Origin of the sequence: Mesorhizobium sp. M7A.F.Ca.US.011.01.1.1, from assembly GCF_003998295.1 — a bacterium.
In the GTDB taxonomy this organism is placed as follows: Bacteria; Pseudomonadota; Alphaproteobacteria; order Rhizobiales; family Rhizobiaceae; genus Mesorhizobium.
Genome location: NZ_RZRT01000001.1, coordinates 360,902 through 416,361 on the forward strand (window position 1 = coordinate 360,902; position 55,460 = coordinate 416,361).

Sequence of the window (55,460 nt, forward strand, 5' to 3'; positions counted from 1 at the left end):
TCATCGGCGGCGCGTCGCCGCTGTTTGGCGACTATATCGTCTTCGGCGCCCTGCAATGGGCGCGCATAGCCTCTCCCTACCAACTGCTCGACGACGGCGACGTGGTGGCGCAGTGGTTCGCTCGCTGCCTCGACCTGCATGGCGGGCTGGGACGAAAGGTCGCCGCCGCGGCTTGACGCCGTAAAGCAGTAACTTACTTGGCCGCCTTCTTTGGCTTGCCGGCCTTCGTGGCAGCCTTTGCCTCCTTGGGGGCGGCCTTTGCCTTGCCTGCGCCAGCTGCCTTCCTGGTTGGCTTTTTGGCTGCCGACTTGCCCGCGGCGTCCTCCTGGTCGACATCGGTGGCCGCCTGATGCCAATGGCGCTCATGATGGCCAGCCGGCTGGCCCTCCTGCAGCCAGATCTGGTGCGCACGGTTGCGAATGCGTTCCTGACGATCGTCTGTCATGGTCATGGTGTCTCCATACGGGCCGACCTCAGCGCGGCGCCGACACGCGACTATAGCAAGCAAAGCGTTGCTGTGCAGCCGTCTGAACGGGGCCGGCTTGCCGCAGAAACGCGCAGCCGTCCGGCCCTTCGCTCTCGCTCCGGGCGTTCGTCACTCGGAAAGCCAAGCAGTTGGCTTTCCGTCCGCTGCGCGGACCGTTCCTCACCCCTTGGCAATGGGCCGGGCGGCTTGTATAGAGCCCGCCACTCTCAATTCCATTCTCAGACAAGGACGACCCATGGCGCTCGAACGCACATTTTCCATGATCAAGCCGGACGCAACCCGGCGCAATCTCACCGGCGCCATCACCAGGATGCTGGAAGAGGCAGGCCTGCGCGTCATCGCCTCGCGCCGGGTCTGGATGAGCCGCCGCGAAGCGGAAGGCTTCTATGCCGTCCACAAGGACCGCCCTTTCTTCGGCGAATTGGTGGAATTCATGTCGTCGGCACCGACGGTCGTCCAGGTGCTGGAAGGCGAGAACGCCATTGCCAGGAACCGCGAAGTGATGGGCGCCACGAACCCGGCCAACGCCGCCGAAGGCACCATCCGCAAGGTTCATGCGCTGTCGATCGGCGAAAACTCCGTGCACGGCTCCGACGCACCGGAGACCGCGGCAGAAGAGATCAAGTACTGGTTCTCGGACACCGAGATCGTCGGCTGAGCCGATAGTCCAGACCTTGGATTCCGTTAAAAGGCCGGCGTTACGCCGGCCTTTTTTCATGACCCAGCTATCGGGTTCCCTTGCGAACTGCCTTTACTAGGGTGAGACATTGAACTGATGTGACCGACAATGGAGCGGACCTCAGCATGACCAGTGCCATTCCGGGCTTCTTTCAAGGCACAGAGATGCCGGACAGCGGCTGGTGGGAGGCGCTGTGGCCTAACCCTGCCGCGGTGCTTTCGGCAACGGGGATCAAGTCAGACATGGAAGTGATCGATCTCTGCTGCGGCGATGGCTGGTTCACGCTGCCGATCGCCAAAGTGGCCCGCCATGTCGTAGCCATCGATATCGATGCCAACCTGCTCGCAGCCGCCAGACACAGATTGGTCGAAGGCGGCGCGACGAATTGCGACTTTGTCGCAGGCGACGCCTACGAGCTTGCAGGACTTGTGCCTCGACCTGTCGATTTCATCTTCATGGCCAACGCCTTTCACGGCGTGCCTGACCGGCCGCGTCTCGCCCGTGCCGTACGCGCGACGCTTAACCCGGCCGGCCGTTTCGCCATCGTCAACTGGCACCAGTATCCGCGTGACAAAACCACCGTGCTGGACGGACCGCGCGGACCGAAGACCGAATTGAGGCTGTCGCCAGAGGAGACTATAGCAGCCGCCGAGGCGGGTGGCCTCAGGCTTGCCGAACTGGTCGAGGTGCCGCCCTATCACTACGGCGCCGTATTCGAACAAACAAAGGTTTGAGAGGAGGCCCGCCGCCCCTCCGGCGGTTCTTGGTCATTTCGGCTGGCGATCTTTTACGTTCGCATGGTCATTCGCCGCCGCCGTATCGGTGGCCGGTGTCTGTGTATCCTCACCGGCAAACGGGCTACCCTGCCCAGGCGCGAGGTCGCCGCTGTGGCCGGCCTTGTTGGTCTGGAACGGGTGGCCATCGTCGCTGAGACCATGCTGCAGGGCGTTGACCAGATGGTCGTCCGCCTTTGCGAGGCCGGTGAGAGCAAGGAGCGATGCGCCTGTGACAGCGAGGATAAGCGCGTGCGTTTTCATGTCTGGACTCCTTTGAGTTAAGCCAGAACGAGCCGCAGCAGGTCTGGCGGCTTCAACGAAGGGACATTCGAAAATATCCCTTTGCCTTGCCCGCCATATCTGAGAGAAACGCTTCCCTTGCCCGAATTATTCCGGAAAAGTGTTGGAGATCGAAATACGCTGGACTAGCTCGCGGCGCTAAAGCGCAGGATTTCGCGGTCGTCCTTGTCCGATATGATGAGCTTGCCGGCCTCGACACGGTATGACGCCGCCTTGGCGAGTGCATCGAACAACGCCTTCTCCTCGGCCATCACCTCGGGCGCGCAGGCCTTGTAGGTCGAACCGATGTCTCTGATCACGATCGTTTGCCCATCGAGTTTGGCGGTGGCGAAATAGGTGTTGCAGGGGCCGCTGCCGCCCGCCTTGCCGGCCTCACTGACCCTGAATGTCGCTTGCGGGGCAGCAATGGCGCCGATGCCGTCGACGTAATCGACCAGCCAGAGTTGGTCGAAGATGGAAGCCGTCGGCTCGGCACTCGGCGAGACCATCTTCAGCATGATGGTCTGCGGCACGTCGGCCAATGGATCGACCTGATGGCGCATATCCGAGATGAACAGCAGCTTGTCGTCAACGGTGATGCGGGCTTGCAACGCGTAAGTCATCTGCGACCGGATGACGGAAGGGTCGAATTTGATCGAAGCTGATCGGCACCTGGCCGGCCGGCTGCACTTTCTGCTCGCCGATAATGGTGGCCGGCGCATCGGCCAGCGACACATCGGCAAGTTGCACGGAGAGCACGGCACTGGGCGGCAAGGCAATGCGCTCGCGATAGATCACCTCGCCTCTCACGGCCTGTTCGGCGGCAACAGACTGGTCCGGAACGGCCAATATGCCGACGACCAGAGGCACGAAACCGAAGACGAAGAACTCCGCGATCCTGTCCAGCATGACCATCTCCCTCACCCCAGGCTGCCAATGCCCAAGCTGACCAATCCCGCCAATTGGCCGAAGGATTGCGGTCAATGCATGGCTGCGGCAGTATTTATTCGGACTGATACCAGCGTTGCGCGGCCTTTGCATCGGCTTCCTTGGCCTCGACCCAGCCACCCTCCGAGCCGTCAGCCCGATGCTCCTTCTTCCAGAAGGGCGCGCGCGATTTCAAATAGTCCATCAGAAAATTCGCCGCCTCGAACGCCGCATGGCGATGCGCCGAGGCTGCCACCACCAGCACGATGTTCTCGCCGGGCGCGATCTTCCCGTGGCGGTGGATGGCGGTGAGCCCCTGCAATGGCCAACGCTCGACCGCTTCAGCAGCGATGCGGGCGATTTCCGCTTCGGCCATGCCGGGATAGTGTTCGAGCTCGAGCGCTGAGAGCGCGCCCTGCTCGTCGCGGCAAAGGCCTGAGAAGGTCACCACGGCGCCGATATCGGCGCGGCCTTGCGTCAGTCTGGCGATCTCGGCGGCGACGTCAAAATCCTGGCGCTGAATGCGAACCACAGGCAAGACCGCGCCGCTCACGTCAGCCCCCGGTCATCGGCGGGAACAGCGCGATTTCGCGGGCGCCAGCGATCTTCTCGCGGTGCTCGACATGTTCCTGGTTGATGGCGACGCGGATCACGTCGGGATATTGCAGCGCGTGCCCGTAGCCCTCGCCGCGCGATTTCAGCCAGCGCAGGAGATCGGTCACCGTCTCGATGCCGGCAGGCAGGTCGACATCCTCCTCAGCCATGCCGATGCGTTCGCGCACCCATGCAAAATAGATGAGCCGGGTCGTCATCTCACTCGTCCATGATGTGCTTGAGGCCGGCGCGGAAATAGTCGTAGCCCGTATAGAGCGTCACCAGCGCCGCGATCCACAGCAGCACCAGTCCGGTCTGAGTGGTCAGCGGGAAGATCTTGTCGCCGGCCGGCCCGGCCAAGAGGAACGCTATGGCGACCATCTGGATGGCGGTCTTCCATTTTGCCAGCTGCGTCACCGGTACCGAGACCTTGAGCGCCGCCAGATATTCGCGCAGGCCCGAGACGAGGATTTCGCGGCACAGGATGATGATCGCCGCCCACAGCGACCAGCCGGCGATACCGGCATGGCGATCGGTATCGGCGGCCAGCAGCAGCAGGCAGGTTGCAACCAGCAGCTTGTCGGCGATCGGGTCGAGCATCTTGCCGATGTTGGAGGTCTGCTGCCAGGCGCGCGCCAGGTAGCCGTCCAGATAATCGGTGATCGAGGCGAGCAGGAAGATGATCAGCGCCGACCAACGGGCGAAGTCGCTCGACTTCAGATGTCCTTCGAGAAAAAAGCACAGCACCACCAGCGGCACCGCGACGATGCGGGCGTAGGTGAGCATGTTGGGCAGGTTGAACGCGCGCTTGGCCATATCTGGAAAACTCTTTCTGCCTGCCTACTCAAATCAGAAGCTGTTGTAGGGGGTCAACAGGCCAAAATCGATTGGCCAGACGAAAATAGCATCCTGGCTGTCAGCTCTCATGGAAATGATTGTAGACCAGTTTCGCCACCTGCTCGGAAATACCGTCGACTTTCCTCAAATCCTCGATGGCGGCGCGGCTGACCGCCTTGGCGGTGCCGAAGGCCAACAACAAGGCGCGTTTGCGGCCTGGACCGATACCGCTGATCTCGTCGAGCGGGCTCTTGACCATCTCCTTCTTGCGGCGCGCCCGATGCGAACCGATCGCGAAACGATGGACCTCGTCGCGCAACCGCTGGACGAAATAGAGCACGGGATCGCGGACAGGCAGCGAAAATGAATCCCTGCCTTTGACGAAGAAGCGCTCGCGGCCAGCGTCGCGGTCCTGGCCCTTGGCGATGCCGATGGCAACCACGCGGTCCTCGATGCCGAGATCCGAAAGGATCTTGCGCACCGCGGTCATCTGGCCCTGGCCACCGTCGATCAGGATGACATCGGGCCAGGCCGGGAAGCTGCCGGAGATATCATCCTCCTTATCGTCTGCCGAACCATCAACTGTATCCCCAGCCGGGACATCGCCATGCTCCTTGAGCAACCGCGAAAAACGTCGCTCCATCACCTCGCGCATCATGCCGAAATCGTCGCCCGGCGTGATCTCGGTCGAGCGGATGTTGAATTTCCGGTACTGGTTCTTCACAAAACCTTCCGGCCCGGCGACGACCATGGCGCCAACGGCATTGGTGCCCATGATGTGCGAATTGTCGTAGACCTCGATGCGCACTGGCGGCTTCGGCAGGCCGAATGTCTCGGCGAAACCGGCCAACAGGCGTCCCTGGGTGGAGGTTTCAGCCAGCCGGCGTCCGAGCGCCTCGCGGGCATTCTGCAGGGCGTTGTCGGTCAGGTCCTTCTTCTCGCCACGCTGCGGCACGGAGATCGCGACCTTGCGGCCGGCGCGGGTGGAGAGCGCCTCGGCCAGCAGTTCCTGATCCTCGACGCCATGCGACAGAAGAATGTTCCGCGGCGTCGGCTTGTCGTCATAGAACTGCGCCAGGAACGAACCCAACACCTCGGCTGCTTCCAACGCCGGATCGGCCTTGGGGAAATAGGCGCGGTTGCCCCAGTTCTGGCCGGTGCGGAAGAAGAACACCTGGATGCAGACCTGGCCGCCTTCCTGATGGATGGCGAAGACATCGGCTTCGTCGACGGTCGCCGGATTGATGCCCTGATGGCTCTGCACATGCGACAGGGCCGCAAGTCGATCGCGATAGATCGCGGCGCGCTCGAAATCGAGAGCTTCCGACGCCTGCTGCATGGCGGCCGAGATTTCCGTCTTCACCTTCTGGCTGCGGCCGGACAAGAAGTCCTTCGCCTCGCCGACCAGTTCCGCATAGTCCTGATGCGAGACCTCGCCGGTGCAGGGACCAGCGCAGCGCTTGATCTGATAAAGCAGGCATGGCCGCGTGCGGTTCTCGTAGAACGAGTTGGTGCAACTCCTGAGCAGGAAGGCGCGCTGCAGGGAGTTGATGGTACGGCCAACGGCACCGGCCGAGGCAAAGGGGCCGAAATAATCGCCTTTGCGCGAGCGCGCGCCGCGATGCTTGTAGATGCCCGGCGAGACATGGTCGCCAGTCAAGAGAATGTAGGGAAACGACTTGTCGTCGCGCATCAGGACGTTGAATCGCGGCCGCAAGCGCTTGATAAGGTTGGCTTCGAGCAGAAGCGCTTCGATCTCGGTGCGGGTGACGACGAACTCCATCGTCGACGTCTCACGCACCATGCGGCCGATGCGGGTGGTGTGGAAGCGGCCTTGCGCATAGTTGGTGACGCGCTTCTTCAGGCTGCGCGCCTTGCCGACATAGAGCACATCGCCGGCAGCGTTCATCATGCGGTAGACGCCGGGCGCGTTGGGAAGCCGCTTGACCAGCGTCTGGATCACCTCGGCGCCGATCATGCCTTCCGCGTCGCCGGCATGCGGCGTCCAGTCGATGGCGGTGAAGGCGACATCGGGACCGATGGTTTCAACGATCTCCTCGACCGCCTCGTCCTCGAGGTCGATACCGGGGGGCAGATCGTCGGCGCCGCCGCGCGGCTTGCTTTTGTGGTCTACAGGACTCATTCCGTCATGCCTGTCACATCGGGCGTCTGCCACGCAAGATGCTGGCCGCCATCAAGCGCGATCATCTGGCCGGTGACCGAGCGCGCTTCCCAGAGATAGCGGATTGTGGCGCCGAATTCCGGCAATTCCGGGCCGCGCTTGAGCACCAGGCCATCCACCTGTGCGGCAAAATCGCTGTCGTCCTGGCGCGCGTTCTTCAGTGTCGGCCCCGGGCCGATGGCATTGACTCGGATGCTGGGGCCGAGCGCTTGCGCCATCATCTGGGTGGCCGTCCACAGCGTCGATTTGGACAGTGCATAGGAGAAGTAGCGCGGCGTCGGCCGCCAGACGCGCTGATCGATCATGTTGACGATCAGGCCCTCCTGCCCTGCCGGCAACGCCCGGGCGAAATTCTGCGCCAAGAGCGCGGGCGCTTTCACATGGACGGCGAAGTGCCGGTCCCAGGCCCGCCAGCCGAAATCCAGAACCGAATCGTCCTCGAACAGCGACGCATTGTTGACCAGCAGCGGGATAGGTCCGAGCGCTGCTTGCGCCTGGCCGACGAGATCGCCAACGGCGTCCATATCGGTCAGGTCGGCGGCGACCACGGCGGCACGGCCACCTCCGGCGATGATTTCGGCAGCCAACACATCGGCCTCGGTGCGCGAGCGGTTGCAATGGATGGCGACGGCAAAACCGTGTGCGGCAAGATCCTCGACGATCGCCCTGCCGATCCGCCTGGCCCCGCCCGTCACCAGCGCCGTGACAGTGGCTTTGCTCATATGGTGTCAATCCTCAATTTCGGCCCGAAAAAGCGGTGCCGGCGAAATATGGCCCGGCATGCGTTAAATGGTGTTCGCACCTTGGGCAGCATTGTGGCGAAACGGCCGTTTGGACATCCCGGCCCGCCCTGGACTCGGGCGCGCCCGACCGCAATATAGGGTGCTGGAGTCCTTGCACCAAGCGGTGTGCAGCGCCGCACGGGATGGTTCCTGCCATTTCGCTGTTGCGAAGATGCAACGTCAAGGTTCTGCCTCATTCGTGCCGGGGAATGACCCAAGTTCAGGTTCGCTTCAGCCGCATTTTGACACGACATTTGGAACCGACGAACGCCAGATCCGTTTCACCCCCCGGACGGGTAGATGGCGATCGTGAGAAACAAGCCTGTGTCCTGTGGCTTAAGGAGTAAAGAACAATGCAAGCCAATCTCAAATTCGCACGGCCGCTGGCCGTTGCGCTTGGGCTCTTCGCCCTCAGCGGAACTGCCTATGCTGCTGACGTGGTTTCGGAAGAGCCGCCGGCACCTGCGCCGATCGCTGAACTTCCGGTCGCTTCGTGGGCCGGCCCCTACGCCGGTCTCAACGTCGGCTATGGCTTCAGCGGCCGGACCAAGGAAAAGGATTTCGACGTTGAAACCGATACCAAGGGTTTCGTCGGCAGTGTCTTCGGCGGCTATCAGTGGCAGCAGGAGAACTTCGTCTACGGCGCTGAAGCCGAACTCGGCTACAACGGCGTCAAGGGCGACGACAACGGCATCGACTCCAAGGCCGGCTTTGAAGGTTCGCTGCGTGCCCGTCTCGGCTACGCGGTCAGCCCAGAAATCCTGCTCTATGGCACCGGCGGTCTCGCCGGCAGAAGCCTGAAGGTGGAAGACACCGTCCTTGGGGCCAGCGATCGCGCAACGATGCTCGGCTGGACCGCCGGTGTTGGCACCGACATCAAGTTGACCGACAATGTCTTCGGCCGCGTCGAGTATCGTTACACCGACTTCGGCAGCAAGAGCTTCGATGGTATCGGCAAGGTCAAGGCCACCGACAACCGCGTCACCTTCGGCGTCGGTATGAAGTTCTAAGTCGTTCAAGCCACGACACGAAAAGCCGGGCCTCGCGCCCGGCTTTTTTGTGTCTGAGTGATTTTCCCCGGTGATCGACTGATCACCGGGAAATCAATTCCGGGTAATCGGCTATCAACCGGAAATGCAGGGCCTCAGCTCTGGAAACTTCTCGTCGAAGCGCGCAGCCCACCGTGTCAGCCGGGCACGACCCTTCTCCCATTTTCCGGCAAAGCGCAGCGAGAGATAGCCAAGGCAGGCGCGCAGCGCCATCTGGCCGGCGGTGATCTTCTTCGGCAGCTTCGGCGGGTTGGCGTTGAGCAGATCGAGTGCCGCCGTGATCTTCGCCCACTGGCGATCGAGCCAAGGCTGATAGACCATCTCCTCGGGCCGCGTGCGCCGTTCATAGACCATCGACAGCGCGCAGTCGCAAATGCCGTCGGCCAATGCCTCCAGCACTTCCGCCTCGAGCCGCTTGTCGGGATTGCGTGGAAAAAGCGCGCTCTTCGACAAACGGTTGAGATGCTGGGTGATGGCGCGACTGTCATGGATGGAGCGACCGTCGTCGAGCACCAGAACCGGGATCTTGCCGAGCGGGTTGGCGATCATCAAGTCGGCCGGCTTCTCCTCGGTCTTGATCGGCACCAGATCGACAGCGATGCCGGCATAGGCTGCTGCCATTCGTACCTTGGAACTGTAGGGAGAAGACGACGCATAGAGCAGTCTGGGCATGATCGGTTTCCCTGTTTTGCAGGCCGGCACTGTTGACCGATCAGGCGCGATCGAGCAATGGCCAGAAGCGGAAAATCCAGCCGCCAGCGAGCGGCGCATCGGCCAGGGCCGTTTAGCGAGCGCTCCATGACGACGGCGCTTCATCACCATGGTCGCCGGAATCGCAGGGATCGCTCAGCCGACAGGCAAGACCGAAGAGCCTCGCGCCGATATTTCATCACCCGCATGAATGACACAAAAAAAGCCCCACCGGACTTCGCCCTGTGGCGAAGTCCTGGGAGCTGCGAAAAGATATCCTCCGTCCGCCTCTGTTCTCGCCTTCCGAATGCCGCCCTTGACTGTTTCGGCACCGCCCCGGCGAGGGAAGACGCGACTACTTCTTGCCGGCCTTCGCGGGCGCTGCCTTCGGCTTGGCCGCAGGTGCCGCTTTCTTCACCGGTGCTGAAGATTTCGCTGCCGCAGCCTTCTTTGCCGGAGCAGCCTTTGCAGCCGGCTTCTTGGCAGGTGCAGCCTTGGCAGCCGGTTTCTTGGCAGGTGCTGCCTTCTTCGCTGCGGGTTTCGCCGCGGCTTTCGCTGCAGGCTTCTTGGCCGGTGCCGCCTTCGCAGCCGGCTTTGCCGCTGCCTTGGCGGGTGCTGCCTTCTTCACTGCCGGTTTCGCAGCAGCTTTCGCTGCCGGCTTCTTGGCCGGTGCTGCTTTTGCCTTGGCCGCCGCGGCCTTCGGCTTGGCAGCGGGTGCTGCTTTCTTCACTGCAGCTGCGACCTTTGCCGTCGCTGCTTTTGCGGGTGCTTTCTTTGCCGGTGCCTTGGACGCCGGCGCTTTGGATGACTGCTTAGCCATGCGATGCCCCTTCCTTTGTGCCGACGGCCGTAATGACCCGGCACGCTCATGCATATCTGACTCGCGGCTTGCTAGCCAGCGAAGCAATAGACTGATTTTCGCAGCTTAAATTTCGGTTACGATCGGCACATGATCGTGCTGATCGTCGCAGAAATTTACTGCTGATCTTCGACCAATGGCTAGAATGTGCCATCGACATTCTTCACACTCCGCTGGACCGCTCCTCTCGTGAAGCTCCGAAGATCAGCGAGCAGCTTTGGGTGTCGATCGTCGGCGCCGATATCATGACCGCCGCCTCATCGGTGCGATCATCTCGTGCAGGCGCACGATCTATACTGCAATGCGACAGCCGGTCGATGCATCGTCTTGTCAAGCACGATCGCAGATCGGCTTGCTCGTGAATTGACAGACAACTCTACATGACAGAGTATTCTGCACAGCATGCGGGAGCACTTCAATGTCGATCGCACAGGAGCAAGCGGCGCTGCCGCCGTTCCAGGTTGCAAAGACGGTCCGCCGCGGCGGCAGCATGGTTGTCCGTGGCCTCCGGCTTGGCTGCGCCGGAGCCAATCGATGAGTGCCGACGAAATCATCCACCAGAGCACTCGGCTCAGGATCATGGCCGCGCTGAGCATGCTGGAAAGGCGTCAAACGCTGGACTTCACCGGGCTGAAGGCCATCGTGGACGTCACCGACGGCAATCTCGGTGCGCATCTCGATACGCTGGCCAGGGCCTGTTATGTCGACATCGAAAAGCTGTTCGTCGGCCGCCGGCCGCAGACGCGCGTCAGGGCGACGACGAGTGGACGGCGCGCGTTCCGCAGCCACGCCGCATTCCTTCGCAAGATCCTCGACCAGGCCGAGGCGGCGCCGCGCAGGAAATAGCGTGGTGACCGGGCAATCCTGCGCGATCCGCATTTCCGTCACGGCTGATAGCCGAGGCAGATGGCGCCGAGCGCGACGATAGCGCAGGCGCCGACCCGCCGCGGCGTCAGCACCTCGCCGAGGAACAGGCGTCCGATGAAGGCCGCGAAGACGACGCTGGTTTCGCGGATCGCGGTGATCGGACCTGCTGGTCCGAGCGCGAAGGCCGCGACCACGACGCCATAGGCCAGAAGTGCAAACAGGCCTCCGCCCAGCGCCTTCCAGGTTTCAGACGCGCGCAGGTCGACAATGAGCCGGCCACGGCAGGCGACGAAGGCCGCCGGCAGCAACGCGCCGTAGATCAGCAGGACCCATGCGGTGTAGGCGCCGGCATTTCCCGCCGCCCGAACGCCGAGCGCATCGACCGTCGCATAGGCGGCGATGATCGCTCCCGTTGCCAATGCATAGAATATCGATGTCGCGGCGGCCCTGCCCCGTCCGAGTGAAAGGCCCATGATGCCGCCAGCGACCAGCGCGACGCCGACGGTCTGCGGCAGAGTGAGCTGCTGGTTGGCCAGGAAGAACCCGCCGAGCGTAACAAGCAGCGGCACGCTGCCGCGAACGATCGGATAGACCTGCCCCAGTTCGCCATATCTGTAGGCGGCCACCAGAAACAAGCTGTAGCCGACCTGCAGGCAGGCCGAGAGCACGATATAGGACCAGGCCGGCGCGGCCGGAAGGGCGTGGAAGAAGGCGAAGGGGATGGCGAGCGCCGTACTGGAAAAGCTCATGACGGTGACGGTCCACAGCCTGTCGGCCCCCGTGCGCAGGAACGCGTTCCAGCTTGCGTGCAGGATCGCCGCAAACAATGCGAGCCCGATGACCAGCGGGCTCATTGCGGCCTGCGCGAAGCAGCGACGATGCCCATGGCCGCCTTGCGGGCGTCGCGAATGGCGGCGTCGGTTTGCCCCATCTGCGCCAGCAAGGTCGCACCTTCGATCAGCATAAGCAGCGTCGCCGCCACGCTCTCGGCGCGGCCGCGCGGCATCATCTCTTCGAGGATAGACTGCATGCGCCGCTTGAGGCCGTTCTTCTGCCTGACAACGGCCTTGAAAACCGGATGCCCGGGATCGCCGTACTCGGCCAGCGCATGTGCGAACAGACAGCCGTGGAAATCCGGGCTGCGGAACCAGCGTGCATGCCAGTCGAAAATTCTTCCGATTTTCTGTTCCGGCGGAATGCCCTCTTGGGTGAGCCGGTCGAGCTGGCGGTCGAAACGCATAGCGCGATAGTCGAGCACCTCGACGATCAGTTCGTCCTTGCTGGGAAAGTGGCGATACATCGTCATCTTGGCCACATCCGCTTCGGCGATAATCCGGTCGATACCGGTGGCATGGAAGCCGGCGCGCTTGAACAGCACGTAGGCCGTTTCAACGACGTGCTGGCGCTTGCCGGAAGCGGACGATGGCGTCATCGAGACTACCTAGTATTGAGACAGGTCTGTCTCAGACCTATGCGACGGATCGCACCTGCTGTCAACGCGGCACGAAAAACGCCTGCAGCCGATCAAGCCACAGGCGCGAAAGAGATTGGAAGGGGAGACCGGGTTTAGCGCAGAATGCGGCAGCGGCCGTTGTAGACCATCCAGCGGTCGAAGCCCGAGACGCAAAATTCGACATTGTCGCCGATCGAGGCAAAGCCCTGGCCTTCCTCGATCAGGTACCAGATGGTGCGATCGCGGCCGTCGGACAGACTGACGGTGGCGCCGCAATAACGGCGACCGATCGGCCAGGTATCGTTGGCCGCCAGATAGCGATGCTGGTGAATACGCCGGAAATCGGTGATCTGCACATCAGGCAGATGCGGAACGTGATGCACCTGGTAAGAGAAGCGGCTGGTGATCTTGTTCAGCACCCAGGCTTCGCCACAGACACCGCTGTCCTCATCGGAATAGACAGTAAGATCGGCCGCCTGCACGACCTTGGTGACGCCGAGAGGCGCGGCAAGCGGGGTGCAGAGCGAAATCAGGGCGGCAAGAGCGGATTTGGCGAAGCGAGTCATGGCAGCCTCTCAAGGTCGATTGCGCGCACTGTGCGGATTCGCTCGGCGGCGGTCAAGCGGTTGCGTTGACAATGGTTTCCCAGTTTGAAACTGCTTTTTGACCAAAGCCGGCACCGGAATGGCTCTGGCACGTTCATGTCCGGACCAAAAGAGCGCAGTCCCCGGGTCGTCGATGGGCCCGCCTCAAGCCTGCTCGCCGGCCAGCCATTCCAGCGACCAGTGCGCCGGCCGCCCCACCACAAGCAGCCTGTGCAGGGCCGGCAGCAGCGTCCGCAGCTCGCCCTCCAGCGTGAACGGCGGGTTGACCACCAGCAGACCGCTGCCGTCGAGGCTGGGTTCCGAAGAGGCCGGCCTGATCTCGAATTCGATGTCGAGCAGCTTCGGAATGCCGGATTGCTTCAGCGCCTTGCGGAAGGCGATGATCGCCTTGCGGTCCTTGATCGGATACCAGAGCGCGTAGATGCCGCCGGGCCACCGCTTGTGCGCCCTTATAAGCCCGTCGACAAGGCGTTCGAACTCACCCGCTTCCTCGAATGGCGGATCGATGAGGACAAGGCCGCGCTTTTCCTTCGGCGGCAGATGGGCGCCGAGCGCCAGCCAGCCATCGAGTTCGATGATCCGGGCCTGGAAATCGCCGGCAAAGAACGTCCTCAGCCTCGCGGCATCCTTGGGGTGCAGCTCGATCGCCGTCAGCCGATCCTGCTTGCGCATGAGATGGCGCGCAATCAACGGCGAGCCCGGGTACTTCTGGATGCCACCCTCGGGGTTGAGCGACCGTATTGTCTCCAGATAAGGCGCGAGCAGCACCGCCACCGGCGCGGCAAACGAGGCATCGATCAGCCTGCCGATGCCGCCTTGCCATTCACCCGTCTTCTGCGCCTCGACGGACGACAGGTCGTAGCGGCCAATGCCGGCATGGGTGTCGACGACCCGAAACGCCTTATCCTTCTGCTTCAGATACTCGAGCAAGCGTGTCAGCACGACATGCTTGACGACGTCAGCGAAATTCCCGGCATGATAGGCGTGGCGGTAGTTCATTGTTTTGTGCCGTTATGCATGTCGTTGTCCCAAAACCGCTGCACACTTTTGGGCGACATGTATCAGCCCCTGCCCCAACGCGGCGGTGGCGGCTGCGAGTTCGGATTTTCCGGCCGGCCGCCACGAGTGCGCAAAGTCAGCAAGAATCCGATCAGGCCGATCGCCATCAGCGCGAAGCCGACCGGCCGTGCACGGCTGTCGATCTCGCCGGCGCCGGAACGCAAGATGAGATCGACCGCCCGCATCGGTATGTCGTCGGCATCACCCGGTCCAACGGTGAAGGTATAGGGGCCTGGGCTGACGGTCGCGATCACACCGGCCTCGTCGCGAAAGATCTTGTCGGGCAGTTGCGGGCTAGCCTGGCGAGGATTGTCGGAATGGTTGAACTGCAGCGTCGAGGCGAGCACCGTGCGGCCATTGCTTGCGGCGGTCAGCGTCAGCACGGTGCGCTGCTGAGAGACGATGCGCTCGGCTCTTGCGGTCAGGTCGACCAGCACCCTCACCGGCGCGTCGCGGCCGGAGAGCGGCACCGTCAGCGGCTTGAAGCGGCCCTGCTCATAGACCCGCCAGGTGCCGATCTCATGGCCGGAGAAGTTGCTCATCGCCCAGGGATAGACGACACCGATGCCGGCGCCGGCGAGCAGGATCAGGACAAACAGAAAGCGCATTCACATCACCACATTCCATCGTGACCTTGCCAATAGCGCCCCGACGATCAAAAGGCGATGGCCAGCCGAGTCGCCACCCCAGGTGATCGAGCCAGACGTGCGCAAGCACAACCTGGTGGCGGCGTCTTTGCGCAACAATGCGGGTTCTACCTATGCGCTTAAAATTCGTTGCCGAAATGACCGCTCCTCCACTATGAAATGAACACGCGCATGCGCTTTTCGGCGAAATGGGCCATCGGCGCGCCTTGCGAACCAGAGGCCTTGATGCGCAAAGATCATGAACAGCGGCATCAAAAGAGGATGAAATCAAAATTCGTCCTTGTGAATGAATTTGCTGCCAAGTCTTTAGCCCTTGCCCTTCTTCCAACTATAGCCAGCTGCGGCGTGCCTACGATAGGTCAAGCCCTGTGGTATGAGTATTCGCACCCTGGAATTTACATTTGCACTCCGAGCGGTTTTGGGCAGCAATCTCATTGCTATCTGAAATTTTCCCGTCGCTCGGATCCTTAAATTTCACATTTCGGCTGAATACAGCCCGCCTCGCTCTGAATTGAGCAACCTCTCATTCATGGCGATCTTGGCTGCCAAGCGCTGATTCGACATGACGAACAGCTTGTGGCGCGATTGCCAGCGGCCGGACCCAATACCCTGATTCAAAATGAGGAACTGCCCTGGACATCTCTTGGTTCAGCTTCGAGGCTGATGCCGGCCGATGATTAACCATTCGCAAATAGATATGGTTAAGAAATCTCTAATTTAGTTGACTATGATTTCCACAGGTATATTTTCGATGCGTTGGGATGTGCAATTTGGGCGAGCAATCGACGATGGTGACACCGAGCGTGTAATCGCGATTTCGGGGCGCAGAGAATGCTGAGCGGCAGCACGGAGGTTGTGTAGTCGCACCAGCTTCGCGAAAGCCAAAGAACAATTGACGCACATCAGTGATGGCGGTTCCGCAGATGCGGAGGTTTGCCACGTTCTGAGGAACGTGGCCGGGCGATGCTTTGTCCCGGCCCGGCGGTAGCGTGTGCGGTGCGTATGAGGAAAGCATGAGTAAGCTTGTCAAGGTTCTGAAACTGGAATCCGGCAGCCAAAGGGGCGCCAACCAAAGCCGACGGCGCGCCCTTGTCGCCGGAGGAGCGGGATTTTTAGGATCGCATCTGTGCGAACGTCTTTTGCGGGACGGATACGACGTTGTCGCGCTGGACAATTTCCACACCGGCAAAAGATACAATCTCAATACCCTTCTGCGTAATCCGAGCTTCGGCTGCATCGAGCACGACATCGTCGATGCACTGCCTTGCGATCTTCAATGCGACGAGATCTACAATCTCGCCTGCCCCGCCTCTCCGCCGCACTATCAGGCAGATCCGATCCACACCTTCAAGACAAGCGTGCTTGGATCGCTGAACCTTCTGGAACTCGCGCGACAGAACAAGGCCAAGATATTCCAGGCCTCCACGTCCGAAGTCTATGGCGATCCCTTCGTGCATCCACAGCCCGAGAGCTACTTCGGCAACGTCAACACGCACGGACCGCGCTCCTGCTACGATGAAGGCAAGCGCTCGGCCGAAACCCTGTTCTTCGATTATTCGAGAACCTATGGCCTCGATATCCGTGTCGCCCGTATTTTCAACACCTACGGTCGCCGCATGCAGCCCGACGATGGGCGTGTGGTTTCGAACTTCATCGTCCAGGCGCTGCGCGGCGAGGACTTGACCGTCTATGGCAGCGGCCAGCAGACGCGCTCCTTCTGCTATGCCGACGATCTGATCGAGGGCTTTATCCGGCTGATGAACGCGCCGAGCGCGCCCGCCCACCCGGTCAATCTCGGCAACCCTGCCGAATTCACCATCATGGAACTGGCGACGCTGGTCGTCGATTACACCAACGCCCGATCGAAGATCGTGCATCGGCCGCTGCCCGTCGACGATCCCAAGCAGCGCAAGCCGGACATCTCCTTTGCCAAGGCCAATCTCGGCTGGGAGCCGAAAATCAGCTTGAGCCAGGGGCTCGCGCGTACCGTCGAGTATTTTGATGCCCTGCTTTACGGAAGTCACATCGCCAGAGGAGCTGCCGCTTCATGAGCCGGCCGGCGGTCCTGGTGACGGGTGGAGCCGGTTTCATCGGCAGTCACACCTGCAAGCAGCTGGCGGCCGCCGGCTACATGCCGGTGGTTTTCGACAATCTGAGCCGCGGCAACGAGAGAGCCGTCGCCTGGGGGCCGCTTGTCGTCGGCGATATCCGGGATCAGGATGCACTGCGGCGGGCGATGGAAACGTACCGGCCGACGGCCGTGATCCATTTTGCGGCGCTGGCCTATGTCGGGGAGTCCGTTCGCGAGCCGGCCGAATATTATTCGACCAATGTAACAGGCACCGTCGCGGTGCTCGATGCCGCACGCGCGAGTTCGATCGAAAACATCATCTTCTCCAGCAGTTGTGCGACCTACGGCGTGCCGGAAGCGTTGCCCGTTCGCGAGACCTCCTCGCAAAATCCGATCAGCCCCTACGGGCGCTCCAAGCTGATGGGTGAACAGATCATCGGCGATTATGCATCCGCATATGGAATGAAATTTGCGATCCTGCGCTATTTCAACGCTTGTGGCGCCGATCCAGACGGCGAGCTTGGCGAGTGGCATTCGCCGGAAACCCATCTGGTTCCCAGAGTGCTCATGGCCGCAGCGGGCATCATCGACGAGATCGAGGTTTTCGGCACCGACTACGACACGTCGGACGGCACCTGCGTAAGGGATTATATCCACGTCACCGATCTGGCCCGCGCGCACCTGAAAGCGCTCACGCATCTCGAGGGTGGCGGACGGAGCCTTGCAGTCAATCTCGGCACCGGGCGGGGCGTCTCCATCAAGGAGATCGTCAAGGCGGTCGGCCGAATGACGTCGAGGCCGGTTCCGGCAGTGCTCAGGAGCCGACGCCCTGGGGATCCGGCGGAGCTCTACGCCGATCCGGGAAGCGCACGCGAACATCTTGGCTTTGTGCCGGAGCTTTCAGACATCGACACCATTGTCAGGACGGCCGCTCCCTTTTTCGGACTGAAGACCAAGCCAATGAAACTGCCGCCAGCCAGGGTGGCAGCGTCGGTCGTCGCTCGACGAGTCAGAGATAGCGGGGGTGACAGCTCGCGCGCTGGCCAAATCCGCTAGGGCTGCAGATATAAGGCGAGCCGCCCGAGAACGTGCTGCCATCGCCCGGATTGAACGAGATTTTCACCGGCGCCGGCGTGCTGGCTTTGATCCGTTGCGGTGGTGCAAAGGCGTAGGCACTTTCAGTTGCTATTGTGCTTGTCATCTGGATCGGATGGTCGGCACGGAGCGAGCGCACGAGAAATGTGGCCTGCACGGGCTGGACCGCGGGCTGACTGCGGACCGGGTGGACTATGGGCCTGATAAGGACCGAACCGGTTTCAGTTGCGTCCATACCTTGACAACCTGCAACCATAGAGCTCAGCGCCACGGCCGCGGCAATAGACAGGACTTTTTTGCTTGAGCGAAATACGCTCGCGGAATTTCTCATCTTCTGTCCCTTGCTATCAAGTATAAGCCAAGGGCGCGTTGCGACATACTATACTTGGGCCGCTTTCACGCCGCATGAGTGACCACTCGCACATCACACATTATATTAGATATCACTAATTATTAAATTTCATCAAAACCGTATGGCAGGCCATCGTCTTGTCGTTTGGGTGATGCAATTGAATGCGACTAGATGCGATCGGCGCGCCGACCGCGCCTGCCGAGCCGCTTAAGGCTTAACCATAGGCGATTCGCGGGTTCCGCGACAGGCGCACGGCAAGAACAGCCAGGCCATCTCAGCGTGGCTGGAAGCATGGCCTACTTCTTGGCATCGACCAGCTTGCGGGTCTCTTCGAACTGCGCGCCCTTGGTGTCGCCTGCTTCGAATTTCTTGTATTCGTCGGAAGGATCCTCGGGAGATCGCTTGAAACCGTACCATTCCCCGTCCGGATCCTTGCGTTGCTCGATGTTGCGGCCCTGAATGCGATGGCTGTAGCAGGTGCGGTGCGGCTCGCCGGTGTAGCTCTTAGATCGCCAGGCGAGCTCCATGCACATCTTGCCGTCCTTGGTCACCAGCCATCTGCCCTCCGCGACGGTTGCCGTGTCCTGCCCGGACGTCCAGGCCCTGAGGTGTCGATTGTCCCGCGCGAAATAAGCTGCTCCGTCCTTCCATATCCATGTGCGGCCGGCATACAGAAGCTGTAGTTCGTAAGCAGTCGGAACAGCGGCGGTAACGGGTTCCGCGGTGCTTTTGTCGTTGGCGGCGGCCGCTTGCGCCGCTCCCGAAACAGCCACCTGACCGCAGAGAGCCAGGAGCAGCACAAGTTGCTTGAAACTTGCACACCGGCGAGGCCCCTTGCGATGCCGATGGCCGACATCAAGCGGCAGCGATCTGATCAAAGCTGTCGGCATAGTTGGCACTCGCATGTTTATTCAGTCCAAGGCGGCTGCGTCAGCACTTTGACGGCCACGCGAACCATTTAACCGTCGTGAGAACGGCGGTGTCAACCGCCGCAAAGCATGCGGGCGACAACTATTCGCGACACGCGCATTGTCCATCAAGACGGCAACATCGCGATCGCGCATCGGGCTTGTGGATCCGGACAGCCGGCCCACCTATAGATCAGCAGCCATCGATGAAACCGAGGCCGCTGTCGCGGTTTGGAAAGCAGGCCAAAGCCGGAGGTTCAGCGGCCGCCTGAAGTTGCGGGGATGCGCGCTCGCAAGCCAGGCAATGCGGCCGATCGGAAGGCTTGGGCCGCTACCAATGCCGTGGATTTTGAGATACAGCACGCCGCGGCCGACGGAATCCGATAGCGCAAGCCTGCGCAGGAATTTTTGAATTGTTGAAACGAGCTGCCTCAATAGTCGCGAGCCTGGCCCTGCTGGCGTGGGTCGTCAGCGACTCGCGCTGGAAGATGGTGGGCGATGCTTTCGCGAGCATCACGCCCGGCGCTTTCGCGGCCGTGGCGCTTGCGCTGTTCGTCACCTACGTGCTGCGCGCGCTGCGCGTCTGCGACGAGTTCCGCGACGAGGTGCATGGCCGTTTCGGTGCCTGCCTGCGGATCATTCTGATCCACAATGCAATGATCAACGTCGTGCCCTTTCGCGGCGGCGAGACGGCCTTTCCCCTGCTCCTGCGCCAGGTCTTCGGCATACCGATCATGCGCGCCAGCGCCTCGCTGCTGTGGTTCAGGCTGCAGGATGCCTTCGTCGTCGGCGTGCTGGCCCTGGCGGTGTGGCCGGGCCTGCATCCGGCGACAAGGATCGCGGGCGTGGCTGCGGTGATCGGTGCCGCCTGGTATCTGCCGCGCTGGGCGCGTGCGCCGCATGACTGGGCAGGCCGCGGCAAGATCGTGGCGAAACTCGGCAGGCTGCGCGATGTCTTCACCGAGGCGACCGGCCGATCGCGCTATGGCTGGTGGTGGACGATCGCCAATTGGTCGCTGAAGCTCACTGTACAGGGATGGTTGCTGGCAATGCTGCTGGGGACATCCTTTTCGACCGCCTTTCCAGGCGTCGTCGGGGCCGAAGGCGCCGCCATACTGCCGGTGCAAGGCGTCGCCGGCTTCGGCACCTACGAGGCGGGTGCGGCGGCGGCGCTGCTCACCTCCGGCATTGCCATGAAGAGCGGCCTTCAGGCAGCGCTGGCACTGCATCTGTTCATCTTCTGCTCGGCAATCGCCACGGGTGCGATCGCCTGGCTGTTTCCCTCGAAATCGGCGCTGCCGGGGAACCCGGCCGTCGGCCCTGCAAGGAAGCCATCCCTATGAGCGTATTGCCCATCCCTGCTTCGGGACTGCCTGACGGCGCGGTGATGCCGAAGCATACGCTGTCCATCGTCGTGCCCATGTACAACGAGGCTGAAAACGTCGAACCGCTGCTGGCACGGATTCATCAGGCGATGGAACGCTACGGCCAGCCCTGGGAGGTCGTGCTGGTCGATGACGGCAGTACCGACGCGACGGTGAGCGAGATCAGGCGCCTGGCGGCGCATTACGGCCCGCATGTGCATGCGGTCGAGCTGGTGCGCAACTACAAGCAGACCGCCGCGATGCAGGCCGGCATCGACGCGGCGCGCGGCGACGTCATCGCCACGATCGACGGCGACCTGCAAAATGATCCCTACGACATTCCGCGTATGGTCTACCGCCTTCTAAGCGAGGATCTCGACTTGGTGGTGGGCTGGCGCAAGGATCGCCAGGAAGGGTTTTTCATGCGCAGGCTGCCCTCGCGCATTGCCAACGCGCTGATCGCGCGCGTCACCGGCGTGCGCCTCAAGGACTATGGCTGCAGCCTGAAGGTCTATCGCGGCAACGTCATCCGCAGCGTCAAGCTCTATGGCGAGATGCACCGCTTCATCCCGGCATGGCTGGCCACGGTGACGACACCCAGACGCATCGCGCAGGAGGTGGTGACGCACCATGCCCGCATCCACGGCCAGTCCAAATACGGCATTTCGCGCACCTTCAGGGTCGTGCTCGATCTGGTGTTCATGTATTTCTTCATGCGCTATCGCACACGGCCCGGGCACTTCTTCGGCGGCATCGGCATCGTGCTTGGCGCGCTGGGTTCGCTGATCCTTGCCTACCTGCTTTGCCTGAAGCTGCTTTTCGCCGAGGACATCGGAACACGCCCGATGCTGTTCACCGGCTTCTTCCTGCTCATCGCCGGGGTGCAGATGGTGACGTCGGGCGTGCTGGCTGAAATGCTGGCACGGGTCTATCACGAAGCGAATGGAGCATCGGCCTATGTCGCGCGGCCACAGCCGGCGTCCAGTGACAATGACGGCTGGCTCCGCCCGGGCCGGCCATCATGATCTGACCACGTCTGCCAGCGGCTTCCGAATAGCGGTCGGAGGGCAAGAGGTAAACGCAATGCCTGCGCCAACCTCTCGCCCTCGACTCTCGCCCCCCGGCGAAGACCTGGGCGGCGGCCTCTTCAGTCAAATCGCGCCGCCACTTTTAGGTCCGATGGTCTAGTAGCGCGAACGGCAGCTGGCGCGCTGGCCGAAACCGCTCGGGCCACAAATCCAAGGCGAATGACCCAGGAAGGGGCCACCATTGCCCGGGCTGTAGGAAACCTTCACCGTCGCCGGCCTGCCGACCCGCTGCGGCCGCACGAAGGCCGCATAGGCCTCCTGCCTCGTACGCGTCACCATGGTCGTCTGTGCGAGCGGCTTGCGGTAGAGAACCTTCTTTCCGACGCGATCGAGCTTCTTGACGTGCTGGACCTTCTTGCCAAAACCTTGATCAACGATCCGTCCGTTGATTGAGCTGGTCTTGGTCGTGTCCATCGTCTGGCAGCCTGACACCATCGAGGCCAATGCGATTGCAGCAACAGCATAGGCATATTTTCTGCCGGTCAGATTTTCTATAAACTGTCTCATCATCTGTTCCCTGCCCAGTAATGCAACGTGATTGAAAGCAAAGAATATACTTCGAATCCGTCGTTTCTAATCGCTCGTGAGTGGTCGTTTTCCATTCACATCGTTCCGTCATATTAGAAGAGACTTATTAAAATTCGTGCAAACGTCATAATGAACGCAGCCTTTCACTCTTCGCTCGAATTTGAAGGAAATTCGATTGTCGGATCGGCTGGCAGACGGAGCCTTGCCAAACGGCACACCGGCATACGCGACCCACTCGCGCCTGCGGCAAACAGAAGCGGCGCTCGGGCTGTCAGGGATGTTGCGATGTATAAAACGCTCAGCGCCGCAACCGGCGCCGGCAGGGCCGACTGCCCCAGGCTCTCTCCAGCCGACAAAAAGGGCTGGCGATCCTTATCGCCGGAAGTGGCTGGATGCGGCGGCCCGCTCCAGAGTGCCTATGCCGCTATATGCACCCCTCGACAAATGGACCGCTGACCCACAGCGAGCCGCTGTTGAACATGCTGGTCCCGCTGTCATCGATGAACCCTACAGTCTTGTTGTCGACATGCAGCTTGCTCTTCGGCACCACTCGGCCGTCTATCTTGATATTCTTGACGAACAGGTTGCGATCGCCAGCCTTGCCCTGCCCCGCCCACAGGTCGTTGGCATAGCGGAGTTCGATTTTCCGCGGATTGGGCACGGCGCTTAGATTGAAGCGAAATGGTACGGTATGAGCGGACGCTGCCTTCAACTCCGCGACGATCGATTCTGCTGTGATCGCCGTGCTTTCCGTCCCCAGGACGTCCGCCTGTCCAACCGGCTTTCCGTCGACAAGCACGTCGAGCCGAGGGGAACCCTCGAAGCTGGTGCCGGCCGCGTCGATCTCGAGGCTGGCAATGCTGCAACGCGCCGCGTCTTTCGTCGCATCGGCGATCATATCGGCAACGCGGCGCTTCTGCGACTGTACCCATCCCACGATCGGCTGCAGGATGGCGGTGCGATCGCCGGTGCCGGCCTTGATGAGGTTGACCTTTTCCGTAGGATCCGTCTTGAGGTCATACGCCTCGATGCTGCCGGTGGTCGCGTTGAAGATGACCTTTCGATCATCTTCGCGGTAGCCGAATTGGAAACCGCTCCAGGGAATGAAGAAGAATGTCTTGTTCGGCCGCTGCTCGCTGAACAAGCTGTGACCCTGCCAGGATTTTGGAAGCGGAAGGCCGAGTATATCGAGGATGGTCGGGGCTATGTCGATAATCCCACCGACAGCATGTGCGACGTCATCATGGAAAAGCTGCTTGTTGATCATGATAAGCGGGATATGGATATTTTCTTCGTAGAGAGCACTGGCATGAACGTAGTTCCCATGCTCTCCAAACGCTTCACCGTGGTCGCCGAGTATGACCACAAGCGTCGAGTCGAGTTTGCCGGACTGCTTGAGTGAATCGAGGATCTGTCCCAGCGCCTGGTCGCCGACCTTCAGCGCGTTGAGGTAGGCGTTGAACTTCTCGTCATCGGAATAGTGAACTTTCGAGCCATCAGAGAGGTCGGGGGTCTCTTTCATCGCCGTAAACAGCGGGCTGTCGATGAGATAGGGGTAATGGGTCATCGCCGTAAACATCACCGCGAAGAAGGGATTTTCGGCATCCTCATTCACCCAGTTGATGACGGATTGAGCGGTACAGAGATCGCTGTTGTAGTCGAAATTCTTCCATTCCTTGGAACTGAGCTTGAATGTGGGAATATCACATTTCTGCCCGCGGTAGTCCTGAATGACATCAAGCCCCTTGTTGAGCAGAAACTCATCCACGCGCTGGAACCGTGAATCCGCACTCCAGAAAAATCCGGTGCGAAAGCCGCTTGCGGTCAGAGTGTTGGATATTGAACTCAGCGGCAGATCCGGATGGCTCGCGGTCATTCCATAGTAAGATATGTCATTGTACATGGAGCTGAACAGCGAAAATATCGAATAGTTTGTAGAGGGAGTGTGCGCATATATATTGTCGAAGCGTATCGAGTCACTTGAGTAGCTCTTTATGTTCGGTGTAACAGGATACTTTCCACCAAACGTCTCGACGTATCGGGATGGCACCGATTCCATCATGAAAACCAGCACGTTCTTTATCGGATTTGGTGATTGCACCTTGAAGCTGGACGTCTCCGCCGGACGTTCCCCAACGCTGGCGACATCAACGTCCACCCCGGTATTCACGGCGAAAACGACGGGGGTCGGACTGAACAGAGCCGATTCAACAAAGTACACGATAGGGTTGGCAACCTTTGCCTCTGGCAAGGCCGTCGCCCGAACATGGTACCCGGTGCCGACCAGTCCAGCACCGACGCACAGGAGAAGCGTCCCCAGCAATACCGCTCGAGCAGTTCCCGCCAGCCGCAGGCACAGCCCTGCTGTCGCGTAACCCAGGACCAGCGTCAGAACTATGGACAACGACGAGAATGCGAAATCCCTTGGGTTGAGCGCGTCACCTATGGCATTCTTGGCGTCGGCATTCTGCAGGAAGTCGCCATAGACCAACCACTGGAAAGTGAACGGTTCGCTCAGCATTTTGACGAGATTGATGTTGGCAAACCCCCAACATAGCGAAATCAGGATGGCGAGATAGAAAGTGATGACCACGACGACGCCGAAGAGGCGGCGGGCCTTGCTCAGGAAAAGCAGGAGAAGGGCTGCTGCCGTCAGCGACGAAATGAAAATCAGATCGTGGTAGCTTGATGCTATTCCGACGGGGATGGAGGCCAAGCGACCCTGGAGCGTCGATTGGGGATCGATGATGAAGCCTCGGTAGACACCCAGAAGCATCCAGGAGAAAAACCCGGTGCAAGCGATCAGCAGGCCTGCGCGGAGGAAGCGCTTGGAACCTTGTGAACCGGGCTGTGTCTTCAATTCCATCTGACCGTTCCGTGCATAACCGCGAGGACAACCGAAAGAGCAAAGGGCCTGATGCTACGTTGCAATCTCAAAGCCGCTGCCATTTCCCAAATGCCAGGTTCACTCGCCCGGCGAACCGGCCGATCTCGAATTAGCCACCGCTTCCACCCCCTGCGGTCGAGAAGTTGCCCGTGCCTTGGATGTTTGTCATGGCAATCCCTGAGTTGGCGGGCCGCCAGGCTCTTCCAGACTATCTGACGATTGGCCGATCCCAGGCGGGGTCAAGATGGAATGTGCGGGTTCCGCTCCCGCCACGCCCGGCTCCGGAAACCGGGTAGGCCACGCTGACGATGCGCACACTGCCTGCTCCCTGCTGGAGCCCATATATGCCTTCCAGGCCGCGGTCATAAAACGCAGCGCCCGGGACGAAGAGCGCAACGCCAGCGAGCGAGGCCTGCAAGGCGAGTTTCGCGACGTTGCGCCGCAACGAAATTCTATTCTCCGCCAGGTGCCTGGTGATGATTACGACCACAAGCAGGCCGTAGACGAACGCATTGAAGGCAGCGAACCAGTAGAAGCCGGTGGCATCCGACGCGCGGTCCACCAGAAGGACCGGCAGCGAAGCTCCGATTGCAAGTGCCACATACGGAACGATGACGCGGGCAGGCAGCAGATTTTTCGGGCCACTGCCCTTGGGGGTAACACGAAAATCCACGAACGACTTGGTCGCATAATCACGGATCGACGACAGCGTGCCCGCCAGCACCCACGGCCAACGCGCGAAGAATGAGAACAACATTCCCTCCCAACTGATCGTCTTGGCGGTGAGCGGGCGCGATAGGCCGAAGGCCTTCAGCAACATCACCAGCATAATCAGGGAAATAGAGTTCGGCGCATAGTATAAAAGGAAATCGACATACGTCACATTGGCGAAGCTCTTCCCCGCCAGAAGCGCGTACATAGGCATGACGTACATGACAAGCGAAAACACGGCGAAAAGCGGATACCAGAGCTGGCGAAACAGGAACTGGAATTTCAGCCGTGGCGATAGCTTGGAAAGGTATATGGGCGAGTATTCGAGCATGATCGTCATCAGGCTCCGCGACCACTGGAACTCCTGCGTGACAAGATCGGCAAAGGTCTGCGGGCCATCGCCATGGGCAATGGCGTCTATGGCATGCACACCGCGCCAACCAGCCGCAATGAACAGCATGGACGTCGAGTGATCTTCGGCCAGTTCCGGGCCAAGGCCGCCGACCTGCTTGAGCGCTGCGGTTCTCACGGCATAGTGCGAGCCGATGCAGAGCGGCGTTCCGTCGCCCGTATGGCCGGACTGCAAGGGTCCGTGGAACATCCCTTCCGGGAACAGTCGGCCGCGTGCCGACCAGCTTTCAGCGGCATTGTTGTCGCATATGCTCGGCGCCGATACATAGCCAACCGCCGGGTCGGCAAAGGCGACCAGGATTTCCCTGAGATAGGTTGGTGTCGGGACGTGGTCCGCATCCATCTGAGCGACGAAGTGGTAGCGCTCATAACCATACTGGTCGTAGAAGAACGCCAGGTTTCCCTCTTTGCAGCGCGTCCGGCGGGGCCACACCTTGCGGTGATAATCTTCCCGCCCGCGCCGCGTCGAAATCATGACGTTATGGGCATCGCACCAGGCAATCGTTTCCTCTGACGGGTCCTCGTCGGCCAGCCAGGTATCATGCGGACAGTCCTGCGCCAGCATCGCTTCGAGCGTTCGCGCAACCACCGAAAACGGTTCGGACGGAGCCTTGGTCACCACCATCGCGACCCGCGAACGTTCCGGGATCGTGTGAAGACTGGACGGCTTTTTCATCGCATGCACGTTCAAGAGAAAATACATCGGCATGAACGTCAGCCATACGAGCGTCAATGTCGCCAGCATGTATGGAATGACGTGTTCGATGTGCCCGGGCTGCAGCCACCAGAACCAGAAAAATCCGAACGTTACCGACCAGCAGGCAAGTCCCAGCCTCCAGATCCGCCGCTGGGTGGTCGACAGCACCGGCACCAGGAAAGGAGGCTTCTCCGCAGCGTTGCCCGGAGCCGCCCCACGCCCCCGTTTCGGCATGGTCTTGCCGCTGATGATCCCCACGTCCGCGGAAACACTCATACACGTACCGCCGCCACCCCAGCGTCAGCCGAACGACGGCTGACGAGCCTTAAAAACCCGCCCTTAGAATCCACCTGAGTGCTTTAGAGTCAACTAAATTAAGCGTTGGTTAACTATACTTCTTGCATATTGGTTAACCTAAGACCTTGGATCGCGATGGCAAAATTCCGTCGATCCTTCCGCCGACCAGTTCTGGGGTAGCGAAGGAATAACGAGCCGGCAAATTTTCAGCGTTGGAGAATTCGCCGAGGGGACCAAAAGCTGTCTGGATGGGAACCGGCTCGAGGCGGCGTTAACCATGTTGCGAGCATCAGGGTTAAGCAATCGTTAATTATACTTGACTCTTGGCTCGGACCGGCTCTTAAATTAGCCAGGGATGATATATCGGGATATAAGCGCGAATTTGTGAGTATCGCGGCGAATTCCTCTCTACGGCACCTCTCTGTTGGCGCCTTGAGAGTTAATCTTTGGGTGGGCTCCGTGCGAAGGTTCGCACAACCGCCAATGATCGCTCCGAAATCCCGCAGATTCCGCCAATGGAGCCGATAGGTTTTTGGGTAGCCGTGTCGATCAGGCATCGATGCGCACGGGCGAAGCCTTAACTTCCGCGAGAAGTCGAGGCCATGGGAGAATCTATGATGACACACTCCGCGGCAAAGGCACTTGCAATCGCGCTGGTATTGGGCGGAAGCGCCGCCTTCCCTGCTGCAGGAGGGGCCGGCTCCGTAACCGCGACCGACCCCGTTCAGACGAGCAGCGCTGCGTCGGCGTTCGGTTCCTATGATCCCTACGGGGACTTCAGCACCGACAAGAGCGCCAGCATCGAAGAGCTGTTCCTGCCCTGGGAAGACGTCGATCTGTCGACGCTGCCGCTTGCCGACGCTTACGCGCTGCAGCGCGGCCGTTCGCTGCTGATCACGATTGAGCCGTGGACATGGTCCAAGGACTGGCGCATCACCCCGCCCGAATTGCGTGACGGCATTTTGAGCGGCAAATATGACGCCAACATGCAGGCGATCTGCGATCTGGTGGGACAGATGAAGAGCCCGGTGACCATTCGCTGGGCGCAGGAAATGGAAGACAAGAACGGCCGCTTCACCTGGGCCAACTGGGCTCCCAAGGACTGGATTTCCGCCTACAAGCGCGAAGTCGACATCTGCCGCAAGGCTGCCCCCGCCGCCAAGTACATGTGGTCGCCCAAAGGCGAAGAAGGTTTGGAAAAATACTACCCCGGCGACGACTATGTCGATGTCATCGGCCTGTCGGTGTTCGGCCTGCAGAAAAAAGATGATGACGAGGCCGGTCGTGACCGCACCTTCGCTGAGCTGCTGAAGCCCGGCTATGACCGCGTTGCGGTGTTCAACAAGCCGATCGTCGTTGCGGAACTCGGCTATGTCGGAAAGCAGGACTATGTCTCGAAATGGCAGGAAGATTCCCGCAAATCCTACGCGGAGTTTCCGGCTCTGACTTCGGTCGTCTACTTCAACCAGAAGGAAGTGTGGCCGTGGCTGGGCGGCTATGGTCTGCCCGACTGGAGGGTGACCCAGCATGTCTTGCCCTAGAGCATGATACTGAAAAAGTGAGAAGCGGCTTTTCGGACAAACGGGGCACCATCTGTCCAGGCATCATGCTCCATCTCTTTGATTTAGTGGCGGAGTCAGATTTCAGGATTCACCTGAAATCATCTCAAGCGTTCTCATAAACCGGGCGTGGCGTAACAGTAGGGGTAGGGGTTGTGAAACGAGTACTGGGCAATTGTATCGGAACGGCACTTGCCTGTTCCATTGGTCTGTTTGCTTTCCAGCTTCCCGCAACGGCCAAGACGGCGACGAAAATCGCCGAACAGGCCATGCGGGCAGAGGTGGTGCCGGACGAAGGCATCTACCAGATGTACCAGAACCGCTCGTGGCTCTGGGGTCGGGAGGGTGCTGGATATTTTGCCGTCCAGCGCCGTCAGTTCAGTGCCTGGACCTCGGACAAGGCGCGCAAGCTGGGCTACGGTGACGGCATCTGGTTCATTCCCGGAGGAGGCAAGCTGTGCTTCCGCGCAAAATGGCACGGAGCCGGAGGCGACTCCAACGCTCTTTCCTGTTTCGAACATCGCCAGGCAGGCAGGATTCTCTACCAGCGCCGGGTTCCGGATGGAGAATGGTACGTATTCAGGAGTTCGCACCGCAACCTTGCGGACGCGTTCATGCAATTGAAACACGGCGACTACGTCAGCCGCAAACAGAGCCGGATCAAGGCAAAGCAGTAGAGACTTTCATCCGCGACAGGTCACTGGTCCGAAAGCGGGTCGACTGAACGTTCAGGCGACCTGCCTTAAGCCTTGCGCTCCCAGCGGCGATCTGGCGTCTGTTGCCAATAGGTGACGGCGTGGCCAGCGCTCTTCATCACCTTCCAGTGCCCTCGCGCCGCCTCGAGCTGGGCGGCATCGTGGCCATCGAACAGGAACACGGCGCGCTCGTAGCCGCCAAGGTCAGGCGGCACCGCGCCGTCGACCAGGAACCTTATCTTGGCGTCGTTGGGATTGCCGTCGCCGGTGGTCAACAGAATCGGCTGTTCGCCGGGATGAGCCTCACGATCGGTTGCGTGCGCCAGGAACGAATCGTCGCGGAAGGTCCAAAGATGCTGGTCGAGCGCATCGCGGCGTTCCTCGGTGCCTGTCTGCACCACGGCGCGCCAGCCACGGTCGACGCTGCGCTCCAGGAGGCCTGGCAGCGCATCCTCCAGCGTCGATTCGGTCAGGTGGTAGAACAGGACGTCGGCCATCGCTTCAGCCTATAGTGATTGAACCCGTTCACTGCTCATAATTGTCGCGCACCAGCCGGTCGAGCAGCCTGACGCCGAAACCGGAACCCCAGGACTGGTTGATCTCGTTCGACGGCGCCCCCATCGCCGTGCCGGCAATGTCGAGATGGGCCCATGGCGTGTCCTTGACGAAGCGCTGCAGAAACTGCGCCGCGATGGTGGCGCCGCCAAAACGGCCGCCGATGTTCTTCATGTCGGCGTTCTTGGAATCGATCAGCTTGTCGTATTCGGCCCCCAGCGGCATGCGCCACAGCCGTTCCTGCGTCGCCTGCCCCGCCGCCGCCAACTTTTCGGCCAGTTCGTCATTGTTGGAAAACAGGCCGGCATAATGTTGGCCGAGCGCCACCATGATGGCGCCGGTCAGAGTCGCCAGATTGACCATGAATTTCGGCTGGAAGCGGTCGTTGCAGTACCACAACGCATCGGCCAGCACGAGGCGGCCCTCGGCGTCGGTATTGAGCACCTCGATGGTCTGGCCCGACATCGAAGTGACGATATCACCGGGACGCTGGGCATGACCGTCGACGGCATTTTCGACCAGTCCGATGATACCGACGACATTGGCTTTCGCCTTGCGGGCCGCCAGTGCATGCATCAGGCCGGTAACGGCGGCGGCACCGCCCATGTCGCCCTTCATATCCTCCATGCCCGAGGCCGGCTTTATGGAATTGCCGCCGGTGTCGAAAGTGACGCCCTTGCCGACGAAGGCGATCGGGCTGTCCTTCGGCTTGCCGCCGTTCCACTGCATGATCGCCATGCGGGCGCCGCGCGGCGAGCCTTGCGCGACACCAAGCAGCGAGCCCATGCCGAGCTTCTTCATTTCCTTCTCAGCCAATATCTCGACCTTGACGCCTAGCGCCTCGAGTTCCTTGGCGCGGGCAGCGAACTCGACCGGCCCAAGCACGTTTGCCGGTTCGTTGACAAGGTCGCGCGCCAGTAGGACGCCGTCGATCACCGCCTCGGCATCGGCGAAGGCCTTCTTCGCAGCGGCCGGATCAGCGGTGTGGATGGTCACCTTGACCGGCTTCTTCGGCTCCGCCTTGCCGTCGTCCTTGTCCTTCCTGGTCTTGTACTTGTCGAAGGAATAGCTGCGCAGGAGAATGCCCGCGGCAAGGCTTGCCGCGTCCTTCGCACTCGGCGAGGCGCCGGCCACATCGAGGACCACCGCCACTTCGGTCGCCTTGCGCAGCGACGCGGCAACGGTGCCGCCAAGCTTCAGCCACGCATATTCGTCCAGTCCCGATACCTTGCCGGCGCCTATCGCCACCAGTCTGTCGAGCGATGCTCCCTGCGGCGCCAGAACTTCCACCGTGCTGGCGAACTTGCCCGTAAACTCAGCCACGGGAAAGGCCCGCTCCAGTGTCTTGCCGGGATCACCGGCCTTGGCGACGTCGCTCAGGCCGCCCTCGTCCGCCGCGAGCACGAAGACCGTGCCCTTCTTGTTCACCGCGCTCTGGGACCCGGAAAATTTGGCGAAGGCGATCGACGGTCTTTGATTCATCATGTCCTGCTTTCAGGGAATGCGCGACTTTTGGGGAAGCGGTTCGAAACGATGCGCGACATTTGGTCGTTTTCCGGCATTTGGCAAGACTTTGCCGAATTGGCATCCCATATGACCTATGGAATCGATGACGATTCGTCGCGGCACGGCCCCGCTTTTTGCCGCAACCTGTTGTTAACCATCGATGTTCGCCCTTTCTTATCCATTCCCGCCGACACTCCGCCCAGCCGGGGGGCGTGATGTGGGACAGAACCCGGATAGACCATCTGATGAGCCAGTTGTGCAGGCGCTGCCGGACAGCTACCTTGTTCGGTGGCATGATGCCGTTCGAAAAAATCGAGAAAAGCCTTCATGAAGGTCGTTGAACGCTACATCATGCGCCGCGCTTTCGTGGTCTTCATGGCCGCTCTTGTGTGGACGCTGGCGATCGTATGGACGACGCAGGTGCTGGCAAAGATCGATCTGGTCACCGACAGCGGCCAGTCGGCGCTCACCTTCTTCGAAGTCGCCGCCCTCATCCTTCCGTCCATCATCCCGATCGTGGTGCCTTTTGCCCTGGTGGTAGCGGTCGCACAGACACTCAGTGTCATGAATTCGGATTCCGAACTCGCCGTCGTCAACGCCGCGGGGGCCTCACGCTGGACGATCGTGCGGCCGATCATGTTGCTGGCGCTCGCCGCCGCCGTTTTTTCCTTTGCCGTCGACAACGGCATCGACCCTTACGCACGGCAGAAGAACCGGGCCCTGGTGGCGTCGTCGCGCGCGGATCTGTTGTCGCTGATCATCCAGGAAGGCACCTTCCGCAAGATTGACGACGGGTTGTTCCTGCAGATCGGCGAGCGCCTTCCCAACAATCGGCTGGGCGGCATTTTCGTCGCCGATTCGCGCGAAGAAGGCGTCAACCTCGTCTACTACGCCAAGACCGGAAGCATCATCGAACGCGGCGGTGAAAAGGTGCTGATGATGAATGACGGCGTCATCCATCGCAAAACGCTGACCGGCGATCTCTCCGTCATCCGCTTCACCTCCTATGCCTTCGACATGTCGGCCTTCATGGCGGCGGCTTCGGCGGTGACGCTCCTGCCCAAGGACCAGACGACGCAGTACCTGCTCAACCCGGGCGCCAACGACAAGTATTATCAGCAGAGCCCCTACGAATACCGGGCCGAGGTCAACCAGCGGTTCTCGGAATGGACCTATTCCATGGTTTTCGCGCTGATCGCGCTTGCGGTCGCCGGGGATGCGCGCTCGCACCGCGAGGCGCGCGTCAATCCGCTGATCACGGCGATCACGATATCGCTGTTCGTGCGTTGGCTGGGCTTTTTTGCCGCCAGCAAGGCGGATGAGGTCCCGCAATATGCGTATATGGTCTATGGCGTGCCGATCGTGGCTTCCGCGGTGGCGATCTGGTTCATCGTCTCCAACCGGACACTGGAACTGCCCGTGACCTGGGCGGACTGGATGACAAACTTCGCCACGCGCATCGCTGACAGCTGGAATGCTTTCAAATTGCGTTTGTCCAGGCGCGGCGCATCAGGGCAAGGGGTCGGCTGATGGGCTGGACACTGGGCCGCTACTTCTTCTTCCGCTATGTGACGATCACCATCTGGTTCTTCATCGGCCTCCTGGCGCTGGTGTTCCTGATCGATTTCACCGAGCTGTCCGGACGCACCACCGGCCTGCCCGGCTTCACCTACGGCACGGCGGTAGCCATTTCAGGCCTCCGTATGCCGATGATCATGCTGCAGACGGTGCCGTTCGTCGGTCTCTTCTCGGCGATGGCGACGCTGGTGTCGCTGAACCGGCGCTACGAGCTGGTCATCGCGCGTTCCGCCGGTGTTTCCGCCTGGCAGTTCCTCTTGCCCTGCTGTGTCGGAGCCTTGCTGTTCGGCGTCCTGTCGGTTGGCGTCATCAATCCACTCGCCGCGCACGCATTCTCCTGGTCCGAGCAGATCGAAACCCAGCTGCGTTCCGGCAAATCGAATACGGTCTCGGCCGATGCCGCGCCCTGGATCCGGCAGAAAACCAGTTCGGGGGACACCATCATCGGTGCGCGGGCCATCCTGAACCAGGGCCTGGAAATGGCCGACGTCGTGTTTTTCATTCTCGACCCGCAAGGCAACATCGTCGCGCGCAAGGACGCCAGCCGTGCCTTCCTGCGCGACGGCTATTGGGAATTGCAGGACGTCAAGACGTTCCAGAACGGCACGATCCAGGCATTGGCAACCGATCGCGTACCGACCAATTTGAAGCCCGAATTCGTGCAAGAGCGGCTGGCGCGCCCCGAAACCATCCCCTTCTACGACCTGCCCGGAAAGATCGAAGTTGCCCGCTCCTTCGGCCTCAAGGCAAATGCCTTTGCCATGCAGTTTGATTCGCTCGTAGCGTTGCCGTTCCTGCTCGTCGCCATGACGCTGATCGCGGCAACGGTTTCAATGCGATTTGCCAGGATGGGACAGTCGGCGACGATGATTCTGGGTGGCATCATCGCTGGCTTTCTGCTTTATGTCGTTTCGGTGCTGGTAAAGGCATTCGGCGTGGCGGGATTCGTGCCGACTGTCGTAGCCGCCTGGGTACCGGTCATGGTGGCTATGTTCTTTGGGGTGACTTTCCTGCTATACAAGGAAGACGGCTAGTGAGGGAGGCGTTTTTGCCCAGCAACAGGCAGGCCGGTTTGGCGCGCCTCTATGCGGCGACCGCCTTGGCGTGCGTGCTTGCCTACGCCGTTCCGGCACCGGCGCTCGCGCAGGACGTCGGCGACATGGCGACATCGGTTCCGTCCGGCTCGCAAATGCTGCTGGCGGCCGATACGCTGGTCTATAACAACGACAACCAGACCGTGACCGCCGTTGGCGGCGTGCAGATCGACTATGGTGGCAATCGCCTTGTCGCCCAGCGGGTCGAGTACAACCGCAACACCAAGCGGATGGTGGCGAGCGGCAACGTCGAAGTCATCAACAGCGACGGCACCAAGATCAATTCGCAACATATCGACATCACCGACGACTTCGCCGACGGCTTCGTCAACGCGTTGCGGGTCGAGACCATCGACAAGGCCTATTTCGCCGCCGAAAGCGCAGAACGCATGGGCGGCGTGCTGACCACCTTCCACAATGGCGTCTACACCGCCTGCGAGCCGTGCGAGGATAAGCCGGACAAAGCGCCGACCTGGCGCGTCAAGGCCAAGAAGATCATCTGGAACGGTGAGAAGAAAACGGTTCGCTTCGAGAATGCGAATTTCGAGTTCTTCGGTTTTCCGCTTGCCTATCTGCCTGCATTCGAAATTGCCGACCCGACGGTGAAGCGCAAGAGCGGCTTCCTGATCCCGAGCATCATCTACAAGAGCGATCTCGGCGTCGGCGTGAAAGTCCCCTATTATCTCGCATTGGCGCCGACCTACGACCTGACCGTCACCGGCACCGGCTATACCAGGCAGGGTTTCCTCGGTGAGGCCGAGTGGCGTCAGCGCTTCGACAATGGCGAGTACAGCTTGAAGATCGCCGGGATACACCAGCAGAATCCCGACGCCTTCCTCGACACCACTGCCTTCCCATCCAGCTCTGGCCACAACGTCAATTCGGGCAGCGCCGGCGATCCCAACAAATTCCGCGGCATGATGGGTACCCAGGGGCAGTTCGCCATCAACTCACGCTGGAACTTCGGCTGGGACGTGCTGCTGCAGACCGACAAGAACTTCTCGAACACCTACGGCATCGACAAGTATAATAGCAGCGTCCACCAGTCGTCGGTCTACTTGACGGGTCTCAACGGCCGCAACTATTTCGACGTGCGCGCCATGCATTTCGATGTGCAGGAAGATACGCCTGACGACAATATCTCTGCGCGAAGCGGACAACAGCCGTGGGTGCTGCCGTCGCTCGATTACGCCTATATTCCTGATGCCTCGGTGGCCGGCGGCCAGCTGTCCCTCAATGTCAACGCGCGTGTCATCCGCCGCGACGATGTCGATGAGACCTTCGTCGAGCCCTACAATTCGCTCACTCCCACGCAGCGCGTCCGCGGCATCGAAGGCGAATCGGGCCGTCTCACCGCCGAGGCCGAATGGAAGCGGAGTTTCGTCACAGATGACGGACTGGTGCTAACGCCGTTGCTCGCGCTGCAGGGCGATGTGGACTACCTCAACGCATCGTCGGCTTCGCTAGACGCCATCGACCGAATGGCAACGCATTTGGGCGAGCAGGACGATATGCGCTCGTCATTTGCCCGTTACATGGCAACCGCGGGCCTTGAGATGCGTTGGCCGGTGCTGTTTTCCATGGCCAGCGGGTCCAGCCATGTCATCGAGCCAATGGCGCAGGTCTTCATGCGTCCGAACGAGCAATATGTCGGCGGCCTCTCAGTGCCCAACGAAGACGCCCAAAGCATGGTCTTCGACGCGACCACCTTGTTCGAACGCGACAAGTTCTCCGGTTACGACCGCGTCGAAGGCGGTTCGCGCGCCAATGTCGGCTTCCGCTATTCCGGCTCGTACAACAATGGCTGGGGTACCAACGCCATTTTCGGTCAATCCTATCAGATCGGCGGCGAGAACTCCTTTGCCGCGCCGGATCTGGTCAATGTCGGCGCCAATTCCGGCCTCGACACGACCAAGTCCGACTATGTCGGCCTGTTCGGCATCAACAGCCCCAACGGCTTCGCGGCCTCGGTCAGCGGCCGTTTCGACGAACAGAGTTTCGAGGTCCGCCGTGCCGAGGTGAAGGCCGCCTATTCCGGCCTGCCCGTGTCGCTGAGCGCCAAATACGCCTTCATCCAGGCCCAGCCGCTGTACGGTTTCACGGAAGACCGTCACGAAGTCACACTTGGTGCATCCACGCATCTGGCCGAAAACTGGCGCGTCTTCGGCACAGGAACATACGACCTGCAGCAAAGCCTGCTGGTCAAGGACGGCGTCGGCTTCGCCTACAACGATTCCTGCTTCACTTATTTGATGACCTACTCGCAGTCGCGCGATCTGAACACCAGGGAGGTGTCGCAGACCATCGGCTTCAATCTGTCGTTCCGCACCCTCGGCGATTTCGGCTCGTCGACCAGTGGCGTCGACACGATCCAGTAACAATCGGCGACATCGTTTCGCCGCATAGGGCTGGCACGGATTTCGCGCACCTGGAAAGATGAAATTGGGCGGGACCGGGATAGAATTGGGATACCAACGATGAGGAAATACCTCTTTTCAGCAGGTTTCGCGTTGCTCGTGGCGGCGACGTCCGTGTCGATCACTGCAATGACGCCGCCGGCTTTCGCCAGCGAGATCAAATACGTCGTCAACGACGTTCCGGTCACCAGCGGCGACATCGCCCATCGCGCCGCCTTCCTGAAGCTGCAGCGCAAGAAGGGCGATGCCGGCCAGGAAATGATCGACCAGACGCTGCGTATGGCCGAGGCCAAGCGGCTTGGCATCCGCATCAACGACGCACAGGTCGAGGCGGCGTATCAGCGCTTTGCCTCGAGCAACAAGATGCAGCTCAGCCAGCTTGACGGCGTCATGGAGAAGTCAGGCGTCACCAAGAGCCACTTCAAGGAATTCATCCGCGCCCAGATGGCCTGGAACCAGGCTTTGAGCGCGCGCTACCGTTCCGGCGACGGCACAGGTGTCGTCAGCGAGCAGGATCTCGTGAGGAAGATGCTCGAAAAAGGCGGCGCCAAACCGAGCGCCACCGAATACATGCTGCAGCAGGTCATCTTCGTGGTGCCGGCGGCTGAACGCAGCGCGACGCTGGGCAAACGCAAGCGCGAGGCCGACGCCATGCGCGCCCGCTTCAACGGCTGCAACACGACACGCGAATTCGCCAAGGGCCTGATCGACGTCACCGTTCGGGATCTGGGCCGGGTGCTGGCGCCACAGCTGCCGCCGGACTGGGCCGAGCAGATCAAGGCGACCAAAGTCGGCGGCGCCACCGCCACGCGCGAAACCGAACGCGGCGTCGAATTCATCGGCATCTGCTCGTCGCGCGAAGTGTCCGACGACAAGGTCGCGCAGATGGCGTTCCAGGCCGAAGGCTCCGGCGGCGACAAGGATGCCGACGCGCTCAGCAAGAAATATGTCGACGAGCTGAAGGCAAAAGCCCGCATCGTCAAGCGCTGACGTGGGCAACGCAGTGACTGCGCTCGCGTTGAGCGCCGGCGATCCGTCCGGCATTGGGCCGGAGATCGCCATCGCCGCCTTTATGGCGCGCGAAGCTGCCGCCCTGCCCCCCTTCTACCTGCTCGCCGATCCGGCGCTGATCGCCTCCCGGGCGCGCCTGCTCGGCATTTCGCTGCCGGTCGTCGAAACGACATCAGCGCAAGCGGCGCAGGTCTTTGCCCGCGCCTTGCCGATCGTTCCACTAGCCGCCGGCTGCATCGATAGCCCCGGCCGGCCGGATCCGGCCAATGCGGCCGCCACCATCGAGGCGATCGACCGCGCCGTCGCCGATTGCCTTGCCGGCGAAGCCTCGGCCGTAGTCACCTGCCCCATCGCCAAGAAGCCGCTCTACGATGCGGGCTTTCGCTTTCCCGGCCACACCGAATATCTGGCGCATCTGGCGGCCCGGCACAGCGGCGTCGAGGCGATGCCTGTGATGATGCTGGCAGGACCCGACCTGCGCACCGTTCCCGTCACCATCCACATCGCGCTGGCCGAGGTGCCGAAGGCACTGACCACCGAACTGATCGTCGCCACCGCGCGCATCACCGCTGCCGACCTCACCGGCCGCTTCGGCATCGCCAAGCCTAGGCTGGCCGTTGCCGGGCTCAACCCGCATGCCGGCGAAGGCGGCGCCATGGGCCTCGAGGACGAGCGGATCGTGCGCCCGGCGGTCGACATCCTGCGTGCCGAAGGTATTGACGCTTTCGGCCCTTTGCCGGCCGACACGTTGTTCCATGTCCGGGCGCGGGCGGGCTACGACGCAGCCCTTTGCATGTATCACGACCAGGCGCTGATCCCGGCCAAGGCGCTGGCTTTTGACGAGGCGGTCAATGTCACGCTCGGCCTGCCCTTCATCCGCACCTCGCCCGACCACGGCACGGCCTTCGACATCGCCGGCAAGGGTGTGGCGCGGCCCGACAGCCTGATGGCGGCATTGAAGCTTGCCAGGCGCTTGGCCGACACGAACACGAGGCCGGTTGCCGCATGAGACAGCAGGCATGATGAGCATCGACGGGCTGCCGCCGCTGCGCGAGGTGATCGAGCGTCATGGGTTGCAGGCGAAGAAGGCGCTCGGCCAGAATTTCCTGCTCGACCTCAACCTCACCGGCAAGATCGCGCGCACCGCCGGCGACTTGTCCGATGCAACCGTGATCGAGGTCGGCCCTGGTCCCGGCGGGCTGACCCGCGCCTTGCTTGCCAACGGAGCGCGCCACGTGATCGCCATAGAGCGCGATGAACGTTGCCTGGCTGCTCTTGCCGAAGTGTCCGACCATTATCCCGGCCGGCTAAAGGTTGTTTCCGGCGATGCGCTGAAAACGGATTTCGCAGGCCTTGCCAGTCGAGCGGCCGGAAACGGCGGTCCGGTCAAGATCGTGGCCAACCTGCCCTACAACATCGGCACGGAGCTGCTGGTGCGCTGGCTGACGGTCAGCGACTGGCCGCCTTTCTACACCTCGATGACTTTGATGTTCCAGCGCGAAGTGGCCGAGCGCATCGTCGCGCCCGCCGGCAGCGACAGCTATGGCCGGCTGGGGGTTCTTGCCGGCTGGCGAACGGAGGCGAGAATCGCCTTCGACGTACCGCCACAGGCATTCACGCCGCCGCCAAAGGTCACCTCCTCGGTGGTGCATCTGGTGCCGCGCCCGACTCCTCTGTCCGCCGAGGTAAAAAAACTCGGCCGCGTCACCGAAGCCGCCTTCGGCCAACGTCGCAAGATGCTGCGGCAAAGCGTGAAGAGCCTCGGCGGCGAGGCCCTGCTCGAACGCGCCGGCATCGATCCGACACGCCGCGCCGAAACGCTCAGCGTCGAGGAGTTCGTGCGGCTGACCAATGCGGTGTAAGAAGCTGCCGATCTCCCCCTCGTGGGGGAGATTGGCGCTTCACCGCCTCAGCCAGTCTTCTCGTCCAACAGTCCAGAGACGAAATCGAACAGGCCTGGCCGGCGGTCGCGTCTTAGCCGCTCGGCGACGACGATACCGCGCACTTCGGCGAAGGCGCGGTCAAGGTCGTCATTGACGATGACGAAATCATATTCCTTCCAGTGCTCGATCTCGTTGCGGGCGTTTTTCAGCCGCGTCTCGATCACCGCCTCCTGGTCTTCAGCGCGACGTTTCAGCCGCGCCTTCAACTCCTTCATCGATGGCGGCAGGATGAAGATCGAGACAATGTCGGCGCGCATCTTCTCCTTGAGTTGCTGGGCACCTTGCCAGTCGATGTCGAACAGCATGTCGCGCCCCTCGGACAGCGCCAGTTCGGCCGGTTCGCGCGGCGTCGCATAGCAATTGCCATGCACCTCGGCCCACTCCAGCAGTGCGTCGGAATCACGAAGCCGCTCGAATTCGCGCATCGTCCGAAAATGATAGTGGACGCCTTCGATCTCGCTTCCGCGGCGCGGCCTGGTGGTGACCGAGACCGACAGTTCGAGGCTGGAATCGCTTTCCAGAAGATTGCGCGCGATCGTCGACTTGCCGGCGCCGGATGGCGATGACAGGACGAGCATCAGGCCCCGGCGGCGAATGCGGGACCCCAAATCCTTGGCAACCATCGGCTACTCCAGATTCTGGATCTGTTCACGAAACTGGTCGACCACCGCCTTCAGGTCCAGCCCGATCGCGGTGATGGCGGCGGCATTCGACTTGGAACACAGCGTATTCGATTCGCGGTTAAATTCCTGTGCCAGAAAATCGAGCTTGCGACCGACCGCACCGCCGCCCAGCAGCAGAGCCCGGCCGGACGCGACATGCGTTTTCAGCCGGTCGATCTCTTCGCGAATATCGGCTTTGGTGGCCAGGAACGCCGCCTCCATGTGCAGTCGGGTGGCATCCAGATTGGCGGAAGCGTCCATCAGCAGCCTGACCTGCTCGGCGATGCGTTCGCGAATCACCGTCGTCTCGCGGGATGGATCCACTTCTGCCCGCAACGTCAGCGCCTCGATCGTGTCGATATGACCCGACAACAGCAAAGCCAGCGCGGCTCCTTCGCCCTGCCGTGCCTGTTCGAGCCCGTTCAAGGCCACTTCGAGCGCGACCATGATCGCGGCATCGATCGCGGCCCTCGCCTCCTCGGTTTCGACGGTTTCAGGAATGTCGAGCACGCCGCGCAGCGAAAGCAATCCATCTGACGTCGCCGCAGCAACGCCGAATTGCTCCTGCAGCCGTTTGGCGAGCCCAGCCAGGTCCTTCAGGAAGGCTTCGTTGACGACCGGCTGCGCCTGCGCGCCAACGGCACGGCCGATGGTCAGCGTCGCCTGGAAATTGCCGCGTGCAAAACGTTTCTGAAGTATCTGCCGGACAGCAGGCTCCAACCGCTCGAAGCCTTGCGGCAGCCGCAGCCGTACCTCGACGCTCTTGCCGTTGACGGACTTGACCTCCCAGGCGATCGAGGTGCCTTCGTGCTCGGCGACGGCACGTGCAAAACCGGTCATGCTCTGCAAATTCATATCGCCCACACGTCCCTGGCACATCGCCCCTGAACCGGCTTTCCGGACAGGAGCGAGTGCGGCTTGAAAAAAGACTGCGCCGCAGGCGCGTCGAAATCGGACGCGCGGCGCTCTTCCAAATGTCAGGGCGTTGCCTGTCGGGCAACGCCTTTCTTCATTTACTGGGCAGCGCCCGCGTCACCGCCGCTGTCGCCGGCACCGTCAGCCGGTCCACCCTCAGCCGGCCCACTGCCAGCGGGCTTGACGGCATTGCTGTCGCCGGTGCCAGTCGTCTTGGCGGCTTTGGCGGCATCATCGGCCTGCTTCTTCAGCAACGCGCGATAGCGGGCGACATTCTCGTTGTGCTCGTCCAGCGTCGCGGCAAAGACGTGCCCGCCGGTGCCGTCGGCAACGAAATAGAGGTCGGCGGTTTTCGACGGATTGGCCACCGCCTCCAGCGCTGCACGACCCGGATTGGCAATCGGCGTCGGCGGCAAGCCATTGATCACATAGGTGTTGTAGGGAGTCTGTTTCTGGATGTCCGACTGGTAGATCGGCCGGTCCGCCGGCTTTCCCTTGCCGCCGAACAGCCCATAGATGATGGTCGGATCGGATTGCAGGCGCATGCCCTTGGCAAGCCGGTTCAGGAAGACGGCGGCAACTCGCGAACGCTCGTCACCCTTGCCCGTCTCCTTCTCGACGATCGAGGCCAGCGTGACGAACTCCTCGACGTTGGCCAGCGGCAGGTCAGGCGCGCGCCGCTCCCAGACATCGTCAACCAGCTTCTTCTGATCCGCCAGCAGCTTGTCGACCATCTGCTGGCGTGTCGCGCCGCGCGTGAAGCGCAGCGTGTCGGTGGCGAGGCTGCCCTCCGGCGGCGTGGTTGCCGGCATGTCGCCGCTCAAGGCAGTCTCCTCGGCGATGCGCTGCAATGCCTGGTCGACCGTCAGTCCCTCAGGAATGGTCAGCGAATACATCACCGACTTGCCGCTCTTCAAAAGCTCCATGATATCGCGCATGGAAGCCCTGGGCTTGATCTCGTACTCGCCGGCTTTCAGCGCGGAATCATTGCCGAAGGCCCGCACGCCAAGACGGAATACCCGGGCGTCGCTGATCAGCCCCCGGCGTTCGAGCTGGTCGGCGATATCCTGGACGCCGGTGTTCGGCTTGACCAGGAAGGTGTCGCCATTGGCCGAAGGTCCGGGTTCGGTGAATTCCTGTTTGCCGAAATAGACCGCGACGCCGGCCGCCAGAACCACCAGCATCACCGAGGAGATGACGAAGTTCATGAACACGACGACCTGGCTGCGTGACGCACGCGAGCGCTTCGGCGGCGGCGTGCCAGCCTCCGGCCGCAACGCCTCGCTGGCCGTTTTCGGCACGATCAGGCCGGATGTCGGCGGCCGTTGCCCGAATTCTCCGTTGCCTGCCGGATTTGTGTTCATTTCGCCCTACCGTTTGATCGCCCAACGAATCCCCAGCGGCAGAGTAGGGGCGAATATGGCAAAATTGACGGCACGCCAAAGCGCCGCCCGGCAGCCGGACGATCAGCCATTGTAGCGCTGGAAGACCAGCGACGCGTTGGTCCCGCCAAAGCCGAAGGAATTGGACAGCGCCACGTCGATCTGGCGGGCACGCGGCTTGTTCGGCACCAGATCGATCGCGGTTTCGCGTTCCGGGTTGTCGAGGTTGATGGTCGGCGGCGCGACATTGTCTCTGATGGCAAGGATAGAGAAGATCGCTTCGGCGGCACCCGCCGCTCCAAGCAGATGGCCGATCGACGACTTGGTTGACGACATCGAAATCTTCGATGCGGCATTGCCGACAAGCCGCTCGACGGCACCGAGCTCAATCGTGTCGGCCATGGTCGAGGTGCCGTGCGCGTTGATGTAGTCGACATCGGCCGGCGTCAACTTGGCCCGGTTCAGTGCCGCCGTCATGCAACGGAAGGCGCCATCGCCATCCTCGGCGGGCGCGGTGATGTGATGTGCATCGCCGGTGAGACCATAACCCGTCACCTCGGCATAGATCTTGGCGCCGCGCGCCCTGGCATGTTCGAGCTCCTCGAGCACGACAACGCCGGCGCCCTCGCCCATGACGAAGCCGTCGCGGTCCCGATCATAGGGTCGCGACGCCGTTTGCGGCGAATCATTGCGTTCCGTCGACAGTGCCCGGCATGCGGCAAAGCCGGCGATCGACAGCCGCGTCACCGGCGCTTCGGCGCCACCGGCGACCATCACGTCGGCATCGCCCCACATGATCAACCGGGCAGCATCGCCAATGGCGTGCGCGCCGGTCGAACAGGCCGTGACGACGGCATGGTTCGGGCCTTTCAGCCCGTGCCGGATCGAAACCTGCCCGGAGACGAGATTGATGATCTGGCCCGGGATGAAGAAAGGGCTGATGCGGCGCGGGCCGCGCTCCTTGAGGATCATCGCGTTCTCGGCGATGCCCTCGATGCCGCCGATGCCGGAGCCGATCAGGACGCCGGTGGCACACCGCTCTTCATGCGTCTTGGGTTCCCAGCCGGAATCCTTCAGCGCCTCGTCGGCGGCGGCAATCCCATACAGGATGAAGTCGCCGATCTTGCGCAGTTCCTTCGGCTCGAGCACGGCCTCCGGATTGAAGATGGCATTGCTGCCGTCACCACGCGGAATGACGTGGGCGATCTTGCAGGCAAGATCCTCCACCTCGAACTCAGTGATGCGCTTGGCAGCGCTGCGGCCGGTCAGAAGTTCCTTCCAGCTGTGCTCGAAGCCCATGCCGAACGGCGACAGCAACCCAAGGCCCGTGACGACGACACGCCTCATCGCAGGTCCTCCCCGGTGATGACTGCGGAAAGCGTCAGGCCGAAGCCTTGTCGATGTACTTCACGGCATCGCCAACGGTCAGGATGGTCTCAGCCGCATCGTCGGGAATTTCGACGCCGAATTCTTCTTCGAACGCCATGACGAGTTCGACCGTGTCGAGGCTGTCGGCGCCCAGATCATCGATGAAGCTCGCCTGCTCCGTCACTTTGTCGGCATCGACGCCAAGGTGCTCGATGACGATCTTCTTGACGCGCTCTGCGGTGTCACTCATTTGGGCATCCTCGTCTTTTGTTTGTCTGTCTTCGTTAGCGGGCAGAATGCCGCTAATCAAGCTGAAAGATGGTCCTGCCGGAAACGCAACGACTACGGACCGGTTTTTGCCCGAACCGCCGGGTTGCGGGCCGCATTACACGAAAAATAGCTGAGGTCCAAGCCGAAATGGTCTCTTTTCACAACCCGCCGGCGTTGCTGCCGAACCTCGTCAAATCATAGCCATGCCGCCATTTACGTGGATGGTCTGGCCCGTGACGTAGGCGGCTTCGTTGGAGGCGAGATATGCGACGGCGGACGCGACTTCAACGCTGGTGCCCATGCGCCGCGTCGGGATCGCCGTCATGATCGCCTCTTTCTGCTTGTCGTTGAGCTTGTCGGTCATCGCCGATTCGATGAAGCCCGGGGCGACGCAGTTGACGGTGATGTTGCGGGTGGCGATCTCCTGTGCCAGCGATTTGGAAAAGCCGATCATGCCGGCCTTTGAGGCGCAGTAATTGGTCTGGCCGGGATTGCCGGTGACGCCGACCACCGAGGTGATGTTGATGATGCGGCCATGGCGGCGGCGCATCATCGGGTGGGTGAGTTCGCGGGTCAGCCTGAACACGGCGGTCAGGTTGACCTCGAGCACGCTGTCCCAGTCGGCATCCGACATGCGCACGAACAGGCCGTCCTTGGTGATGCCGGCGTTGTTGACCAGGATGTCGACGCCTTCGAGATCGGCTTCGGCTTTCTGGCCGAGCGCCTTGACCTCGTCACGGTTCGAGAGATTGGCCGGGAACAGCTTGACCCGGTCGCCAAGCTCGCTGGCCAGCGCTTCCAGTTTCTCGACCCGGGTGCCATGCAGGCCGACGATCGCGCCCTGCGCATACAGCATCCTGGCGATCGCCTCGCCGATGCCCCCGGATGCGCCGGTCACGAGCGCCTTGCGGCCAGTCAATTCGAACATGTCTTTTCCTTCTCTCAAACCGGATAACGGTTATCTGTAGACATCACTGCCCCAGAAGTCGTCGCCTTTGATAATACCTTCCTCGCCGCTCCTGATCCGTGCCAGCACCTCGGCGGCAAGGTAGTAGCCTTCTACGTCCTCAAGGCCGCGCTCAATGAACTTACGCATATGATAGGCTCTGCTGCGCCCAGTCTTGGACGCGAGAGCATCCAGGCGCAGCCTGATCTCAGGAGAAAGACGGATCGATGTGGACATGCCGCACCTTAGTTGCGATGCACGTATTCATGTGGCCGCGCATCAGCGAATTCAAGTCAAGCCGTTCAACCAAGCGCCGCCAACGCCGCCTCGACCTCAGCCGCGGAGCCGACCGACGCGGTGGCAATGTCGCGGTTGATGCGCCGCGCCAATCCTGAAAGCACCTTGCCGGCGCCGATTTCGTAAAGCGTGGTGATACCGTTCGCGCCGAACCACTCCACCGTCTCGCGCCAACGCACGCGGCCGGTTATCTGTTCGACCAGGCGGCGGGCGATCTCGTCCGGATCGCTGGTCGGGCTAACCGTGACATTGGATAGGACGGGAACCACCGGCGAATTCTTTGTCACGCCGGCCAGGGCTTCCCGCATGACGTCGGCTGCGGGCGCCATCAGCGCGGAGTGGAAAGGCGCGGAGACCTGCAGCATCAGCGCTCGCTTGGCGCCCTTTTCCGTGCACAGTTTCGCCGCCAGTTCGACCGCAGCCTTGGTTCCGGAAATAACCAGCTGACCGCCGCCATTGTCGTTGGCGATCTGACAGACCGACCCTTTGGATGCCTCGGTGCAGGCTGCTTCGACATCGGCCTGTTCCAATCCGATGATCGCCGCCATGGCGCCCTCGCCGGCCGGCACCGCCGCCTGCATGGCATTGCCGCGTATGCGCAGCAACCGGGCGGCATCGGCAACCGAAACGAAGCCAGCAGCGGCCAACGCCGAATATTCGCCCAGCGAATGACCGGCGACATAGGCGACCTTGCCTTTCAGCGAGAAGCCGCGCGATTCCAGCGCCCGGATCGCGGCCAGCGACACCGCCATCAGCGCCGGCTGCGCGTTGGCGGTCAGCATCAACGTCTCTTCCGGCCCTTCCCAGATCAGCTTCGACAGGTTTTCGCCGAGCGCGTCGTCGACTTCCTGGAAGATTCTGCGCGCCTCGGGAAAGGCGTCGGCGAGATCCTTGCCCATGCCGACTGCCTGGCTGCCTTGTCCAGGAAAGGTGAATGCAACGGCCATGCGAGGACTCCCAAGGGCTGGTTTTGCTTGCCTGTGACGCAAGGCAGGCCGCCAAGTCAAGCCCGGTTCGGCCCTGCCCGGCGGCGGCTCCGTCCGCCGAGTGCCTGTTCCGAAAGGCTTTTTGGCGATCACTCCTGATGAAAACCGCTCACGATTCGTTTGCTGGCTCTTCTTATTTCCGTTACAGGCGCTAGCTTTGCGTGACAATTCCATGACAATCGAGTGACGTGCTTGTCGCTGGGTGGGGAAGTTAAAGTGGCAAAGAGTTACAAACGCGCCGGCAAGCCCGCGCCACAGTTCCTGGAAGACGACCCCTCCACCGGCTATCTGCCGGGCAGGAGATGGCCGGTCGTGCGCTATGGGCTTGTCAGCCTGGCGATCGCGGCCGTCCTGGTGTTTGCGATCGAACTGATCGTGCGCGGCGATTTTGCTGGCACCGTCTCCTTCTTCCTGCAGCCGCTGAAGCCCGGCTGGACCACCATCGTCGTGTTTGCGCTGATCCTGATCGGCCTCGATGCGGTGCTCGGCCGCAGCCATCAGAGCCTGATGATCGTCGCGCCGCTGACGCTATCCCTTGCCTTCGTCGGCCACCAGAAGTCGCACTATCTCGGCGATCCGCTCTATCCGACCGATTTTCTCTATGCCCGCCAGATTTTCGCGCTGCTGCCGCTTTTGGTGCGCGACCGGCCGATGACCGCGCTCGCCATGGTCGTCGGCATCGTCGCCGGCCTGTCACTGCTCGTCTATGGCTGGCGGGTGTGGCGCCGCAAGGTTCCCGCACTCAGCCGCAAGGGCCGTCTTGCGCGGCTGACGCTGGCAGTGCCGTTGCTCGCCTTCTTCGTTTCGATCATGGACTACGCCACCTTCTCCTGGACCAGGGACCGGCTGCAGATCATCCCGATCATGTGGGACCAGAAGGAAAACTATGCCTCCAACGGCTTTGCGCTGGCTTTTGCGCTCAATGTGCCGATGGCGCATGTCTCGGCGCCGCCGGGCTATTCCGACAAGGCGATCGCAGCGATAGCCAGGCCCGGTGTGACCGCCTCGGTGCCGGCCGAGAAGCCGGACATCATCATCGTCATGAGCGAATCCTTCTGGGATCCGACCAAGTTGCCTGGCGTCACCATCACGCCCGACCCGATCCCCAACGTGCGGGCGCTGCGCTCGGGATCGATGTTTTCGCCCGAATTCGGCGGCATGACCGCCAACATCGAGTTCGAGGCGCTGACCGGCTTTTCCAACGCGTTCCTGCCGGCAGGCAGCATCCCCTATCAGCAATATGTGCGCACGCCGACGCCTTCGCTGGCAACCTTCCTCAAGAGCCAGGGTTACCGGGCGCGCGCCATCCATCCCGGCACCAACTGGTTCTGGAACCGTGGCGCGGTCTACGCCGATTTCGGCTTCAACGATTTCAAGTCGGAAGAGACGCTGCCGCCAATGCAAAAACGCGGGCCACTGGCATCGGATGCCGCGATGACCGACGAGATCATCAGCGAGGCTGACGCCAGCGATGAGCCGGTGTTCTTCTTTGCGGTCAGCCTGCAGAACCACGGTCCCTACGAGCCGAACCGCTATTACAATCCGACGCACACGGTGCAGGCGCCAATCAGCCAGTGGGCGCGCGAATCGCTGCTCAGTTACGCCGAGGGCTCAGCCGATGCCGATCGCGGTCTCGAACGCCTCGTCGAATGGGCCAAGACACGCTCCCGCCCCACCGTGATCGCCTTCTTCGGCGACCATCTGCCGCCGCTGGGGCCGGTCTATGTCGAAACCGGCTTCCTGAAGGACAATGTCGCGCCGCGCAAGGAAGCGTCGCCCGAGGCTGCCCTCGAGCATCATGAGACGCCGCTTGTCATCTGGTCGAACCGCACCGGGCCGGCTGAGCACATGGGTGCCGTCAGCCCAGCCTTCCTGCCCTATCATATCCTGAAGACGGCCGGCATCAGCCATCCCTACTACACCGGCTTCCTGGGCGAGATGAACGAACGCTACCGTGTCGTCGACCGCAATTTGCTGCTGACGCCGGCTGGCGAGGCCACGCCCGATTGGGCGCGGCAGAAAGACATCGACCCGGCGATCCGCGATTTCCGCCTGTTGCAGTACGATATGATGTTCGGCAAACGCCACGCCGCGCCCGACTTCTTCCCCGAGACCGTTGACAAGATTGTCGCCGCCCATACGAGTTGAGACCGCCTTTAGTTCGTCAATTGCAGCTTTGAGAACTTGTTGGCAATCTGCTGGAAGACGTCCGGCAATTTGGTCGGATCGTTGACTGCATAATAGCCGCTCGGATCAGAGGCGCAGGCGCTGTAAAGCGCGCGGTTGGCTGCGGTGTCGGATTGCAGCACCATGGTGTAGATTTGCACGCCCTGGTCCTTCAATTGGGTGCAGACGCTTTTGGTCCAGCCGTCGACATTGCGCGCAGCGGTCGTCTGGTTATCCGATCCGAAACGGCCGCCGGCCAGATAGCCATATGATGTGTAGTCAGACTTCGTCGGCTGTTGGCTGGCGCCATAGACGACGTTCTCACCGTCGGTGAGCAACAGCACGATCTTGCTGATGCCGGGCGTCTTCCACGGCGCTCCATCGGTGTAGGGCGCGGCGGGCGACAGCACCCGCATACCCCATGACAGGCCCTCGGAGACATTGGTGCCCGAACCGTTCCACTCGGTCATCTGACTGGCTGCCTTGCGCAGCTTGTCGAAATCGTCGGTCAGGGGGACCACCGGGGTCGGACACGCACGGTTCGGGCCGATAGTGATGGGAGAGCCGGTCTCGGTGATGAGTTCCTTGGCGGGCGCAACATATTTGGCGATCTTTTCCCTGGCAGCCCTGTCATCGGGTGACAAAAGGTCGATGAGGTTGCCGAGCAGGTTGCTGAGATCGATGCCCAGAATGTTGATGCCCGACTGGGCAAGCCTGGTTTTGTCGCTGACATCGTTGAGGTAGGAGTTGTTGTAGTATTTGTCCGAATTGCCATAGGCGCCAGACGGCTTTTGGGCGTCTTCGGGATCGTCCGGCGCAAAGTACGGCACGAACAGCGTGTCGGGCTTGGCCGTGTCGGGTGGCGTGTCGGAGATATTGTAAGCGCCTGGCCGCGCCTCGACACAACCCTTCCATCCGGTGCCATTCCATCCGGCATCGGTCCATCCGGTCTTCTTGAGCTGTTTGAAAAGCGCCATGTGGTTCGGTCGCTTGCCGTCGATGACGGGAAAATTGACGCCGTTGGTCGAGGACTTGCCGTCCATGTCGATCCAGGACGGATCGAAGCCGTCGCCATTGACGTTGACAGCGGTTACGAAAGGAACCAGCGAGGCGCGGACCTTGCGCGTCGGCGATTTCGCCGCTTCGAGCGTGTCGAGCAACGATTTTGTCGCCGTCCTCAACGCCGTCATCCGCGCGCCGGCCATCGAGCCGGTGTTGTCCAGCACCAGCACGACTTCGAGCTGGTTGTGCGATTCGACCGCCGAGGCATCGACGACGATGTGCTTGCTGTCGCCGAACAGGAAGGCGAAGTTGAGATTGACGTCCGCCGAGGCAACCGCCTTTGTCTTGACGAAGTTGACGCCCTTGTCGACAGTCAACGTCGCCTGCGCATTGCCGAGCTCGCCATGACCGACGATGTTGGCCTGGAAATAGCGGTTGAAAGCGTCATTGCGGGTGATGTCGAGATCGCCAAGGTGCGAGGAAGCAAGGTTTGCCGAATCGAGAGCGTTCTGCAAATTGCTCTTGGCCCGCATAAGGGTCGAGACATCGGTTGCGAAAGCGACAGCCGTCAGGATCACCGGCAAGCCCAGTCCCAGCACAAGCGTGAAATTGCCGCTCTTCGAGCGCCAGAATTTGTTGAGAAGCATCCTTGCCCCCGGAAATGCTTGCCGCTTTTGTGCGGTCGTCCGGGCTTTTGCGCCTTCCATGATGAATCGACCGTTGACAGCCAGGCTTCAACTCCACACAACCTGCTGGTGTGGTTAAGACGTGGTTGCCGGAAACCACAACTCCAGCCGTTGCTGCTCCCCGATCGTCGCGTGGGACACACGGGAATGCCGCTTGCCCTTGCTTTACGGTCGGATTGCTGTATAGACGCCCGCAATCTGCCGGTCCTTGCTGGGGGCTGAACGGAGGGCCGGAGGTTTCTTAGAACCTTCGTGTGAAGCCGGAAGTGCTTCCGCCTCCCGTGTCTCCGCTCTCGACCGTCTCGTCATGCTCCTTTCTTCCCCCTGCCCCTTCGAGGGTTTGCGGGTCAGAGAAGTTGCAGAGGCTTTTGCCGCCGGGAACCGGGAGAGAAACGAAGAAAGGCATAAGACATAATGGCTCTTTACGAACATGTGTTTCTTGCCCGGCAGGACCTCTCGCAGCAGCAGGTCGATGCGCTTGTCGAACAGTACAAGGGTGTCATCTCCGCAAATGGCGGGTCCGTCGGCCGGGTCGAGAACTGGGGACTGAAGTCCCTCACCTACCGGGTCAACAAGAACCGGAAGGCTTACTACACGCTGATGGACCTGAATTGCCCGGCGGCCGCGCTCAACGAGATGGAGCGCCAGATGGGCCTGTCCGAAGACGTGCTGCGTTTCCTGACCATCAAGGTCGAGGCGCATGAGGAAGGCCCGTCGGCCATGATGCAGAAGCGCGAAGAGCGCTCTGAACGCGGCGGCTTCGGCGACCGTGACCGTGGCGATCGTGGTCCACGTTCGTTCGGCGATCGTGACCGCGGCGACCGTGGCGATCGTCCGCCGCGTTCGTTCGGCGACGCTGGTGCCGATCGTGGCCCGCGCCGTCCGCGCGAAGGCTTTGAAGGGGGTGCAGAATAATGGTCGACATCAATCAGATCCCGACCCGGCGCCCGTTCCATCGCCGCCGCAAGACCTGCCCGTTCTCCGGCGCCAACGCGCCCAAGATCGACTACAAGGACGTGCGTCTGCTGCAGCGCTACATTTCTGAGCGCGGCAAGATCGTGCCGTCGCGCATCACCGCCGTCAGCCAGAAGAAGCAGCGCGAACTCGCCAAGGCAATCAAGCGCGCCCGCTTCCTCGGCCTGCTGCCCTACGTGGTTCGGTAATATCTCAAATGCGGGCGGTTCGCCGCCCGCTCTTCTCCCACGGCGACGGGCGCCGCAGGGTTGAACATCAAATCCCGGGTTGAGGTCAAAACCTCTAACTGCCGCGACAGGCAGGACAGCGACACCAGCGCCAAAGGCGCTCAAGCTTCCTGCCTGTTCCCAAGACATTCGGCGTCGATCTCATCTTGCGATTGGCGTCCAACCGAAGGAACAAAACCATGGACGTCATTCTTCTCGAACGCGTTTCCCGCCTCGGCCAGATGGGCGACACCGTCAAGGTCAAGGACGGCTTTGCCCGTAACTTCCTGCTGCCGCAGGGCAAGGCGCTGCGCGCCAACGAAGCCAACAAGAAGAAGTTCGAAGGCCAGCGCGCCCAACTCGAAGCCCGTAACCTCGAGCGCAAGTCGGAAGCGGCCCAGATCGCCGAAAAGCTCGACGGCAAGAGCTTCATCGCCGTTCGCTCCGCCGGCGAAACCGGGCAGCTTTACGGTTCCGTTTCGACCCGCGACATCGCCGATCTGCTGACGGCGGAAGGTTTCTCGATCAACCGCAACCAGATCCTGCTCAACCAGCCGATCAAGACCATCGGTGTCACCAATGTGGCGATCGCGCTGCATCCGGAAGTCGAGGTCACCGTCACGCTCAACATCGCCCGCACGGCTGACGAAGCCGAGCGCCAGGCCAAGGGCGAGACACTGACCACCGCCGAAGCCATCTATGGCGACGACATCAACGACAACGCCCGGCCGGAGAACTTCTTCGATCCGAACACCGAGTTCGAGGGCGGCGAAGACAACGCCTGATCACACTTCGCAAGACGATTGGAGCCATGGGCTGATCACGACTTAAAGCCAAGCTCCGATCACTTTGCCGTCATCCAGCCATGCTGGACCAATGCCCGGGTCTCTCGCCCGGGCATTTTTGTGCCAAATGGAACTTTTCGAACCCCTATATATTGTTGCAGACTATGGCGTAGCGCGTCCTTTGGCCGCGCAAAGCACGCTGTGCAACTTTGGTTCGGCGCAAGACCCCCGGTGAAATCGATCCCGATTTTCGCGGTCACGCGCTAAGGCAGCCTGTCTGGCCGAGAGGGGACATTTGGTCATGAATATTCTGTTGAAGCGCGTTCTCGACCGCTTGGTGCGCACCGGCAATCTCAAGGTGACCGGCCCCAAGGGCTCGACGGTGGTTTTCGGCGACGGCAGCGGCGAACCGGTGCACATGCACATCAAGACCGCGCATGCCGAGCGCGCCATCACCTTCGATCCGATGCTGGCAGTTCCGGAATCCTACATGGACGGCGAACTCGACATCCTCGAAGGTGGCGTGCTGGGCGTGATGCGCATCGCCTTCCAGAACATGGGCAGCGGCGGCATCGACGCCACCTGGTCGAAGGCCATCGAAGGGCTGCGCCACGCCTTCCGCCGCCTGCAGCAGATCAACACCGCCTCGCGCTCGCGCCGCAACGTGCAGCGCCACTACGATTTGTCGGGCGACCTCTACCGGCTCTTCCTTGACCAGGACATGCAGTATTCCTGCGCCTATTTCGAGCAGCCGGACATGACGCTGGACGAAGCGCAGGCCGCCAAGAAGCGCCACATCGCCGCCAAGCTCCGGCTGAAAGCCGGCCAGACGGTGCTCGACATCGGCTCCGGCTGGGGCGGGCTTGGCCTCTACCTCGCCAAGGCGTTCGACGTCGACGTGCAGGGCGTGACGCTGTCGACCGAGCAGCATGGCGTCGCCACCGACCGGGCGCACGCGCAAGGGCTGGAAAGCCGCGTGCATTTCGAGCTCAAGGACTACCGCGAACTCAACGAGCGTTTCGATCGCATCGTCTCGGTCGGCATGTTCGAGCATGTCGGCGTCAACCACTACCGTACGTTCTTCGACAAGAGCGCGACGCTGCTCAAGCCCGATGGCGTGATGCTGTTGCACACGATCGGTCGTTCCGGCGTGCCGTGGGCGACCAGCGCATTCATCCGCAAATACATCTTCCCGGGCGGCTATATCCCTTCGCTCTCGGAAGTCATGCCGGCGATCGAAAAGTCGGGCCTGGTCGTCACCGACGTCGAGATCCTGCGGCTCCACTATGCCGATACGCTGAAGCACTGGGGCGAGCGCTTCGCTGCCAACCGCGACAAGGCCAAGGCGATCTATGACGAGCGCTTCTGCCGCATGTGGGAATTCTATCTGGCGGCCTCGGAAGCCGCCTTCCGCTGGCAGGACCTGGTCATCTTCCAGATCCAGATCACCAAGAAGAACGATACGCTGCCGATGTCGCGCGACTACATGGCCAAATGCGAAAAGGCGCTCGAGATGCGCGATATGGGGCATCGTGAAACGGCTCCCGTCAAAAAGAGCCCGACCGCCAAGCCGGCTCGCCGCCGCAAGGTTGCGGACCAGGAATAGCATTGCCGCTTGCCATTGCCGGCGCCTGCACTGAAAAAGGTCCCGTGACCGTCGCGGAACCTTTTTCATGACCTACGTCCTCTATGCCGCCGCCGCCGCTCTGGCCGAGATCGCCGGCTGCTTTTCGTTCTGGGCTTGGTGGCGGCTGGATAAGTCGCCGCTTTGGCTTCTTCCCGGCCTCGGCTCGCTTGCCCTGTTCGGCCTCCTGCTGGCGCTGGTCGACATGTCAGCCGCCGGTCGCGCCTACGCCGCCTATGGCGGCATCTACATTGCGGCATCGCTTGGCTGGCTGTGGCTGGTGGAGGACGTGCGCCCCGACCGCTGGGATTTTGCCGGCGCGGCGCTCTGCATTGCCGGCGCTTCCGTGATCCTTCTCGTCCCGCGGGGCGCGTGAGATGGAGTTGCCGGCATCCCTTCGCCAAGGTGTCGAGCGCTTGCTCGAAAACGTTCCGCTGGCGGTACTCAAACAAGCGGCAAAAACGCTGTCCGACCGTTATCGTGCCGAATTGCGCGACGGCCGTCTGCACATGGCCGAGGATCTGGCGGTGAAAGCCTATCTGGCGACGCGGCTGCCGGCGACCTATGCCGCGATCCGCACCAGTCTCGATGCGCTGAGCGATGCCAAGCCCGCCTTCCAACCCAAGAGCCTGCTCGATGTCGGCGCGGGTCCTGGTACTGCGCTTTGGGCCACGACTGAGCTGTGGCCCGATCTCGAACAGGCTGTGTTGTTCGAAGCCAGTGCGGCGGTACGCAAGGTCGGCGAGACACTTGCCGCCGGTGCGATTGCCGCCCAGACGAGGTGGCTGGCGGGTGATGCCACCATCGACCTTGCCGACCTCAAGTCGGCCGATCTGGTCACTTGCGCCTATGTGCTCGATGAAATCGCTCCCGCATCACTGCCGAAGCTCATCGACCGCCTCTGGCAACTCACCGCCGACACGCTGCTTGTGGTCGAGCCGGGCACCCCTGCCGGCTGGCAGCGCATCCTTGCCGTGCGCCGGCAGCTGATCGAGGCGGGCGCGCATGTGCTAGCGCCTTGCGCGCATCAGGCGCCCTGCCCGCTGGTCCAGCCCGACTGGTGCCATTTTTCCCGCCGCGTCGCCCGCTCGCGCCTGCATCGGCTGGCCAAGGATGCCGACGTGCCGTGGGAAGACGAGAAGTTCATCTATGTCGCGGCTTCCCGAGAACGGCCCACTTCGCACCAGGCACGGGTTCTTGCGCCGCCGAAATCCGGCTCCGGCAAGGTTCTGCTCAAGCTTTGCCAGGACGACGGTACCGCCGCCGAGCGCTTGTTCACCAAGCGCGACGGCGCCGACTTCAAGCTCGCCCGGCGGCTGGACTGGGGCGACAGGCTGGCTTCCGAATAGGCGGCAGTGGCGTTTCGAACCGCTCCGCAGAAAAATTTCGGAGCGATGTCGAATCCAGGCCGTGCCGTTCGACCATTGGCGTTCTCGAACCTTTCGAGACGCCAAGAGTGTCAAACGGCACCAGCCAACAGGAGAAACGCAATGAGCTATATCGCAGGATTTGTCGCCGCGGTGCCCGCCGCCAACAAGGAAGCCTATCGCAAGCATGTCGCCAAGGCGGCATCGGTGCTGAAGGAGTTCGGCACCACCCGCATGGTCGAAGGATGGGGCGACGACGTGCCCGGCGGCAAGATCACCGACTT

General features: G+C 61.6%; 58 protein-coding genes (2 of these 58 running past the window's edge). 27 read left to right on the forward strand and 31 right to left on the reverse strand.

Going from position 1 to position 55,460, the window contains the following annotated elements; genetic code table 11:
• A protein-coding gene (locus tag EOA13_RS01835) for a glutathione S-transferase family protein (RefSeq protein WP_127289192.1) crosses the window boundary here: on the forward strand, window positions 1-176 show its final stretch. 517 nt of this gene lie to the left of the window's left edge; the window shows 176 of its 693 coding nt (coding positions 518-693); its start codon lies beyond the left edge, outside the window; it ends in the stop codon at window positions 174-176.
• 17 nt (window positions 177-193) lie between these two features.
• On the opposite strand, the gene EOA13_RS01840 is transcribed toward EOA13_RS01835, so the two are convergent.
• Window positions 194-451 carry a DUF2934 domain-containing protein gene (locus EOA13_RS01840; protein WP_127289194.1) on the reverse strand — a complete coding sequence of 86 codons (258 nt, stop codon included), beginning with the start codon at window positions 449-451 and terminating at the stop codon, window positions 194-196.
• 271 nt (window positions 452-722) lie between these two features.
• Here EOA13_RS01840 and ndk point away from each other — a divergent pair, with 271 nt between their 5' ends.
• Window positions 723-1,145, forward strand: coding sequence for a nucleoside-diphosphate kinase (gene ndk, locus EOA13_RS01845; RefSeq protein WP_013532476.1), 423 nt, complete (start codon window positions 723-725; stop codon window positions 1,143-1,145).
• A 146-nt stretch (window positions 1,146-1,291) separates the two neighbouring features.
• On the forward strand, window positions 1,292-1,900 hold the full coding sequence (locus EOA13_RS01850) for a class I SAM-dependent methyltransferase (protein ID WP_127289196.1): 609 nt from the start codon (window positions 1,292-1,294) through the stop codon (window positions 1,898-1,900).
• 33 nt (window positions 1,901-1,933) lie between these two features.
• On the opposite strand, the gene EOA13_RS01855 is transcribed toward EOA13_RS01850, so the two are convergent.
• From EOA13_RS01855 to EOA13_RS01885, 8 genes are all read right to left on the reverse strand, one after another.
• Window positions 1,934-2,203: a hypothetical protein gene (locus EOA13_RS01855; RefSeq protein ID WP_127289198.1), complete on the reverse strand. Its 270-nt coding sequence runs from the start codon at window positions 2,201-2,203 to the stop codon at window positions 1,934-1,936.
• A gap of 164 nt (window positions 2,204-2,367) precedes the next feature.
• Window positions 2,368-2,832 carry an META domain-containing protein gene (locus EOA13_RS38500; RefSeq protein ID WP_348629742.1) on the reverse strand — a complete coding sequence of 155 codons (465 nt, stop codon included), beginning with the start codon at window positions 2,830-2,832 and terminating at the stop codon, window positions 2,368-2,370.
• Complete coding sequence (locus tag EOA13_RS38505; RefSeq protein WP_348629743.1) at window positions 2,810-3,130, reverse strand: YbaY family lipoprotein; 321 nt, start codon at window positions 3,128-3,130, stop codon at window positions 2,810-2,812. Before EOA13_RS38505 ends, EOA13_RS38500 begins: the two co-directional genes overlap by 23 nt.
• A gap of 94 nt (window positions 3,131-3,224) precedes the next feature.
• Window positions 3,225-3,701 carry a molybdenum cofactor biosynthesis protein MoaE gene (locus EOA13_RS01865; RefSeq protein WP_127289200.1) on the reverse strand — a complete coding sequence of 159 codons (477 nt, stop codon included), beginning with the start codon at window positions 3,699-3,701 and terminating at the stop codon, window positions 3,225-3,227.
• 1 nt (window position 3,702) lies between these two features.
• Window positions 3,703-3,960, reverse strand: a complete 258-nt coding sequence (moaD, locus tag EOA13_RS01870) for a molybdopterin converting factor subunit 1 (RefSeq protein ID WP_127289202.1) — start codon at window positions 3,958-3,960, stop codon at window positions 3,703-3,705.
• A 1-nt stretch (window position 3,961) separates the two neighbouring features.
• Window positions 3,962-4,558, reverse strand: a complete 597-nt coding sequence (pgsA, locus tag EOA13_RS01875; RefSeq protein WP_023673449.1) for a CDP-diacylglycerol--glycerol-3-phosphate 3-phosphatidyltransferase — start codon at window positions 4,556-4,558, stop codon at window positions 3,962-3,964.
• Window positions 4,559-4,658: 100 nt separating this feature from the next.
• A complete protein-coding gene (gene uvrC, locus EOA13_RS01880) occupies window positions 4,659-6,722 on the reverse strand; it encodes an excinuclease ABC subunit UvrC (RefSeq protein ID WP_127289204.1) in 2,064 nt (687 codons plus the stop codon).
• The gene (locus EOA13_RS01885) at window positions 6,719-7,483 is read right to left on the reverse strand and encodes an SDR family oxidoreductase (RefSeq protein ID WP_127289206.1); all 765 of its coding nucleotides are present in this window, start codon (window positions 7,481-7,483) and stop codon (window positions 6,719-6,721) included. The genes uvrC and EOA13_RS01885 overlap by 4 nt, the downstream gene beginning before the upstream one ends.
• Window positions 7,484-7,896: 413 nt before the next feature.
• Between EOA13_RS01885 and EOA13_RS01890 the strand changes: the two genes are divergently transcribed.
• Entirely contained in the window at window positions 7,897-8,553 is a 657-nt protein-coding gene (locus tag EOA13_RS01890) for an outer membrane protein (protein ID WP_023812630.1), read from the forward strand.
• Window positions 8,554-8,667: 114 nt separating this feature from the next.
• On the opposite strand, the gene EOA13_RS01895 is transcribed toward EOA13_RS01890, so the two are convergent.
• Window positions 8,668-9,264 carry a glutathione S-transferase family protein gene (locus EOA13_RS01895; protein WP_127289208.1) on the reverse strand — a complete coding sequence of 199 codons (597 nt, stop codon included), beginning with the start codon at window positions 9,262-9,264 and terminating at the stop codon, window positions 8,668-8,670.
• Between EOA13_RS01895 and EOA13_RS39315 the strand changes: the two genes are divergently transcribed.
• A complete protein-coding gene (locus tag EOA13_RS39315; RefSeq protein WP_281040856.1) occupies window positions 9,263-9,394 on the forward strand; it encodes a hypothetical protein in 132 nt (43 codons plus the stop codon). The two genes, EOA13_RS01895 and EOA13_RS39315, sit on opposite strands and share 2 nt — an antisense overlap.
• Window positions 9,395-9,637: 243 nt before the next feature.
• Here the strand turns inward: EOA13_RS39315 and EOA13_RS01900 are convergent, their stop codons facing one another.
• Window positions 9,638-10,102, reverse strand: a complete 465-nt coding sequence (locus tag EOA13_RS01900) for a hypothetical protein (protein ID WP_024504297.1) — start codon at window positions 10,100-10,102, stop codon at window positions 9,638-9,640.
• A gap of 573 nt (window positions 10,103-10,675) precedes the next feature.
• Between EOA13_RS01900 and EOA13_RS01910 the strand changes: the two genes are divergently transcribed.
• Window positions 10,676-10,987: a transcriptional regulator gene (locus tag EOA13_RS01910; protein ID WP_127289212.1), complete on the forward strand. Its 312-nt coding sequence runs from the start codon at window positions 10,676-10,678 to the stop codon at window positions 10,985-10,987.
• Window positions 10,988-11,025: 38 nt separating this feature from the next.
• Here the strand turns inward: EOA13_RS01910 and EOA13_RS01915 are convergent, their stop codons facing one another.
• The 5 genes from EOA13_RS01915 to EOA13_RS01935 form a co-directional block, all read right to left on the reverse strand.
• Window positions 11,026-11,862 (reverse strand): DMT family transporter, encoded by an 837-nt coding sequence (locus EOA13_RS01915; RefSeq protein WP_127289214.1) that lies wholly within the window; start codon window positions 11,860-11,862, stop codon window positions 11,026-11,028.
• A complete protein-coding gene (locus tag EOA13_RS01920; protein WP_127289216.1) occupies window positions 11,859-12,440 on the reverse strand; it encodes a TetR/AcrR family transcriptional regulator in 582 nt (193 codons plus the stop codon). Before EOA13_RS01920 ends, EOA13_RS01915 begins: the two co-directional genes overlap by 4 nt.
• A gap of 134 nt (window positions 12,441-12,574) precedes the next feature.
• Window positions 12,575-13,027, reverse strand: a complete 453-nt coding sequence (locus EOA13_RS01925; RefSeq protein WP_127289218.1) for a hypothetical protein — start codon at window positions 13,025-13,027, stop codon at window positions 12,575-12,577.
• 183 nt (window positions 13,028-13,210) lie between these two features.
• Window positions 13,211-14,065 (reverse strand): 23S rRNA (adenine(2030)-N(6))-methyltransferase RlmJ, encoded by an 855-nt coding sequence (locus tag EOA13_RS01930; RefSeq protein WP_127289219.1) that lies wholly within the window; start codon window positions 14,063-14,065, stop codon window positions 13,211-13,213.
• Between the two features lie 62 nt (window positions 14,066-14,127).
• Window positions 14,128-14,733, reverse strand: coding sequence for a hypothetical protein (locus EOA13_RS01935; protein WP_127289220.1), 606 nt, complete (start codon window positions 14,731-14,733; stop codon window positions 14,128-14,130).
• 1,052 nt (window positions 14,734-15,785) lie between these two features.
• Here EOA13_RS01935 and EOA13_RS01940 point away from each other — a divergent pair.
• Window positions 15,786-16,823 (forward strand): UDP-glucuronic acid decarboxylase family protein, encoded by a 1,038-nt coding sequence (locus EOA13_RS01940; RefSeq protein WP_127289221.1) that lies wholly within the window; start codon window positions 15,786-15,788, stop codon window positions 16,821-16,823.
• Window positions 16,820-17,899, forward strand: coding sequence for a UDP-glucose 4-epimerase GalE (galE, locus tag EOA13_RS01945; RefSeq protein WP_127289223.1), 1,080 nt, complete (start codon window positions 16,820-16,822; stop codon window positions 17,897-17,899). Before EOA13_RS01940 ends, galE begins: the two co-directional genes overlap by 4 nt.
• A 687-nt stretch (window positions 17,900-18,586) precedes the next feature.
• Here galE and EOA13_RS01955 read toward each other — a convergent pair.
• Window positions 18,587-19,180 (reverse strand): DUF995 domain-containing protein, encoded by a 594-nt coding sequence (locus EOA13_RS01955; protein WP_164779942.1) that lies wholly within the window; start codon window positions 19,178-19,180, stop codon window positions 18,587-18,589.
• Between the two features lie 431 nt (window positions 19,181-19,611).
• Here EOA13_RS01955 and EOA13_RS01960 point away from each other — a divergent pair, with 431 nt between their 5' ends.
• Together EOA13_RS01960 and EOA13_RS01965 are read left to right on the forward strand one after the other, a co-directional pair.
• Window positions 19,612-20,541, forward strand: coding sequence for a lysylphosphatidylglycerol synthase domain-containing protein (locus tag EOA13_RS01960; protein ID WP_245490283.1), 930 nt, complete (start codon window positions 19,612-19,614; stop codon window positions 20,539-20,541).
• 44 nt (window positions 20,542-20,585) lie between these two features.
• A complete protein-coding gene (locus EOA13_RS01965) occupies window positions 20,586-21,587 on the forward strand; it encodes a glycosyltransferase family 2 protein (RefSeq protein ID WP_245490290.1) in 1,002 nt (333 codons plus the stop codon).
• Between the two features lie 159 nt (window positions 21,588-21,746).
• Here EOA13_RS01965 and EOA13_RS01970 read toward each other — a convergent pair whose 3' ends face one another.
• From EOA13_RS01970 to EOA13_RS01980, 3 genes are all read right to left on the reverse strand, one after another.
• A complete protein-coding gene (locus tag EOA13_RS01970) occupies window positions 21,747-22,157 on the reverse strand; it encodes a hypothetical protein (protein ID WP_245490284.1) in 411 nt (136 codons plus the stop codon).
• 445 nt (window positions 22,158-22,602) lie between these two features.
• Window positions 22,603-25,044 carry a sulfatase-like hydrolase/transferase gene (locus tag EOA13_RS01975; protein ID WP_127289229.1) on the reverse strand — a complete coding sequence of 814 codons (2,442 nt, stop codon included), beginning with the start codon at window positions 25,042-25,044 and terminating at the stop codon, window positions 22,603-22,605.
• Between the two features lie 229 nt (window positions 25,045-25,273).
• On the reverse strand, window positions 25,274-27,160 hold the full coding sequence (locus EOA13_RS01980; protein ID WP_127289231.1) for a cellulose synthase catalytic subunit: 1,887 nt from the start codon (window positions 27,158-27,160) through the stop codon (window positions 25,274-25,276).
• 638 nt (window positions 27,161-27,798) lie between these two features.
• On the opposite strand from EOA13_RS01980, the gene EOA13_RS01985 reads away from it, so the two are divergent.
• Both EOA13_RS01985 and EOA13_RS01990 read left to right on the forward strand, forming a co-directional pair.
• The gene (locus tag EOA13_RS01985; protein WP_127289423.1) at window positions 27,799-28,722 is read left to right on the forward strand and encodes a glycoside hydrolase family 26 protein; all 924 of its coding nucleotides are present in this window, start codon (window positions 27,799-27,801) and stop codon (window positions 28,720-28,722) included.
• 173 nt (window positions 28,723-28,895) lie between these two features.
• Window positions 28,896-29,417, forward strand: coding sequence for a DUF995 domain-containing protein (locus EOA13_RS01990; RefSeq protein ID WP_127289233.1), 522 nt, complete (start codon window positions 28,896-28,898; stop codon window positions 29,415-29,417).
• Window positions 29,418-29,482: 65 nt separating this feature from the next.
• On the opposite strand, the gene EOA13_RS01995 is transcribed toward EOA13_RS01990, so the two are convergent.
• Window positions 29,483-29,932, reverse strand: a complete 450-nt coding sequence (locus EOA13_RS01995; RefSeq protein WP_023813773.1) for a DNA polymerase III subunit chi — start codon at window positions 29,930-29,932, stop codon at window positions 29,483-29,485.
• 28 nt (window positions 29,933-29,960) lie between these two features.
• Entirely contained in the window at window positions 29,961-31,472 is a 1,512-nt protein-coding gene (locus EOA13_RS02000; protein WP_127289425.1) for a leucyl aminopeptidase, read from the reverse strand.
• A gap of 51 nt (window positions 31,473-31,523) precedes the next feature.
• On the opposite strand from EOA13_RS02000, the gene EOA13_RS02005 reads away from it, so the two are divergent.
• The 7 genes from EOA13_RS02005 to rsmA all read left to right on the forward strand — a co-directional run bounded on the left by EOA13_RS02005 (window position 31,524) and on the right by rsmA (window position 39,458).
• Window positions 31,524-31,712, forward strand: coding sequence for a hypothetical protein (locus tag EOA13_RS02005; protein WP_127289235.1), 189 nt, complete (start codon window positions 31,524-31,526; stop codon window positions 31,710-31,712).
• Between the two features lie 111 nt (window positions 31,713-31,823).
• Window positions 31,824-33,026 carry an LPS export ABC transporter permease LptF gene (gene lptF / locus EOA13_RS02010; RefSeq protein ID WP_127289237.1) on the forward strand — a complete coding sequence of 401 codons (1,203 nt, stop codon included), beginning with the start codon at window positions 31,824-31,826 and terminating at the stop codon, window positions 33,024-33,026.
• A complete protein-coding gene (gene lptG / locus EOA13_RS02015; RefSeq protein WP_206535259.1) occupies window positions 33,023-34,108 on the forward strand; it encodes an LPS export ABC transporter permease LptG in 1,086 nt (361 codons plus the stop codon). Before lptF ends, lptG begins: the two co-directional genes overlap by 4 nt.
• Window positions 34,108-36,546, forward strand: a complete 2,439-nt coding sequence (locus EOA13_RS02020) for an LPS-assembly protein LptD (RefSeq protein ID WP_164779943.1) — start codon at window positions 34,108-34,110, stop codon at window positions 36,544-36,546. Before lptG ends, EOA13_RS02020 begins: the two co-directional genes overlap by 1 nt.
• Before the next feature lie 99 nt (window positions 36,547-36,645).
• Window positions 36,646-37,575, forward strand: coding sequence for a peptidylprolyl isomerase (locus tag EOA13_RS02025; protein WP_127289243.1), 930 nt, complete (start codon window positions 36,646-36,648; stop codon window positions 37,573-37,575).
• Between the two features lies 1 nt (window position 37,576).
• Window positions 37,577-38,605 carry a 4-hydroxythreonine-4-phosphate dehydrogenase PdxA gene (gene pdxA / locus EOA13_RS02030; RefSeq protein WP_127289245.1) on the forward strand — a complete coding sequence of 343 codons (1,029 nt, stop codon included), beginning with the start codon at window positions 37,577-37,579 and terminating at the stop codon, window positions 38,603-38,605.
• Window positions 38,606-38,618: 13 nt separating this feature from the next.
• Window positions 38,619-39,458 carry a 16S rRNA (adenine(1518)-N(6)/adenine(1519)-N(6))-dimethyltransferase RsmA gene (rsmA, locus tag EOA13_RS02035; RefSeq protein ID WP_127289427.1) on the forward strand — a complete coding sequence of 280 codons (840 nt, stop codon included), beginning with the start codon at window positions 38,619-38,621 and terminating at the stop codon, window positions 39,456-39,458.
• Between the two features lie 47 nt (window positions 39,459-39,505).
• On the opposite strand, the gene gmk is transcribed toward rsmA, so the two are convergent.
• From gmk to fabD, 8 genes are all read right to left on the reverse strand, one after another.
• On the reverse strand, window positions 39,506-40,162 hold the full coding sequence (gene gmk, locus EOA13_RS02040) for a guanylate kinase (RefSeq protein ID WP_013532512.1): 657 nt from the start codon (window positions 40,160-40,162) through the stop codon (window positions 39,506-39,508).
• Window positions 40,163-40,165: 3 nt separating this feature from the next.
• Window positions 40,166-41,056, reverse strand: coding sequence for a YicC/YloC family endoribonuclease (locus EOA13_RS02045; RefSeq protein WP_127289247.1), 891 nt, complete (start codon window positions 41,054-41,056; stop codon window positions 40,166-40,168).
• Between the two features lie 158 nt (window positions 41,057-41,214).
• Complete coding sequence (gene mltG, locus EOA13_RS02050) at window positions 41,215-42,480, reverse strand: endolytic transglycosylase MltG (protein WP_127289249.1); 1,266 nt, start codon at window positions 42,478-42,480, stop codon at window positions 41,215-41,217.
• A gap of 102 nt (window positions 42,481-42,582) precedes the next feature.
• Window positions 42,583-43,845 carry a beta-ketoacyl-ACP synthase II gene (fabF, locus tag EOA13_RS02055; protein ID WP_127289251.1) on the reverse strand — a complete coding sequence of 421 codons (1,263 nt, stop codon included), beginning with the start codon at window positions 43,843-43,845 and terminating at the stop codon, window positions 42,583-42,585.
• Window positions 43,846-43,879: 34 nt separating this feature from the next.
• Window positions 43,880-44,116, reverse strand: a complete 237-nt coding sequence (locus EOA13_RS02060) for an acyl carrier protein (RefSeq protein ID WP_006203723.1) — start codon at window positions 44,114-44,116, stop codon at window positions 43,880-43,882.
• A gap of 210 nt (window positions 44,117-44,326) precedes the next feature.
• A complete protein-coding gene (fabG, locus tag EOA13_RS02065) occupies window positions 44,327-45,064 on the reverse strand; it encodes a 3-oxoacyl-[acyl-carrier-protein] reductase (protein ID WP_127289253.1) in 738 nt (245 codons plus the stop codon).
• 30 nt (window positions 45,065-45,094) lie between these two features.
• A complete protein-coding gene (locus tag EOA13_RS02070; protein ID WP_127289255.1) occupies window positions 45,095-45,319 on the reverse strand; it encodes a ribbon-helix-helix protein, CopG family in 225 nt (74 codons plus the stop codon).
• Between the two features lie 65 nt (window positions 45,320-45,384).
• A complete protein-coding gene (fabD, locus tag EOA13_RS02075; RefSeq protein ID WP_127289257.1) occupies window positions 45,385-46,326 on the reverse strand; it encodes an ACP S-malonyltransferase in 942 nt (313 codons plus the stop codon).
• 255 nt (window positions 46,327-46,581) lie between these two features.
• Between fabD and EOA13_RS02080 the strand changes: the two genes are divergently transcribed.
• Complete coding sequence (locus EOA13_RS02080) at window positions 46,582-48,513, forward strand: LTA synthase family protein (protein ID WP_164779944.1); 1,932 nt, start codon at window positions 46,582-46,584, stop codon at window positions 48,511-48,513.
• Window positions 48,514-48,521: 8 nt separating this feature from the next.
• On the opposite strand, the gene EOA13_RS02085 is transcribed toward EOA13_RS02080, so the two are convergent.
• On the reverse strand, window positions 48,522-50,180 hold the full coding sequence (locus EOA13_RS02085) for a pilus assembly protein (protein WP_127289261.1): 1,659 nt from the start codon (window positions 50,178-50,180) through the stop codon (window positions 48,522-48,524).
• A gap of 453 nt (window positions 50,181-50,633) precedes the next feature.
• On the opposite strand from EOA13_RS02085, the gene rpsF reads away from it, so the two are divergent.
• The 7 genes from rpsF to EOA13_RS02120 form a co-directional block, all read left to right on the forward strand.
• Complete coding sequence (rpsF, locus tag EOA13_RS02090; RefSeq protein WP_013532520.1) at window positions 50,634-51,134, forward strand: 30S ribosomal protein S6; 501 nt, start codon at window positions 50,634-50,636, stop codon at window positions 51,132-51,134.
• A complete protein-coding gene (gene rpsR, locus EOA13_RS02095) occupies window positions 51,134-51,382 on the forward strand; it encodes a 30S ribosomal protein S18 (protein WP_006203718.1) in 249 nt (82 codons plus the stop codon). Before rpsF ends, rpsR begins: the two co-directional genes overlap by 1 nt.
• A 218-nt stretch (window positions 51,383-51,600) precedes the next feature.
• Window positions 51,601-52,185 carry a 50S ribosomal protein L9 gene (gene rplI / locus EOA13_RS02100; protein WP_127289263.1) on the forward strand — a complete coding sequence of 195 codons (585 nt, stop codon included), beginning with the start codon at window positions 51,601-51,603 and terminating at the stop codon, window positions 52,183-52,185.
• 301 nt (window positions 52,186-52,486) lie between these two features.
• Window positions 52,487-53,791: a cyclopropane-fatty-acyl-phospholipid synthase family protein gene (locus tag EOA13_RS02105; RefSeq protein ID WP_127289265.1), complete on the forward strand. Its 1,305-nt coding sequence runs from the start codon at window positions 52,487-52,489 to the stop codon at window positions 53,789-53,791.
• Window positions 53,792-53,858: 67 nt separating this feature from the next.
• Window positions 53,859-54,185, forward strand: coding sequence for a YnfA family protein (locus EOA13_RS02110; RefSeq protein ID WP_127289267.1), 327 nt, complete (start codon window positions 53,859-53,861; stop codon window positions 54,183-54,185).
• A gap of 1 nt (window position 54,186) precedes the next feature.
• Window positions 54,187-55,158: a small ribosomal subunit Rsm22 family protein gene (locus EOA13_RS02115; protein WP_127289269.1), complete on the forward strand. Its 972-nt coding sequence runs from the start codon at window positions 54,187-54,189 to the stop codon at window positions 55,156-55,158.
• A gap of 141 nt (window positions 55,159-55,299) precedes the next feature.
• Window positions 55,300-55,460 carry the start of a DUF1428 domain-containing protein gene (locus EOA13_RS02120; RefSeq protein WP_127289271.1) on the forward strand. Its footprint extends 556 nt past the window's final position, so only the first 161 of its 717 coding nucleotides appear in the window; its start codon is at window positions 55,300-55,302; its stop codon lies beyond the right edge, outside the window.

What these genes read in the sequence shown, in the direction of transcription:
- EOA13_RS01840 (WP_127289194.1), bottom strand. Translation starts at nt 451, where the DNA reads ATGACCATGACAGACGATCGTCAGGAACGCATTCGCAACCGTGCGCAC.
- ndk (WP_013532476.1), top strand. Translation starts at nt 723, where the DNA reads ATGGCGCTCGAACGCACATTTTCCATGATCAAGCCGGACGCAACCCGG.
- EOA13_RS01850 (WP_127289196.1), top strand. Translation starts at nt 1,292, where the DNA reads ATGACCAGTGCCATTCCGGGCTTCTTTCAAGGCACAGAGATGCCGGAC.
- EOA13_RS01855 (WP_127289198.1), bottom strand. Translation starts at nt 2,203, where the DNA reads ATGAAAACGCACGCGCTTATCCTCGCTGTCACAGGCGCATCGCTCCTT.
- EOA13_RS38505 (WP_348629743.1), bottom strand. Translation starts at nt 3,130, where the DNA reads ATGCTGGACAGGATCGCGGAGTTCTTCGTCTTCGGTTTCGTGCCTCTG.
- moaD (WP_127289202.1), bottom strand. Translation starts at nt 3,960, where the DNA reads ATGACGACCCGGCTCATCTATTTTGCATGGGTGCGCGAACGCATCGGC.
- pgsA (WP_023673449.1), bottom strand. Translation starts at nt 4,558, where the DNA reads ATGGCCAAGCGCGCGTTCAACCTGCCCAACATGCTCACCTACGCCCGC.
- uvrC (WP_127289204.1), bottom strand. Translation starts at nt 6,722, where the DNA reads ATGAGTCCTGTAGACCACAAAAGCAAGCCGCGCGGCGGCGCCGACGAT.
- EOA13_RS01885 (WP_127289206.1), bottom strand. Translation starts at nt 7,483, where the DNA reads ATGAGCAAAGCCACTGTCACGGCGCTGGTGACGGGCGGGGCCAGGCGG.
- EOA13_RS01890 (WP_023812630.1), top strand. Translation starts at nt 7,897, where the DNA reads ATGCAAGCCAATCTCAAATTCGCACGGCCGCTGGCCGTTGCGCTTGGG.
- EOA13_RS39315 (WP_281040856.1), top strand. Translation starts at nt 9,263, where the DNA reads ATGATCGGTTTCCCTGTTTTGCAGGCCGGCACTGTTGACCGATCAGGC.
- EOA13_RS01895 (WP_127289208.1), bottom strand. Translation starts at nt 9,264, where the DNA reads ATGCCCAGACTGCTCTATGCGTCGTCTTCTCCCTACAGTTCCAAGGTA.
- EOA13_RS01900 (WP_024504297.1), bottom strand. Translation starts at nt 10,102, where the DNA reads ATGGCTAAGCAGTCATCCAAAGCGCCGGCGTCCAAGGCACCGGCAAAG.
- EOA13_RS01910 (WP_127289212.1), top strand. Translation starts at nt 10,676, where the DNA reads ATGAGTGCCGACGAAATCATCCACCAGAGCACTCGGCTCAGGATCATG.
- EOA13_RS01915 (WP_127289214.1), bottom strand. Translation starts at nt 11,862, where the DNA reads ATGAGCCCGCTGGTCATCGGGCTCGCATTGTTTGCGGCGATCCTGCAC.
- EOA13_RS01920 (WP_127289216.1), bottom strand. Translation starts at nt 12,440, where the DNA reads ATGACGCCATCGTCCGCTTCCGGCAAGCGCCAGCACGTCGTTGAAACG.
- EOA13_RS01925 (WP_127289218.1), bottom strand. Translation starts at nt 13,027, where the DNA reads ATGACTCGCTTCGCCAAATCCGCTCTTGCCGCCCTGATTTCGCTCTGC.
- EOA13_RS01930 (WP_127289219.1), bottom strand. Translation starts at nt 14,065, where the DNA reads ATGAACTACCGCCACGCCTATCATGCCGGGAATTTCGCTGACGTCGTC.
- EOA13_RS01935 (WP_127289220.1), bottom strand. Translation starts at nt 14,733, where the DNA reads ATGCGCTTTCTGTTTGTCCTGATCCTGCTCGCCGGCGCCGGCATCGGT.
- EOA13_RS01940 (WP_127289221.1), top strand. Translation starts at nt 15,786, where the DNA reads ATGAGTAAGCTTGTCAAGGTTCTGAAACTGGAATCCGGCAGCCAAAGG.
- galE (WP_127289223.1), top strand. Translation starts at nt 16,820, where the DNA reads ATGAGCCGGCCGGCGGTCCTGGTGACGGGTGGAGCCGGTTTCATCGGC.
- EOA13_RS01955 (WP_164779942.1), bottom strand. Translation starts at nt 19,180, where the DNA reads ATGCCGACAGCTTTGATCAGATCGCTGCCGCTTGATGTCGGCCATCGG.
- EOA13_RS01965 (WP_245490290.1), top strand. Translation starts at nt 20,586, where the DNA reads ATGCCGAAGCATACGCTGTCCATCGTCGTGCCCATGTACAACGAGGCT.
- EOA13_RS01970 (WP_245490284.1), bottom strand. Translation starts at nt 22,157, where the DNA reads ATGAGACAGTTTATAGAAAATCTGACCGGCAGAAAATATGCCTATGCT.
- EOA13_RS01975 (WP_127289229.1), bottom strand. Translation starts at nt 25,044, where the DNA reads ATGGAATTGAAGACACAGCCCGGTTCACAAGGTTCCAAGCGCTTCCTC.
- EOA13_RS01980 (WP_127289231.1), bottom strand. Translation starts at nt 27,160, where the DNA reads ATGAGTGTTTCCGCGGACGTGGGGATCATCAGCGGCAAGACCATGCCG.
- EOA13_RS01985 (WP_127289423.1), top strand. Translation starts at nt 27,799, where the DNA reads ATGACACACTCCGCGGCAAAGGCACTTGCAATCGCGCTGGTATTGGGC.
- EOA13_RS01995 (WP_023813773.1), bottom strand. Translation starts at nt 29,932, where the DNA reads ATGGCCGACGTCCTGTTCTACCACCTGACCGAATCGACGCTGGAGGAT.
- EOA13_RS02000 (WP_127289425.1), bottom strand. Translation starts at nt 31,472, where the DNA reads ATGAATCAAAGACCGTCGATCGCCTTCGCCAAATTTTCCGGGTCCCAG.
- EOA13_RS02005 (WP_127289235.1), top strand. Translation starts at nt 31,524, where the DNA reads ATGCGCGACATTTGGTCGTTTTCCGGCATTTGGCAAGACTTTGCCGAA.
- lptF (WP_127289237.1), top strand. Translation starts at nt 31,824, where the DNA reads ATGAAGGTCGTTGAACGCTACATCATGCGCCGCGCTTTCGTGGTCTTC.
- EOA13_RS02025 (WP_127289243.1), top strand. Translation starts at nt 36,646, where the DNA reads ATGAGGAAATACCTCTTTTCAGCAGGTTTCGCGTTGCTCGTGGCGGCG.
- rsmA (WP_127289427.1), top strand. Translation starts at nt 38,619, where the DNA reads ATGAGCATCGACGGGCTGCCGCCGCTGCGCGAGGTGATCGAGCGTCAT.
- gmk (WP_013532512.1), bottom strand. Translation starts at nt 40,162, where the DNA reads ATGGTTGCCAAGGATTTGGGGTCCCGCATTCGCCGCCGGGGCCTGATG.
- EOA13_RS02045 (WP_127289247.1), bottom strand. Translation starts at nt 41,056, where the DNA reads ATGAATTTGCAGAGCATGACCGGTTTTGCACGTGCCGTCGCCGAGCAC.
- mltG (WP_127289249.1), bottom strand. Translation starts at nt 42,480, where the DNA reads ATGAACACAAATCCGGCAGGCAACGGAGAATTCGGGCAACGGCCGCCG.
- fabF (WP_127289251.1), bottom strand. Translation starts at nt 43,845, where the DNA reads ATGAGGCGTGTCGTCGTCACGGGCCTTGGGTTGCTGTCGCCGTTCGGC.
- EOA13_RS02060 (WP_006203723.1), bottom strand. Translation starts at nt 44,116, where the DNA reads ATGAGTGACACCGCAGAGCGCGTCAAGAAGATCGTCATCGAGCACCTT.
- fabG (WP_127289253.1), bottom strand. Translation starts at nt 45,064, where the DNA reads ATGTTCGAATTGACTGGCCGCAAGGCGCTCGTGACCGGCGCATCCGGG.
- EOA13_RS02070 (WP_127289255.1), bottom strand. Translation starts at nt 45,319, where the DNA reads ATGTCCACATCGATCCGTCTTTCTCCTGAGATCAGGCTGCGCCTGGAT.
- fabD (WP_127289257.1), bottom strand. Translation starts at nt 46,326, where the DNA reads ATGGCCGTTGCATTCACCTTTCCTGGACAAGGCAGCCAGGCAGTCGGC.
- EOA13_RS02085 (WP_127289261.1), bottom strand. Translation starts at nt 50,180, where the DNA reads ATGCTTCTCAACAAATTCTGGCGCTCGAAGAGCGGCAATTTCACGCTT.
- rpsF (WP_013532520.1), top strand. Translation starts at nt 50,634, where the DNA reads ATGGCTCTTTACGAACATGTGTTTCTTGCCCGGCAGGACCTCTCGCAG.
- rpsR (WP_006203718.1), top strand. Translation starts at nt 51,134, where the DNA reads ATGGTCGACATCAATCAGATCCCGACCCGGCGCCCGTTCCATCGCCGC.
- rplI (WP_127289263.1), top strand. Translation starts at nt 51,601, where the DNA reads ATGGACGTCATTCTTCTCGAACGCGTTTCCCGCCTCGGCCAGATGGGC.
- EOA13_RS02105 (WP_127289265.1), top strand. Translation starts at nt 52,487, where the DNA reads ATGAATATTCTGTTGAAGCGCGTTCTCGACCGCTTGGTGCGCACCGGC.
- EOA13_RS02110 (WP_127289267.1), top strand. Translation starts at nt 53,859, where the DNA reads ATGACCTACGTCCTCTATGCCGCCGCCGCCGCTCTGGCCGAGATCGCC.
- EOA13_RS02115 (WP_127289269.1), top strand. Translation starts at nt 54,187, where the DNA reads ATGGAGTTGCCGGCATCCCTTCGCCAAGGTGTCGAGCGCTTGCTCGAA.